This window comes from Pseudomonadota bacterium (genome assembly GCA_011049115.1).
Taxonomy (GTDB): Bacteria; Desulfobacterota; Anaeroferrophillalia; order Anaeroferrophillales; family Tharpellaceae; genus DSCM01.
The window spans coordinates 1-57,051 of the sequence record DSCM01000006.1 but is presented as its reverse complement, the minus strand read 5'-3'; the positions used below and the strand labels follow the sequence as shown (position 1 = coordinate 57,051).

The window sequence follows — 57,051 nt, the reverse complement described above, 5'->3', positions numbered from 1 at the left end:
GCCGGCGGAACGGCCGTTTCGAACTCCCCGATCAGCACGGCCTCCTCCTGGAACTCAAGGAGATGATTTCCTGGACCAATCTGAGCCGAGGCATGTTTATGGCCAACCACGCCTCCAACTATCTGCCGATCAAAATCCATTCGCCGGCTCAGCGCGAAGCCGCTCTGCAGATGATTGACCAAGCCTTAAACGGAAACGTACCCTTACGGGAAGAGTGGATGCGAGGATTGTAAAGAAATCAGCGGTAAACAACCAGCTGCTGGCCCGGCTGGAGAATCTTTCCCGGCGGCAAGCGGTTCCAGCTCTCAAGTTCGGACACCGTCACCTGATAACGCCGGGCGATACGCCAGAGATTATCACCCCTATTCAAGGTCACGATCTCCTGGCGTTCCTTTTTGCCTTTAACCACGGGAACCGGCTTCGGCTTTATCCGGTTGGCAGCCGCAGGCCGCAAGCGCAGGACCTGTCCCGGCTTGATAGTGGTTGACTGGCCCAGATCATTAAAAAGCTGAAGCTCCGCCACGCTAAGATTGTAACGCCGGGCTATTTTCCATAAACTGTCGCCCGTGCGCACCCGGTACGCAGTCTGCCCACCTGATCCTGACGGCACCGGCGGCAGAGCGGCAGGACTGCCTGAACGATAGATCGCCTGATCAAAAACCACCGGCCCGCTGCCGGCAACCCGCACCGGAATCAAAAGCTCGCGGCCGGCCCGGATACGAGTTCCGGCAAGCCCGTTTAACTCCTTGATCTGACTGACTCCGGTACGATAACGCCGGGCAATGGTTGAGAGGGTGTCCCCGGGCGCTATCAGATGTTTGCGAAAGGTTATCCTTTTCTCCGGCGACAGCCCGGACAAAACCTGCTGACAAACCTGACCGGAGCCTTCAGGAACCCGCAGTTCATAGTTCCCGGCTCCCGGCGGAGTACACCAATAGCTGAGTTCGGGATTGAGTTTGCGAAGCTCTTCCACCGGCACCCCCGCCGCCCAGGCAATCACCTTGAGATCCGTCGCGTCCTCAAGCCTGACCAGATCAAAGGCGAACGGATCTTCGTACTCGATCTCGACAAAACCATACTTTTCCGGCTCCCGAGCGATCATAATGGCCGCGATCAGACGCGGAATATAATCCTTGGTTTCACGTTTGAGATAATTAAAGCGAGCCATTTCCCAGAAATCATCGGTCTGATGTCGACGCATGGCTCGCTGAATCTTGCCCTCTCCGGCGTTGTAGGCGGCAGCGGCCAGATACCAGGAATCAAACATTGTATAAAGGTCCACCAAATACGCTGCCGCCGCATAGGTCGCCTTGACCGGATCGCGGCGTTCATCCACCCAGGCGTTGATTTTAAGCCCGTAGCGCTTGCCGGTGGCGCTGATAAACTGCCAGGGCCCACAGGCCTGGGCCGACGAGTACGCATGGTTCGTGAAACCGCTTTCAATCAAAACCATGTAAGCCAATTCTTCCGGAATATCATGCTCGCGCAGAACCTTACGCATCATTCCCAGATAACGGTGGGATCGAGCCAGTGAACGATGCATAAACCGGTTCTGCACCGTGCTGTAATAAGAGATAAAGTGCTGAACCCGAGCGTTCATAACCAGCGGAAACTGATAACGGGCAACAGTCCGCGCCTGCAGTTCGAGCTCAATGTCGGCCACGGAGTCCGACGGATCCCCCACAGAAAAAGACCCCATTTCATCAAGATATTCCAAAAAAACCGTCAGGGCCGAGCCCTCACCGATGTCTCCATCCAGGCTCTCCTGCCATTCAACAACCGGGAACTCCGGAGCGGCGTTTTCAACCGCTTCCGACAAAGTGATCGGGCGACAAAGCGTCCCTTCCCCACCCAGCCGGCCATTACAGCCTACGCCGAACAGACACAAGGACAATACCCACCAACCCATCAGGGAAAGTTTTCCGCGCCACCTGCGGATGATCGGGAACGGTTCTTTTGAAATAGCTTTCATGGACTTCCTTATAGCAAATTTCATGGGAAACTGGCAACTTCCAATTTCACCATAAAAACCACCAGCAAAAAACCGGTTGCGCCATGCCTGGCACAACCGGTTTTTTGCTGGTTTAAAGTTCCCTGGCGTCCGCCTGGGGAACTACCCGCGAATAATTCTGGGCAGAAGCATCTGATGTTGCGGACAGATTGATCCCGGATTCTGAAAAACCGCCTGAGTGAAAGCAACCATATATTCACGCAGTTTCGGCAGGGAAACAATTTCATCCACAAACCCCTGTTCGGCACAATAAGCCGGTCGGGACTGATCATAATACTGCTGCGCCAGTTTATTCATCTTGTCGATAACCGGCTGCAGATCCTTGCCGGCATCTTTTTCCTTGACCAGGCGGCGGGCAAAAGCCGCCGTGGCCGCCGTTTCGCCATGCATAACCTCGACTTCGGTAGTCGGTACCCCAAGGGTGAAAACATTATTACGATTACCCTGGGGACCGCACATGACGTAATGAGCCGCGGCCGTGCCCTTGCGCAGAACCACGGTCATCATCGGCAACATGGAACTTTCAATCGAATAGATCAAGGACATGCCCAACCCCAGGAGTTCGGCCGTTTCCGCAATATCACCGACATCAATTCCGGAAGTATCCTGCAGCCAGATCATCGGCACCCGGTCCCGACCGCAATAGTTCACGAAATCACTCATTTTGATCAGACCTTGCCGGTAAAGCTTGGCACCGATCCCCGTATAATCGGCATACTCTGGATAATTGGCCCCGAGAAAACCCTGACGATTGGCCACCACTCCCACCGGGAACCCATCGATCTTGACCAGGCCACAATAAATCTCCGGACCGTAGTCGGGACGAAATTCCGTATGCTCGCTATTATCCACCAGACGAGCAATAACCTCGTCCATATTATAGGTCGATTTCTGATTGTAGGGTACCAGATAATTCAGATCCTCACCCGAAAAACGGGGCGCCTTCGGTTCCGCAACCCGAAAAGCCGCCGGGTCATAGGACGGAAGCCCGGCCACGCAATCCTTGATCGCATCCAGCACGCCTTCTTCCGTGGCAAAGATTTCACGCATGAAACCGGTTTTTTCGTAATGAACTTTCGTGCTTCCCGGAGGCACGACTTTGAGGTGACGAGTATTGGCAATCAGCTCTTCGGCCCCTTCAAGATCGAAATGACCTTTCGGACTCATACCGCTGACAATCCCCCCGCCGCCAACCGCCATATTGGACTTATCATGGGCGAAAATAATTGCCGGACTGATCGCATGATATCCCCCTCCGGCCGGGTTGGTGCCGTACATACCGACAATCACCGGAATCCCTTTTTGCGCCAGCTCGGCGTGACGAAAAAAGGTGCGCCCCCCGGAACGCCGTCCGGCATAAACCTCCTGCTGATGGGTCAGCTTAACCCCACTGCAGTTTAAAACCCAGACCAGCGGAATCCGCATCTGTTCGGCCATATCCTGGGCCCGAAAAATATTCTCGGCCTGGCCGCCGATCCAGGCGCCGGCCAAAACCTTGTTATCGGAAGCGATAACCGAAACCCAGCGACCACGAATTTTGGCAAGACCATTGATAACCCCGGTCGTGCCTTCCTCGTTGCCAAGCGGATTAAAGGTTGTGTTCATCGGCAGAAAGGTTCCCGGATCAAGCAGGTATTCAAGTCGCTGCCAGGCCGTCATTTCCCCCCGCTGATTGATTTTTTCGGCCGGCAAACCGGCTTTTTTGACCCGCTCAACCTCAGCGGCATAGTGTTCTTCGACCTTTTTAATCTGGGCCGCACTTTCAGCCGCCTTCTCTTTCTGCTTGTCTTTGAGTTCCTTTCCGAACAAAGGCATCTCCGCAAAATACTGCTTCATAGTTCACTCCTTGCGGCCCCAAAAGAGTCGCGTATATTCCTGAAATTAGAATTGGCAATTTCCACCCGGACAACGGCTGAAAAACTCCGTTCCCTTAATTTTAGCGACCACCCGACCGGCAATATCTTGAGCAAGCAAAACCATACGCGGCGGCGGCGCGAGGCGGGACAGATAGCAGATAAGCTGGGAGAATGCAAGAGGCTTTACATATAAAAACCTGCACAAAGCCTCCCCAAGCCAATCCCGCCTGTTTTCTCAGCGATTTGCTTTGCGAATGCCAAGCTGATCCTGGGCCATGATAAATTTACAAATATTGGTCGAGCCTTCAACCATGGCGTAGGTGGGGGCATCCCGGAAATATCTTTCGACCGGATATTCAGTCGAATAACCGTAAGCCCCGAGAATCCGCATGGCGTACTGAGTACATTTATAAGCCAGCTCACCGGAAAGATATTTGGCCGCGGCCACTTCCAGGTTGTTACTCAGGTCTCCCTGATCCTTCTGCCAGGCGGCCTTGTAGACCATCAGACGGGCCGCCTCAATCTCGGCTACCATTTCCGCGATCATCGACTGGTTCATCTGAAAGTTGCCAATCGGCTGACCGAACTGTTCCCGTTCCATGGCATACCTGGTTACCGAATCGAGACAGGCCTGAGACAAACCAATACCGCCGGCGGCGGCCGAAAGCCGCGTCTGGCTGAGAGAACCAAAAACGATCTTGGCTCCGTCACCGGGTTTACCCAGGATATTCCCTTTAGGAATTTTGGTATTTTCAAGCACAATCTCCCCGGTAGGCGAAGACAAAGAACCCATTTTACTCAGCTCGGTGACCGTGATACCTTCACTTTCTTCAAGATCAACCACGAAAGCGGAAAGACCGCGACCACCGGCGGAGCGATCGGTGTAAGCATAAAAGATATTAATGCCTCCGATCGTGGCGTTGGAAATCCAGGTTTTCTGGCCATTCAGCAGCCAGTGATCCCCCTTGTCGACGGCCGTTGATTTCATGGCCATGATATCGGAGCCGGCCCCCGGCTCCGTAATCGCAAAAGCTCCGAGAATGTCGGCGTTCACCAATTTTTCGATATATTTTCGCTTAAGTTCGTCATTGCCATAGCGGAGAATCGTAAAAGCACAGCCCAATTCCTGCATGTTAACCTGAACCCGAAGGGAGCTTGAAGCCCGGGCGATTTCTTCGGTAATAATCATCGCCGCCAACCAACCCATTTCGTTGCCGCCGTACTCCTCCGGAATCACGGTGCCGAAAAAACCCAGCCGGCCCATCGGCTTAATCACCTCTTCATAAGGGAAATAGTGTTTTTTATCCCATTCCTCGGCAAAAGGAGCAATCTTTTCGGCCGCAAAATCACGCACCGTATCCCGCAGCATCGTCAGTTCATCAGTCAGCTTGAAATCCATCAACCTACCCTCCTAGAGCTTGATTTTTACTAAGAAAACAAAAGGTTCATTAACATTAAAAACTTTTACCAGGGATAACGACAAAGAAACCCGCGGGTTCCTGTTTTTTCCGTGAACAACCACATTTAAACCTGTGCAATTTGCAATTAACATACCGACGGCCGACAAGGGTTAAAGAAAGAGGAAACCGGCGGACAACGTTCCATCGTTAGTTTCGCAAGTTTTCAGGTCGGAAAAGCAAACCGGTCCGAAACCACAGAACAACCTGTATAAAAGCCAGGCAAAAAACCCTGGCAAAAATTAATGACGAAATTTTATTTCACGCGCCTCGAGCTTCCTCTCTTATAACAAGTTACTTCCTCAAAGACCTCAAAGATATAACCCTTAGCCGATCCCGGCGGACCGCCTACTTTTTACCCTTCCAGGTAAAAATCAACCTCATCCAGAGCTCAAAAAACGAACCCCCGCCTGAACCCACGACAAACATAAACTTGACATACGACCTAAGAGTGTTTATCGGTAAACGTTACCGGAAAACCAAAGACGTCGAAAAATAAACTCAAAGCGCCTTTTTATCGGACTCGCTCTATCCGCAAGCAACCTGTACAGATAAAACCTGACTATGAAAATAACCTGTCCCCAGTGCCACCAACCGTGCTCTTTCCAGGGAAAAACCTGGCCCTGCGATAATTCTACGCTGGCCTGTCCCGTATGCGGCCACAGCATAATTATTCCCCCCGGAACCTTCCGCCGCCAAAGCCAGAAAACCGACCCGCAGGTTTCCGCCGGAAGGAGTCAAAGAGGTTCGATGCCCCAAGAACAGACTTGCCGGAAGCCCTATTTTCATCCGCAGTTCTCGCTCCCCAATCTTTTATTCTGGTTGTTGAGCGGCATGGGGATGATTTTCCTGGCCATCATCCTGTGGCGCGGCCCGCTGGGAAAAAGCCTTGCCGGAAAAACCGCCAGACAGGCCTCCCCTACCCTACCAACCACGGTCCTCGGAACTTCACCGCCCCCACCCAGTCAGCAAAAGCAGCAACAAGCCATTCAATTAATCAAAAAACATCCTCTGGTTCGGGATGCCGATATCAGTGCAATCAACAACTCGCTCCATCTTGCCCTACTGGTGACCGACAAGACACCGGTCGCCGACGCGGAACGTCTCGGCCGCAGCTTTGCGCACTATCTTTTTGATGAAATCGACAACCGGAAAATGCCGCGAACCCCAGCTCTGATCTCGGTTTACTACCCGCAGGGAAGCTGTGTCACCGTGGGCATCAACGAAATCGAGTCTGAAGAAGAGGAGGTTTTGGGGAACAGAGCGGAAGGCGACCATATACCGGGACGAAACCAATAATACTTATCACCGGTGGGCTGCCGGCGGCGTTTTGGAAACCGAAAAGCCGTTACTTTCTGATCTATGAACCGAACCGCAGGCCAAGGGGAGAGGGCGCCGTCATGGCGATCACACCGTACCTGATGACCACAACCGCTCCGCCGGAAAAACCGGCACGGCCCCGACCATCAGGGTTCTTCCGGTGCATGCTTGAGCTCTTGAAAGAAAACATAGGGTTTAACGATCAAGGCCTTGAAAAGCCCCCCCCGCGTCTCCCAGCCGACCAGCGCTTCAGACGTCGGCCGCGCCAGCCTTCCCCGATCCAGCCAGGCTGCGACTTCCTTTACCCGATCTTCAGCCACCGCCAGTCCCACGACCAAGAGTTCAAGCTCAGCCGCCACCTGAAAAAGCATGCCCCGTTTGGCATGTGGCCTGAGCCAGGACCAGCTGACCGTACCCTGTTCAGCCCGCAGCTTCTTTGCCAGTTCATTGTCACTCCGCATCGCCCAGTCCCCCGCCGGAGGTTTTTCTTCGCACAAAAGCGACCACGTCAAGCCGCAGACGCCGCCACTCGTCGGCTGTAAGCCCGGCTCCCAAGGCAATCTTCTCGGCCATTTCCAGACTGACCAGGTCGCCGGGTCCGTGGGCGTCGTTGTTGAGCAGCAGTTTCGCCCCCGTTTGCCGGGCCAGGGCAGCGACATGACCGTTGGCCAGAGAGTGCCCGCCCCTGGTCGTAAGCTCCAGGAAAACCCCTTTTGCCGCCGCCAGTGCGGCCTCTTTCAGGGTCAGCAAGCCGGGATGGGCCAGGATATCCGCCCCGGCTTCCAGGGCTGCCAGATTGGTTCCGGGAGCCACCGGTTCAACCAGGGTTTCACCATGTACCACCACCACGGCCGCACCCAGGTCCCGGGCCTGTTCCACGCCCCGGCGAATCAGGGAGGGAGGCACATGGGTCAACTCCACCCCGGGAAGCAGCACCATTTCCATGGTTTCGGCCAGGATCCGGCAGACCGTAAGCAGACGTGGAAGAACGAAATCAAGATTGGAAAAATCGACATGATCAGTAAAGGCCAGGGCCCGGTAACCGGCGACCCGGGCCCGGCGAGCCAGTTCCGCCGGCACCAGAACACCATCGCTGAAAATCGTGTGGGTATGCAAATCTATCATCAGGACCTCGATTTCTTTAAGAGCATCCAAGCGCGGGCACCAAGATAAGCCCCGGCCCCATCGGCCAGCAGATCCATCCAGGAGAATTCCCGTCCCGGCACATAACATTGATGAATTTCATCACTTAAACCATAGAGCAAGGCCCCGCCTAAAACCCAGGCCAGAAGGGTTACCGGATCGTCCTGCGGGAAACGGACGGCCAGCAGGCGCATCAGGAGAAAACCAAAACCGGCATATTCAATCAGGTGAGCGATCTTGTCAGGAAAAGGAAAGGGGCTGATAGCTCCGGGATCGCTCTGAGCCGAAAGCCAGAAGATCAACCAACAGTAGAGGAGCAAAGGCGCGAGATAGGAGAGAAAAAATTTTCCGCCCCGGCCGTTACTGAGCCAGTCGGCCCTCAAGACAGCACCTCGCCTTTCAGGGAATGTTTGAGGGCCTTGCAGATCCGCACCCGACACAAATCGCCCACCCCAATCCCCTCGGGCGCGGCAAAATTAACGATTCGATTCTCCGGACTGCGCCCGCTCCACTCGCCCTGCCCCCGCCGACTGGGACCGGTCACCAGAAGTTCGGTCAGCCGCCCGACCTGAGTTTTCAGCAGGGCTTCACCAAGCCCATCCTGCAAAGCCTGACAACGGGCCAGACGTTCATCCTTTTCAGCCGCCGGCACCAAATCATTGTACGCCGCCGCCCTGGTTCCCGGCCGCGGCGAATATTTAAACGAATATATCTGATCATAACCCACCTGCTCAAGCATTTTCAGCGTTTCCTGAAAATCGGCTTCACTCTCTCCCGGAAAACCGACAATAATATCGGTGGTCAAAGCCAGCCCGGGTCTCACCCGGCGTAATTCAGCGACCTTTTCCAGATAAGCGGCGGCGCTATAGCCTCGTCCCATCCTTTTGAGCACGGCATCACTGCCGGCCTGCAGAGGCAGATGAAGACTGGGGCAAAGCCCGGGCAACTCGGCGAAAGCCTTAATCAGCTCGGCCGACATATCCTTGGGATGGGAGGTCGTGAAACGAATCCGTTTGAGACCGTCGATTTTGGCCAACCGAAACAGAAGTTCGGCAAAACTGATTTCTCCCGGGGTTTTCAAGCCATAGGAATTAACATTCTGACCCAGCAGCATCACCTCTCCGACCCCGGCCTGAACCAGTTTTTCAACCTCCGCGATAATCGCTGCGCTTGGCCGACTGTATTCGCGCCCACGCACATAAGGAACGATACAATAAGTGCAGAAGTTATCGCAACCCTGCATGATCGTGACCATAGCGCTGGGCACGGCCGGGTCCGGCCGGGCCAGCACTTCAAGCCCGCCGGGGATTTCCCGAAAAGCGGTCCGGCTCAACCTCTGCCGTGTTGCCAGGACCTCCTCCACCATTCCGGGCAAGGCATCAAGCTGGTGCGTCCCGAAAACGATGTCCAGTCCAGGATAGCGTTCCTGCAGTTTCTCCCCCCACTGCTGGGCAACACAACCGCCCACGGCCAGCACCAGCCCTAAGTGACCGCGTTTGAGCGGCAGATAACGCCCCAGGGCGCTGAACAGTTTAAGCTCCGGCTTTTCCCGGACGCTGCAAGTATTGATAACGATCAAATCAGCCTGACGGTAATCCGAGGTCACCTGATAGCTTCGTGCGCCGAAAAGGTGCGCGATTTTCCCGGAATCACAAACGTTCATCTGACATCCGTAGGTCTCTATAAAAATTTTTTTCGACTCAATTAGCTTTTCCGTCAAGACTCCCACTCCCATTCTGCCAGCGCGGCCAGGGCCCGATGGTTGGTTAAATCCAGATGAATCGGGGTAATCGAGACAAAACCGCGGCGCACCAGGGCCGCGTCCGTATCGACGGCGGCCGGGCCCGGCAGGACTTCGCCTCCGATCCAATAATAATGACGCCCCCGGGGATCGACATTTTCCCGCACCACCCCGGAATAGAAACGCTTACCCTGGCGGGTAACCCGAAAACCGGCAAGTTTATCCCAGGGCAGATCCGGAACATTGACATTAAGCATCGTATCCGGCGGCAAGCCCTGGGCCAACACCATTTCCGTCACCTTCCGAGCAACCCGCGAGGCCGTGGCGAAATGGTACTCCCGCTCATATTCCAGGGAAACCGCAATGGCCGGAATTCCCAGCAGGGTCGCCTCAAAAGCGGCCGCCACCGTCCCTGAATAGGTAATATCATCCCCAAGATTGCCACCGCGATTGATTCCGGAAATCACCAGATCCGGACGCTCATGGCGCATTACCTGGTTGACTCCGAGAAAAACACAGTCGGTCGGGGTTCCGTCCACGGCATAATGCCCGGGACCCTGTTCATCAATGCGCAAAGGATGTTGCAGGGTCAGGGAATGCCCGCTGGCACTGCGCTCCCGGTCCGGAGCCACTACCGTCAGGCGGCCGAGTCCCCGCAGCCCCTCTTCCAGCTCGCGCAGACCGACTGCGGTTATCCCGTCATCGTTGGTCAATAAGATTCTGGTTTTCATCATTCAAATTAAATTACCGGTTGCGCTTTCCGCCGATCTCGGCGCCAGACTAATAACCATAATTGCCTTCAGGGTCAAGTAAAAGCGATTCCCATCTTTCTGGTTGCATTGAACCGATAAAAGTTTTATAAAGACCAGGTTTATGATAGTCTCCACGCGCTTCCGCGATCGCCGCCGAGAACTGGACTCAACCGGGAAATAGAAATCTTTGTGAGGTTCAGATCATTGCGCAAAAAAAAATTCCTTCTGATCCTTGGTCTTTTCCTGTCATTTCAGCTCTCCCCGGCAACCTCGCCCGGCGAGGATTTCTTTTCTCAGCCGGAAAAGCTTCCCCAGGTGGCCGTGCTTCTGCCCCTGAGCGGACCTTTCACGGAACTCGGACAGGTTCTGCGCAGCGGTTTCGAGCTCGGCTTCGCCGGACCGGCGGACGCAGGATCCCAAACCGAGAGGTTCAGCGTCAGCTATCTTGACAGCCGGGGCGATCCGGAAAACTGCCGCGCCCTGGTTGAACTTTTATCTAGCCAAAACCATACCGTACTGATTGCCGGAACCCCGCTCAACCCCACGGCCTGGACCACCGCAAAGACTTGCGAGAAACAGGGCCTGCCCTTTCTCATGGTCTGGGCCGACCAGGACGACCTGATCAGCGATCGTAGCCTTTTCAGCTTTCGCCTGACCGCGCCGCGCTCAGCCCTGAAATCGGCCCTGCAGAATCTGATCCTTTCCCAGCAACCCGCCATCACCAAGCTCGGCATTATCTATAGCCCGCAGCCCTGTTCCCGGCTGCAGGCCCGCCGCCTGAGAAATTATTGCGCCGACCTGCCTGTCGACCTGACGATCTGGGAAGCGTTCCCCGAACCAGAAAAGAGCCTTGCCGACCTGCTCGACCAGATTGAAAAACAACAGCCCCAACTGCTCCTTTTGGCCGTCAGCCTCGAAAAAGCCTCCTCCCTCTGGCTGCAAAAAGAGCCGCTGCAAACCTTTCCCAGACTGAGCGTCGTCGTTTCGAACGCGCTGGAGGCTTCAGCCTCGATTCCGCCGTCGTCGACGAACAACCATTTTCTGCTTTATCCCTGCCCCGCTCCAACCACGGCTACGCTGAACCGCTATCCTGTCTTTACCAGTCAACTTCAGGCGGTGGGCTATGCCGCGGCGGAAACCATTCGCCATGTCCTGGCCCACAGCCCCGATTTCAGACCGGAAACCATCATCAGAACCCTGGAAAACACCTCTTTAGCCACGGCCGGCGGCCAGGTCAGCTTCTCGGCCGCCACAGCCGACAAGCCAGGACATCAGAACAGGTTCTCAGGATGCTTCTGCTACAATGACAGCCAGGGCCGCCAGCACAGCTATTTTCCCCCGCCGCAAAACCCGAAAAAAAACCAGGGAGAACACTGAGCTTCGCCGGCAAGCCGTCTTTTCAGGTCAGATCTTTCAGTTTTCCAAGCCGGGCGGCCACCGAGGCCTCACGGTTACGAAACAGAGCAACAGACTCCTGGCCTTGTCAGCCAAAAACCAGCTCGTAAAAGGAGGCCCCCATGACTATTGGAAAAAAGATCGCCGCAGGTATCGCTTCCGTTCTGTTGCTGATGGTCGTCATCGCCATCTGTTCGATCCTTGGTATCGGCAGCATTGTCGACAACGCCGCAGAGGTCATCTACGGCAATAAGCTTAAAGGCGAGATCGCGCAGAAAGAGGTCGACCATCTCCACTGGGGCAATCAGGTCAACGAGCTGCTGACCGACGACAACGTCACGACCCTCACCGTCCAGACCGACCCGGACAAGTGCGCCCTGGGCCAGTGGCTGGCCAGTCCGGCACGGCAGCAGGCGTAGCAGCGCATTCCGGAGCTGAAAGCGGTTTTCGCGCAAATCGACGCCCCGCATCGGCGGCTGCACGAATCGGCCAGCAAGATCGCCCAGGTTTTTCTGTCGGCGGATCTCAACCTGCCCGGCTTTCTGATCGGGGTAGAGCGCGACCACCTGCTCTGGCAGCAAAAGCTCTATGACATGATAATCAACAATCGGCCGACTTCTAACTTGATCACCGACCTCGGCCAGTGTTCTTTCGGCCAGTTTCTCTCCGGCGAGCAAGCCCGGAAACTGACGCAAGACAATGCGGAAATGGCCCGTCTGATCAAGGAAATCATTCCGTTTCACACCGCGCTTCACCATTCAGCCAAAGACATCCTGCAAAACTGGCGACCAAACCATCCCGGATTAAACGACACCCTCAGGGCCCGCCTTGATGATCACCGCGTCTGGGGAGAGCAGGTCGCCGAAGCGATTATCGCTCGCCAACAAAATCTACGGGTTGAAACCGATCCGGCCAAATGCGCCCTGGGCGTCTTTCTACGTGGGCCGCTGGCAGGCCGGTACGCTCAGGACTTTCCGGCTTTCGCCGACTTTATCAGCGCCATCGCCGCCCCTCACGAGAGACTGCACGGCACCGCCGTCAGCATCAAGGACACCCTGAGCAAAAGCAATTTCGAGAAGGCGGGAAAGATTTATACCGAACAAACCCTGCCGGCCCTGAACCAGTGCGAGGCTCTCATTACCCGGGTGATCGCCGCAGAAACCGCAATCACTCAGAGCCAGGAAAAGGCTCTCCACATTTTCGAACATGAAACCATGCCGGCTTTAAACGAAACCGCCGCCCGACTCAAGGCCATGCAGGATCAGGCCCGGAAAATGGTCGCCGGACTGCAGCAGGCCACTCAGATTTTCTCCAGCGAGACCAAATCCGCCCTGAACCAGACCAGAAAACTGATGCATCAGATCACCGAAACGGTCGGCAGGAATGTGATGACCGACGAAATGATGCTGAGCGCGGCCCAAAGGACCAGACTTGCGGTCATTATTCTCAGCCTGATCGCCGCCGTCATCGGTCTGGGTCTGGCATATTTCATCAGCAACGGCATCGCCCGCGGCCTGACTCGGGTAATCAACGCCCTGTCCGAAGGGGCGCACCAGGTGGCGGCGGCAGCCGGCCAGGTTTCATCCGCCAGCCAGTCTCTGGCTGAAGGCTCGTCGCAACAGGCGGCCTCCCTGGAAGAAACCTCTTCATCGGTCGAGAAAATGGCCTCCATGACCAGACAAAACGCCGACAATTCCGACCAGGCCGATCGTCTGACCAAGGAAACTATCGCCGCGGTTCGTTCGGCTGCCGAATCCATCACCAGTCTGCGAAACGCCACGGAAGAGATCTACAGCGCCAGCCAGGAAACCCAGAGAATCGTCAAAAGCATTGATGAAATCGCCTTTCAAACCAACCTTCTGGCCTTGAATACCGCAGTTGAGGCGGCCCGAGCCGGAGAAGCGGGAGCCGGTTTTGCAGTGGTGGCCGATGAAGTCAGAAATCTTGCCGCCCGCAGCGCCGAGGCCGCCAAATCTACTGCCGAATTAATCGGAGCCACCGTCAACAAGGTCTCAGTTCGAGCCGGGAAATTGCCGCCCATTCCTTGACCGCCGTCAATGAAGTCGTCGAGAAAAGCACCAAGGTGGGCAATCTCGTCAGTGAAATCTCGGCGGCTTCCCAGGAACAAGCAAATGGTATCGGCCAGATCAACATCGCCGTCTCGGAAATGGATAAGGTAACGCAGCAGAATGCCGCCAACGCCGAGGAATCGGCCGCCAACGCCGAGGAGCTTAATGCCCAGGCCGAGCAGATGAACGAATTCGTCGGCGATCTGACCGCCATGGTCACCGTCAACCAAACCCGGCAGCCGCCCCGGGAAATCAGCCAGGTTCGGCAACTGACTCACCATAAACCCGGAAAGGCCTCGCCCAAGCCCCCGAGCAAACTCAAAAAACCAGTCTCGTCGGCGACAGCCGCCATTCCTTTCGATGAAGATCAGAGCACCGATGACTTTGATGGATTTTAAGGACCACCATTAATCATGGAGTTATCAAGATGACTAAAACTACCGCAGAAAACAGCCTCTCCGGCCTTGGTCCGCAAAAATTTCTGACCTTTTCCCTGGCCGGCGAGGAATACGGCATCAGCATCATGAAGATCAAAGAGATCATCGGCATTCTGCCGATCACGGTCCTGCCGCAAACTCCTGAATATGTCAAGGGCGTCATTAATCTGCGGGGCAAAGTGATTCCGGTTATCGATCTTCGTCTGAAATTCGATCTCGAACCGGCCACCCCCACTGGCGGAAAACCAGGAGCACAATCAAACCCTGGTGGGCCTGATTATTGATGGGGTTTCCGAAGTCATCAATCTTAAAGGAGATGAGGTTGAACCGAGTCCAACGATGCAGACCTCACTGCATAAACAGTATACTCTCGGGTTGGCTAAATACGGAAACGGGGTTAAGATTCTCCTCGATATCGACAAGGTCATCGACCACGAGGAGTTAGTGGGAACGGCAGAGTAAAATCAATGAGGGTTCCTTGAGTTCGAAAGCCTTCAAGGAACCCTCATTCCATAAAAATTGTTTAATCGTTATTTAAAACAGATCAGCCATCTCGGGCAGGATGCTCGGCAGTTCATCAATCAGCTTTTTGACGGCGGCCACCGAGTTATCAAACATTTCCCGTTCCTCCGGACTGAGCTCGAACTCGACAATTCTCTCGACCCCTTGCGCCCCCAGGACACAAGGAACGCCGACATAATAATTTTCGACTCCGAATTCTCCCCGCAGCAGGGCGCAGACCGGCAGGACCCGTTTCTGGTCGCGCAAAAAGGCTTCGGCCATGGCAATCGCCGAAGAGGCCGGACTGTAGAAGGCGGAACCGTTACCCAGCAGTTTGACCACCTCGCCGCCAGCCATCTTAGTGCGTTCCACCATGGCCGCCATCACCGCCCGCGCCTTGTTTTCGTCGCCGTTATATTTGCGCACCAGCTGTTCCATGACCGGGACCCCGTTGACATTGGCGTAACGGACAATCGGCACCATGGTATCACCATGCCCGCCGAGGACCATGGCGTTGACATCGCGCACCGAAACCCCCAGTTCCCAGGCTATAAAAGAACAGAAACGGTTGGAATCAAGCACTCCTGCTTGGCCGACAACCCGATTCGACGGAAAACCGGTAATCTTCTGACACAAGGTCACCATCGCATCCAGAGGATTGGAAATAATAATGACAAAGGCCTCCGGAGCATAATCCCTGATACCTTCCGCCACCTGTTTCATAATCTTGGCGTTGATTTCGAGCAGATCATCGCGACTCATCCCCGGCTTGCGGGGCAGGCCGGCGGTGACGATAACCACATCGGCTCCGGCAATATCGCCATAGCTGTTGGTGCCCTTGAGCTCGACATCAAACTGATCGATCCGGGCCACCTCGGCCAGGTCCAGCATTTTCCCCTGCGGCAAGCCTTCGACGATATCAAAAAGAACCACATCGCCAAGCTCTCTCTGGGCGCACAACTGAGCCAGAACACCCCCGATCTGACCACCACCAATCAATGCAATTTTCGCTCTTTTCATCTTTTCTCCCTCCGGGATCAATCCAGATCCTGCTGCTGAAAGTTCAAAACCAACCCTCTATTTTCTACATCTTCGGCGAAACCGCAGACAGATAAGGCTTCGAGCACAACCGACGACCGCCAAACAAGTGTATACAGTATGCAAGGAGCCCAAAAATGTCAAGCAAAATATATAATCAGGATTTTTATTTGACAGGCGGGCGCTCAATCATTAGACCCCAGTGAAAAGCTCTTCCTCTTCATCGTAACTAACAACCTAAGCCTTTGGCCAGAAGCTTTGGCCAGAAGCAATCCCTGATTCATTTCACCCCGGAGGAAACCATGAAGGAAAATAGTAAGACCTGGGCCCTGATCATCGGTCTCTCAATGTTCTGCGGCCTGACCGCTCTCGGCTACCTGCTCGGCAATGCCGCCTTGACCGTAAAAGAAAGGGAACGCAGCGTTACGGTTAAAGGTCTTTCCGAGCAGGAATATCCGGCCGACACCGTGATCTGGCCGATCCAGTTCACTGCGGCCGACAACGACCTGCAGCAGCTTTACCAGACCATCACCGACAACGCCGAAAAGATAAAAGGCTTTCTTCTGGGCAAAGGAATCAAGGAAACTGAAATTTCAATCCATCCCCCAACGGTCACCGACAAATCGGCCCAGCGTTATGGCAACTCAGCCCCGGCCCAGTTTCGCTACAGCGCCATTCAAACCGTGACCGTTTATTCCAGCAAGGTCGACAATATTCGCCAGGCCATGGCCAAACTGGTCGAACTCGGCCGACAAGGCATCGCCTTCAGCAACGAAGACTACGATGCCCGACCGGAATATATTTTTTCCCGCCTGAATGAAATCAAGCCGGCCATGATCGAGGAAGCCACTCGCAAGGCGCGGGATGTCGCCTTGAAATTCGCCCTGGATTCCCAGAGTAAACTGGGCAAGATAAAAAGCGCCTCTCAAGGTCAATTCAGCATCAGCGACCGGGACCGCAGCACGCCCTTCATCAAACGAATTCGCGTCGTCTCCACGGTTGAGTACTACCTTTCCGATTAAGCTAAGTCGCAGCCGGCCTCACGTTTTCCTCATTTGCTCAGGCTGGCCGCCCCGCCTGAGCAAAGTTTTTGTTAGCCCCCGCGCGGCAGGTTCTCGAACAGGGCCTGTCACGCGAGCGTCGTGGACGTCCCTGCCCCACCCTTGACAGCCCCAAATTAATCATTACTATTAAAGAAAACGAGTTTATTAAGAGTCAAGCTCTGAATAATACAATATTTGTCTTATAAAGATGAATTGATTCCAGCTAGAAGCAAACAAATCTATGGAGGATTACCCTATGGATAGCAGCAAATTTACCGAAAAAACCCAGGAAGCGGTGGTCGCCGCGCAGGAACAGGCCTTGCGCCGCCGGCACCAGCAGATCGACAACGAACATCTGCTTCTTGCCCTGCTGCAACAAAGCGAGGGTTTGATTCCCCGCATCGTGGAAAAGATCGGGATCGCTCCCACCGCCCTGGAAAAGTCTCTGGAAGAACAGCTTGCCAAAATCCCGCCCGTGACCGGAACCGGTAGTGGCCAGCTGTATATGAGTTCGCGCCTGGGTCAACTCTTTGTCAAGGCCAAGGATGAAGCCACGCAGTTCAAGGATGAGTATGTCAGCGTCGAACATCTTCTGCTGGCTCAGGTCGCGGTCGCCGGAGACCCCCTGGCCAAACTACTGCAAAGCTTTGGTCTGACCCGCGACAAGCTGCTCTCGGTCCTGACTGAAGTCCGCGGCCATCAGCGGGTAACCTCACAGAACCCGGAAGGCACCTATCAGGCCCTGGAAAAATACGGTATTGATCTGACCAAAGCCGCGGCCCAGGACAAACTTGATCCGGTCATCGGCCGCGATGAAGAAATCCGCCGGGTTATTCAGGTGCTCTCGCGGCGGACTAAAAACAACCCGGTCCTGATCGGCGAACCCGGGGTCGGCAAGACCGCAATCGTCGAAGGCCTGGCCCAGAGAATCTTTGTTCAGGATGTCCCTGAAAACCTGAAAAACAAACGCCTGATCTCACTCGACATGGGCTCCTTGATTGCCGGAGCCAAATTTCGCGGTGAATTTGAAGAACGGCTAAAAGCAGTGCTCAAGGAAGTCAAGGAGGCAGCCGGCAAAATCATTCTTTTTATCGACGAGCTGCACACCGTGGTCGGAGCCGGCAAAACCGAAGGTTCAATGGATGCCGGCAATCTTTTAAAACCGATGCTGGCCCGAGGCGAACTCCATTGCGTCGGAGCCACGACCCTGAATGAATATCGTCTCTATATTGAAAAAGACGCCGCCCTGGAACGACGCTTCCAGCCGGTTTTCGTCGACCAGCCCAACGTTGCCGATACGATTTCCATCCTCAGAGGCCTCAAGGAACGCTATGAAGTACATCACGGAATTCGCATCAAGGACGCCGCCTTGGTGGCGGCGGCGGTGCTTTCCCACCGCTATATCAGCGACCGTTTTCTCCCGGACAAGGCCATTGATCTGGTCGATGAAGCCGGAGCCCGGCTGCGCACCGAAATCGACAGCCTGCCGAGTGAGCTGGACGAGGTTACCCGTAAAATCATGCAGCTTGAAATCGAGCGGGAAGCCCTAAAAAAAGAACAGGACCAGGCCTCGCGCCAGCGCCTGGAGAAGCTCGAAAAGGAACTTGCCGACTATCGGCTCAAGAGCAAAACCCTAACCGCCCGTTGGCAACTGGAAAAAGAACAGATTGGACGCCTGCGAGAAATCGGCCAGCAGATCGAGGCGGTCAAACTGGAGATTGAAAAGGCCGAACGCAGTTACGACCTCAACAAGGCAGCCGAACTAAAATATGACCGTCTAGCGCGCCTTGAGCGGGAGCGCGAAAGCGCTCAGCAGAAAATCAGCGAAAACCAGGCTGACGGCGGCAGTCTGCTGAAAGAGGTAGTCGATGAAGAGGATATCGCCACCATCATCAGCCGCTGGACTTCAATTCCGGTCAGCAAGCTCCTGCAAGGCGAACGGGAAAAGCTGATTCATCTGAGCGACCATCTCCATCAGCGGGTCATCGGCCAGGAGGCTGCGGTAACCTCGGTGGCCGATGCCGTGGTTCGGGCCCGAGCCGGCATCAACGACCCCCGGCGCCCGCTGGGCAGTTTCATTTTCCTGGGCCCGACCGGAGTCGGAAAAACCGAATTAGCCCGCGCCTTGGCCGAATTTCTTTTTGATAACGAAAATAACATGACCCGAATCGATATGTCCGAATACATGGAAAAACACGCGGTTTCCCGCCTGATCGGGGCGCCTCCGGGTTACATCGGCTATGACGAAGGCGGACAACTGACTGAAGCGGTGCGGCGCAAACCCTATTCGGTGATCCTCTTTGATGAAATCGAAAAAGCCCACAACGATGTTTTCAACCTTCTCCTACAGGTTCTCGATGATGGCCGCCTGACCGATTCTCACGGCCGGGTGGTTGATTTCAAGAATACCGTGATTATCATGACCTCCAACCTCGGCAGTCATTATATTCTCGAAGGCCTGCAACAGGAAGAGTCGGACGAAAGCTTTTCCGTCATGCAGAGAATGGTCATGGAAACTCTGAAAGCTCAGTTTAGCCCTGAATTTCTCAACCGCGTTGACGACATTGTCGTTTTCCACGCCCTGCGTCGCGAAGATCTGGAAAAGATCATCACCATCCAGCTCAAACTTCTGGAAAAACGCCTGGCGGAAAAACAGATCCACCTGGAACTCGACGCCGGGGCCCGGCGCTTTATCGCCGAGGTCGGCTACGACCCGGCTTTCGGCGCCCGCCCTCTGAAAAGGGCCATGCAGAATCAACTGGAAACCCCTCTCGCCTATCAACTGATGAGCGGCGCAATCAAGGAAGGCGATCGGGTCAGGGTTGCGGCCGAAGGTGGCAACTTAATCTTTGCCACCGATTGAGGCTCAACCTAGGTTCCGAGGGAACAAAGCCCACAACCTGAAGATTTTAACCACGCAGATTACAGCCTTTGTGCAAAAGCCATAAAGCCCAAGTTGAGCTCAACAGAAAAAAGCCCAGGGCCACCAACAGACTGGGGCCGAAGCCCACTTCGGAGACCCCGAGACAGGCGCGGCGAAAACCATCCACCAGATAAAAAAAAGGATTGAGATAAGAGACCTGCCGCCAGAACGGCGGCAGGTCGGCCAGGGCAAAAAAAACGCCGCTGAGAAAGGAAAACGGAACGATGACAAAATTCTGAAAGGCGGCGATATGATCCCACTTGTCGGCCATGATGGCCGCCACCAGGCCCAGGGCGCCCAGGGCGCCGCTGCAGAAAAAGGCCAGCAGCAAGGCTAGCAGGGGATGGTGCAGGGTTAGCGAAACAAAGTTCAAGGCCGTCAGCCAAACCCCGAAACCAACCAGCACCCCACGCACCACGGAAGCTCCGACAAAAGCCAGATAGAGCTCGAAATTGGAAAACGGAGCCAGCAGGACAAAAATCACATTGCCGTTCAGTCGTGACTGAAACAGACTGGAAGAACTGTTGGCAAACGCATTCTGCAGCATCGCCATGACCATCAGGCCGGGAACCAGAAAGGTCAGATAGTCAATTCCCGGCAACATCTGACGGCCATCACCAATCACGGAGGAGAAAACCAGCAGGTACAGCAGAACCGTAATCACCGGGGTCAGCAGGGTCTGAATCGAAACCTTCAGAAAACGCCAGACTTCGCGGGCAAAAAGAATATATAACCCATGCAGGTTAAACATCGGGCCGGCCTGTTGTAAGCTCGGCATAAACCTCGGCCAGTCCGGCTTCATGAAGGCTCAAATCAGAAAACTTGATCCCGGCCGCATCCAGGGCCGCGAGCACCGCGCCTACCTGATCCTTATCCTGGTGTAAACGTAAGAGGAGCTCCCCCTCACCCGCGCTTTCCCGATTTTTTTCCAGGGCTTCCGGCAGTTTCCGACAACTATCAGGGGTCAACTGCAAATGCAGCAGACGTTTGGAATAACGGTTTAAAAGCTCCTCCTTGGCGGCGCAGGCGACCAGGGAGCCGCAATTTAAGACCGCAATTTTCTCACACATCTTTTCGGCTTCCTCAAGATAATGAGTCGTCAGGATAATTGTGTGCCCCTGGCGGTTAAGCCCGCGGATAAAGTCCCAGAGCCGAACCCGAAGAGCGACATCGACCCCGGCCGTGGGTTCATCCAGGACAACTACCGGCGGTCGATGAACCAGGGCCTGAGCGATCAGTACCCGGCGTTTCATCCCTCCGGAAAGGTGATTCATCGAGGTTTGGGCCTTTTCCTCAAGACCCAGGGCCGCCAGCAGTTCTTCAAGCCAGGGGAAATTGGCGCGCCCGAGACCGAAGTAACCCGATTGCAGGGTCAACATCTCCCAAATCGTAAAAAAAGGATCATAAGCCAGCTCCTGAGGCACCACTCCAAGTTTATAGCGGGCTTGACGCCATTGTTTTCGAACATCGAAACCCAGCACCCGGGCCCGGCCCGAGCTGGCCCGGGTTAACCCGGCAAGGATGTTGATCAGGGTCGACTTACCCGCGCCGTTGGGACCCAGGAGAGCGAAAAAAGAACCCGCGGCAAGATTCAGACTGACGCCATCAAGAGCCTTCAGCAAACCATAATTCTTACTGAGATTTTCTATCTCCAGCGCCTGCATAAAAATCCAAAAAGTAATATTTACTTGACAAAAAGTTAAAAAATATAATAGGTTTACCCTTCGGTCCGCGTTTCCCAGCCCCTTTACAAAAAGCAACCGAGACATCGCCGGGACCTTTCATCTCATCTCCAACAGCTCTTTTTTTAAGGAGCAATCGCCGAACAAGGGGCCTCGCATACAAAGCATATTTCACGGGAGGCAATAACATGAACCGCCGCAGATATCAAGATTCCTCTGAGATCACCGAACTGATTCTTGACGCCGCAGCCCGGTCTCGGGCTGAAATCGGCCATATCGACAGCCATCCGGCCAGCGCTAAAACGGCTAAGTGGCCCATTGACTGTCAGGTTGGCCCCGGCCTGGAAGGCGCGATTGCCTGCGAATCAAAAATCGGCTATGTCAACGGCACCGCCGGTCAGCTTTCTTACCGGGGATATGACATTTTCGATCTTTGCGCACACTCGACCTACGAAGAGGTTTCCTTCCTGCTCCTGCACGGCTGTCTGCCGAACGCTGCGGAGCTGCAGGAATTTGAACAAAAACTGATCCACTACCGGCACATGAATAAAACCCTGCGCCTGCTGATGAGCTTTCCGGTCGAAAAGATGAACGCCATGGCGGCTTTGCGCATGGGCACCATTTTCATGCGCCAGGAGTTTACAGACCGCGACCAGGAACAGGCCAAACCCGATCCCAGTGACGCGATCAGCGCCGACGAAGACTCGATCGGCATGGAAACCAAGCCTCGCGGGGATGAACATGCCATCTATGAATTCAAACAAAAGAAGAAAAAGAAAAGCCGCCGCAAGGATAAACCGTCCTTGGATGATGCCAGCGGCCTTGAAGCCTGCTATCATCTGATCGCCGGAGTCCCGACCATCACCGCGGCAATTGCCCGCCTGCGTCACGGCCTGATGCCGTTTGAACCACTCAACGACTTAAGCCACGCCGGCAACCTTTTCTACATGATGAACGGCCGAAGGCCCTCCCCGATTGAAGAGCGCGTGCTTGACGTCGCCTTGATCCTACACGCCGACCACGGCATGAACGCCAGCACCTTCGCTTCGATGGTGGTGGCTTCGACCATGTCCGATATCTATTTTTCCGTGGGTTCGGGAATCGCCGCTTTGAACGGCCCCCTACACGGCGGCGCCAACGAACGCGTTCTGCACACCCTGCGGGAAATCGGCCATCCCCACAACGTCGAAAAGTGGGTCAAAGAAGCCTTCAAAGCCAAGCAAAAGATTCCGGGCTTTGGTCACCGGGTTTATAAAACCTATGACCCCCGGGCCCGGATTCTCGGCCCCCTGGCGAAATTTCGCTGCCTGGGCTGCCAGGCCGACATTCAGAACCTGATCAACACCGCCGAGCGACTTGAACAAGAAGTCATCGCCTCCCTGGCCCAGGAAAAAGGGATTTTCCCCAATGTTGACTACTATTCCGGGGTGATCTACAGCCGGCTGGGCATCGACCCGGCCATGTTCACACCGCTGTTCGCCGTCAGTCGGGTGGCCGGCTGGACCGCCCGGGTTCTGGAATATATCAAAAACAACCGGATTTTTCGGCCCCGGTCCCTTTATACCGGCAAATTCAATCTGACCTATCAAGCTATCGATGAACGCTGAGACGGAAATCTGTATCCGCCGGCAACTTGAACTACGGGAAAGGAGCCTTCTGGCTCCTTTCGCCGCTTTCAGCGAGAACTCCCGCGGCCGGCAAACAAAAGAGAAAGAATGCGCCTACCGCATGGCCTATCAGCATGACCGGGATCGCATCATTCACAGCAAGGCCTTTCGCCGCCTGAAATATAAAACGCAGGTTTTTCTGGCCCCCAGCGGCGACCACTACCGAACTCGTCTGACTCATACCTTGGAGGTCGCGCAGATTGCCCGGACCATCGCCAAAGCCTTGTTTCTCAACGAAGACCTAACCGAAGCCATCGCCCTGGGCCACGACCTCGGCCATACCCCTTTCGGGCACGCCGGCGAAACAGTCCTCAACCGTCTGCACCCCGGAGGCTTCAACCATTTTCAGCAGAGCTTGCGGGTGGTCGACATTCTCGAAAAGGACGGCCACGGTCTCAATCTTACGTTTGAAGTCCGCGACGGCATTATCAAGCACTCGAAAGGCAAGGGGCAGATCATCTCTCCCGCGCCGGAACATACCGCCGTCACCCTCGAAGGTCAGGTTGTCCGGCTAGCCGACATCATCGCCTATGTTAACCACGATCTCGATGACGCGATTCGCGCCAAAACCATTGCCGCGTCCCAGATTCCGAAAGAGTGTCGCGCCATCTTGGGAGAAAGCCATACCCAGCGAATCAACACCATGGTAACCGACATTATCGACCAGAGCCGGGCCGAGGCGGGCGCTTTAAAAATTTCCCCGCCCATACTGGAGGCCATGGTCAACCTGCGTTCCTTTCTCTTCGCCCATGTTTATGAAAGTCCTGAGGTTTACGGTGATTTTGTCAAGGCCAGTCGACTACTGGAAGAAATTTATCACTATTTCACAAAAAAACCCGGTGAACTGCAGTTGAAATATTACCCAGGGTACCTGGAAGACACGAGTTTCATAGACAATTTACGTGATTTCATCGCCAGCATGACCGATCGCTATGCTTTTTCGCTTTACGAAAAACTTTTCCTGCCCCACCCCTGGAACATTAAATAGACTTTCAGAGGATGACATCTCACCTCCAACGAAAATAAGTACAGATTTCCCATGACTGACACCCAAGTAACAAATCAGGACCCCGTAAAAAAACTCCTGGAACTGAATAAAGAGGAAAAATATTTTTTACAGATAACGGCGCTCTTGGACGGTAAGACCCCACGGGAAGAACTCTTTCGCATCATGAAAGCCCTGCCCATGAAAACCCCGGGCTCCACCCCGTGGGACCCGGATCGGGCTACGGAGACCCTGCGCAAGCTGAGAAACCTGGGACTCATCGACAACCACAACCGCTGTCACCCGCAAATCAACGAAATTGTCGCCCGCCGCCCCCTGGAGCGCCGAGCGCTTGATCTCTGTCACCAGCTGATTCGCTCATCCTATATCGACAATCACTCCCTGGACAACGATGAGCATAAGCTTTGCCAACGAACCCTGCGGAATTTCCGCCTGGCGCTTTACAGTCATGATCTGGAAACCCTGCAAAAATATCTGCCGATATTTTATCGCGCCCCTTACGATTCCAGGTTCCGCCATCCTTTCGCAAGCCTGGTTCTCTACCCTTTCGATCCACAATGGTTTGTAAAGCTGCCTCTGCATCTGCAGTTTACCGCCCTTGACGATTGTATCACCCACGCCCTTGAAGACTTGGTCGACACCCCGGAACTAGACAGATTCATTGTCACTAATTATCCGGCGGACAAAAGCGGCAGCCGGCCTTTCATCCTGCTCTACGCCCATAAGCTCCTGCTGAGCGGTCGTCTTCCCGAATTGGCCGAGCTCTGCCACCAGCATCATGATATTTTCTCAGGCAGCGGCTTTGCCGGAGCCTTGGCCGCAAGTCAGGGGAATTTTTCTGCAGGAAACCGGTTTTTCAACCAGGATCTCGAATCAGCCCATCTCCGCAATCCCGAAGGCCGCGCCTGTTTCGATGCGCCGATAGCCTTCTTCTACATCCTGGCGACCGGCCAGGCCCGCAACCTGACCTCCTGGATGGAAACTGCGACCACCTTGGCTGCCGGAGCCCGACAGTTTGCCTACAACCCTTTTACTCGAGACCTTTTTCACCTGGCCGACACCCTGCTCAAACTTTTTCAGGGGCTGACCTCCGAAGCTGAAAAAAGCTTTGCCGCTATTGAAAAACGCCCTCTGCGCTCGATTTTCACCCTGCTTCAGACCCTGGTCTCATACTGGCTCAGCGGCCAGATCGATTCGCATGAGCAAGAAAATCTGCGCCGCTTACAACTGCTGGCAGGAAGATTTTTCCCCTGGATTGAAATCGAGTGCAATTACCTGCTGCAGCTTGAAGAGCGTTCCGCAACCACCGAGATTCCGACCCCAACCGCCCCTCCCGAAACCACCGCTTTCAAGCCTTTGAGTCCGTCGGTCACAATTGAACCGGCCTGGCGTCGGACCCTGACGGCCCTCAAACAGCTGACTCCGAAAAGCTCAGCGAATGAATGCAAAACCGAGCCGGAAAAGAAAGCCAGACTGGCCTGGTTCATCAGCTACAACAGTCCGGGTGAGCTTTCCCTGACCCCTAAAATCCAGAAAGCGCTGTCGGATAAAAGCTGGAGTCCGGGGCGCAACCTCGCTCTGGGAAGGGTTTTCGCAGGCGAACACTTCAATTTTTTCACCCTGCAGGATCACCAGATTTTCCAGTCCCTGCTACGCCAAACCGATGACAAAGGGGAAACCTTTACCTTTGAACAAAGCCGGGCGATTCCGGCCCTGTCCGGACATCCATATCTATTTCTCAACGGACGCGACCAGATTCCGGCAAGCCTGCAGGCGGGACAAACTCGCATCATGGTTGACAAAAATGCAGCCGACGGGGAAATATCTCTGCAAATTTACCCTGAATTCAACGGCCGCGACTTCATGGTTGTCGAGGAAACCTCAGCCCGGTTCACCTTTTATCGCAACAACCATCAGCTCGAGGAAATTGCCCGTCTGCTAGGCCGGGATGGCTCCGCCATGCCCCCTGAAGCGGAGCCTGAAATTCCCGACCTTCTGGAATCCCTACTGCCGTTGCTCCCTGTCCACAGCAACCTGCCACTGACATCGGAAGGCTCGGCCCCAGCCGTCTCAGAGGCACAACTTTTTCTCCAGATATTTCCTGCCGGTGACGGCCTGCGTTTTGAGCTGACGAGTAAACCGCTGGGTCCCCAGGGGCCACAGTTACGCCCCGGCGAAGGGAAAAAGTATCTTTACGCCAAGATTGACGAAAAAACTTGCGCCGTCAATCGCGATCTTGAGCTTGAAAAGGAGCGCCGGCACATTCTGCTTGCGGCCTGCCCCGGCTTGGGAGAAGACAATGCCCAGGCCTGCTGGCAGATCACGGAAATCGAACGCTGTCTGCAAATCCTGCACGAAATCAGAATACTTCAGAAAAGGCTTCCGGATGAAGCCGCCTGGTTGATCTGTGAATGGCCGGCGGGACGAAAACTGGGACTCAAGGAAAAACCGGGGCCTTCAGCCCTACGCTTTAGGATAAAGCCGCATCAGGAATGGTTTAAAATCGAAGGCGAGCTTCTGATTGATGAAAAGGAGACCTTGAACCTGCGGGAGCTGCTGCAGAGCATGAAAAAGAAACAGGGTCAGTTTCTGCCGCTGGCCGACAATCATTTTATAACCCTGACCGAGGACCTGCAGCGCCGCATCCAGGAACTAAGTTTCTACCTCAATCACGAGGGCGGTGAGCTTCTGATTCACAAGGCCGCCACCGCCAAGGTCGCCGAAATCCTGGGCGACCTGCCCAAGGTTGAAGCCAGCCACTCCTGGCATGAGCAGCTGCAACGTTTCAAGGAAGCGGAAAACTTCAAACCCGAGATTCCAAGCACGCTTCAGGCCGAACTCAGAAGTTACCAAAAAGAAGGTTTTTCATGGCTCGCACGCCTGGCCCATCTGGGTTTCGGCGCCTGTCTGGCCGACGATATGGGACTGGGGAAAACGGTACAGACCCTGACCCTGATTCTGTCGCGGGCGGCCAGGGGGCCGGCTCTGGTCGTGGCGCCGACCTCAGTCTGCGCCAACTGGCATAAAGAATGTGAGCGCTTTGCGCCGATTCTGAACCCGATTCAGTTCGGCGGCAACGATCGTCAGGAGCTGCTTGACAAAATCAAACCCTACGACCTTCTGATCTGCAGCTACACCATGCTGCAACAGGAAAAAAAGATGTTTGCCGCCCGTGAATGGGAAATTATCGTGCTTGACGAAGCCCAGGCAATCAAAAATCTCAACACCAAGCGCTCTCAGGCGGCCATGAGCCTGAGGGGCCGGTTTCGCCTGACCACCACCGGCACCCCGATCGAAAACCATCTCGGGGAGTTGTGGAATCTTTTCCAATTCATCAACCCCGGGCTGCTGGGTTCGCTCGACCAGTTCAATCAGCGCTTCGCCATTCCGATCGAGCAGGAAAACAATACCGAGGCCCGGCTGCTTCTACAGAAAATCATTCAGCCTTATATTCTGCGCCGCCACAAGAATCAGGTTCTGCGAGAACTGCCGCCACGCACGGAAATCGTTTTACAGGTGGAGATGAGTGAGGCGGAACGTAACTTTTATGAAGCCGTTCGCCGCCAGGCCATCGACCGCCTGGAAGAAGCCGACACCGAGGAAAACCAGAACCGGGGGGGGACCTCGATTCAGGTCCTGGCAGAGCTGACCCGGCTGCGTCTGGCGGCCTGCAACCCTCGTCTGGTCCTGCCCGAAAGCACGATTGAGAGCGCCAAGCTCAAACATTGCGGCCGAATCATAGACGATCTTCTCGCCGGCGGCCATCAAGCCCTGATTTTCAGCCAGTTTGTCAAGCACCTTGAGTTGGTCCGCGCCTATTTTGATAAGAAGAAGATCGCCTATCGCTACCTCGACGGCTCCACCCCAAAAACGCGGCGTCAAGCCGAAATCAGCGCCTTTCAGGAAGGTCAGGCCCATCTCTTCCTGATCAGTCTTAAGGCCGGCGGTCTCGGTCTCAACCTGACGGCGGCCGACTATGTCCTGCATCTTGACCCCTGGTGGAATCCGGCGATCGAGGATCAGGCTTCGGACCGGGCCCATCGCATCGGCCAGAACCGGCCCGTGACGGTTTACCGGCTGATCAGCCGGGATACCATTGAGGAAAAAATCGTGCGTCTGCACCAGGAAAAACGCAACCTCGCCGACCAGATTCTTTCCGCCAGCGACCAGAGCGCCCGCTTCACGACCGGAGAACTGCTCAAATTAATCAAGGAAGGCTAGAGGGACAGACGCCTTCGCTTCAGAACCGGCGCGACCACTAAAAATAATACCAGATTGATTGATAATCCGCCACCGTCTCGCCAATGGCGGCCAACCTTTCCAGATACTCCAGCAGCGGCACATCCCGGGCGACATAGGGTTCGGGAGCGACTCTGACGATACCTTCCTCCCAGGGAAAGAATTCATAAATGCGAGAGCCATTAGCGTCCAAACCGATCATATAACGATGACGCAGCGAGCGAATATAACTTTTACCCTGACCGGGAACGTTATACACGGCTTCATCGGTACGCTCGATGCCGGGAGCCAGTCGGGCTTCCTCCGATTGTTCCTGCAGCAGCCGGGCAATCGGCACCCGGTAACCGGAAGTTTCCTCCTTGCCTTTGGTATTGAAGGTGTAATACGGATCAATGCCAACCTGACGCAAACGCCGACGCAAAAACACCGCTTCAAAACGACGCGAAACAAAGAAGGTGTAGACCAACTGGTTATAGACACCGATACCACGACGTTTAAGTCGGTCCACCGCCGCGACCACTTCCGGAGTCAACTCATAGGCATGCTCGGCATGCGTGACCACCGCCACTTCCAGTTTTCCGGGCCGGCGCACGGAGCCCAGAAAGTCGGCCAGTCTGTTACTGATGCGCATCGGCATGGTTATTGGAGTCCGGGTGCCGATACGAATGCGCTCGACCGTGGGAACGGCGGCCACCCGAGTCACGATGCTCTCAAACTGCTCATCATTCATCGCCAGCGGATCCCCCCCGGTAATCAGAACCTCGCGAATCGCCGGATGTTCCGTAATCCAGTTGAGCGCGGCTTCGATTTTTTCGGGTGCAGCCAGGGCATCGGGAGCCATGGCATCTTCAATTTCCCAGTTTCGCTGACAGTAAACACAGATTTGCGGGCAGGTATTGAAAGGCTTAAAAATACAGATTGAAGGATAGCGCCGGGTAATCAGGTCGATCGGCGAGGTGTCTTCCTCGCGCATGAAATCCAGTCCTGACAAATCCCCTTGTTCCAATCTGGAATCGACCACCCCTTCCACATACTCCGGCGGCGGCAGTACCTGAGCCCTAATCGCGGCGTCCCTTCGGGAGCCTTCCACCTCATCATCCATCAGGGAAAGGTAATAAGGAGTCACGCCAAAGGGCAGCCGATGTCGCCGGGCGCGGCGCACCGCCGCCGCCTCTTCCGGGCGAAGGGTAACCAACCGGGTCAAGGTCTCCGCGTCCTGCACAATGTTTGCCAGCTGCCAGCGCCAGTCCTGCCAGTGAGATTCATCCGCCCCGAAATATTTTTTCAGGCGCTCGCGACGCAAGCGCCGCCGAGCTATCGCTTCCTGGTTCAGGCCATCATCGTACTGCGCCATAAATCGCCCAACCCTGCGCTCTATGGCATCAAGTTGGCGCGAACGCAGAACCGCCGCTTCACGACCACTGATCAGCTGATTGCCGCCATGGTCATCATTGATCACGGCATGGCTTTCCACGTCAATCCCGCCTACCCCCTTAAAAAGGGAAATCAACTCCGCATAAAAGGCCGGGCTGAGATCTTCCCGGACCAATCCGCGAACCACATCAAACAGCGCCTGCGCGACACTGAATCCGGTGCGCTCTTCCGACTGCACGGAAAACACCGAACGCAGAATCGTGCCGCACAAAGTTACCCGACGCAGCCGCCCGGAACCGGCTCGGGCCAACCGGGTCAAGGCCTCACCTTCAATTTCATCCAGCCAGACAAGCAACTTTCGGCGCCAGGGTTCCAGGCGGCCACAAGCCTCATGTCCCAGAGCGAAGAGCTCCGGGACAACCTCACGCAGGAGCAACTTTGAAAAACCTGCGCTTATTCCTCCTTCTTTTTTCAAAACAAACTACCGCCTATTTATAACCCATCAGATTTACTATTTTTTTTACATTCTACACGATCAACGTGATTTTGTGAAGCAAAAAACCCAGGAAAAAACATTGACATCCGCCACGCTTCATTGTAAAGAGCTCAGCTGGAAATCGTCGCGGGATTAACTCAGCTGGTAGAGTGTCAGCTTCCCAAGCTGAAAGTCGCGAGTTCGAATCTCGTATCCCGCTCCAGAAAAAAATGGCCTTGCAACCATGCCATTAAAGTTAAAAGGGCGGAGAGTCATCCTCCGCCCTTTTTGTATCTTCGGCGCCACTCTGACATCGGCATCAAATCGGCATCAAATCGGTCGGCGCGCCGACGTTCTCCTTTTCGTTCCCTCCCCGCAAGCAACCTTGGTTTTATGAGAGAAACATCGTTGGCCACCAAAATGCTTTTCGTCCGTTGACACTAGGTCGGCCGAAGGGTGTACAATGCGGGAATCCGTTTTTCCACAAGGTTGCGGGCTTTCTAAAACTGGCCCTGCCCGTAAAACCTCTTTCCGCGAAAACCGTTGCGCAAACCTTGAGCGCAAGCGATGCGGGCGATTTCACGCCAACGGGAAGCCATGAACAATCTCCGGTTCGCCGCTTTGACCTCTGCTTCATTCTGGCTTGGAGTTGCGGCGTTGTTGTTGACGGCGGCGGCCATGGTCAGGGCCGAGGAATTTCAGCTGGGGGTTCTTTACTGGTCCATGAATATCCCGGCCAGGTGGCCATACGCAGGGGGCTGGAAACCGAAGCGGAGCAAATCAATCAGGCTTTGGCGGCAAAAGGCGGCACCCTCAGACTGTTGCACCGGGTGGCGGGGGATGGCGAGGCCGGTATCGAAAACCAGATAAACCAGATGTATGAAATACTGGCGATACCGGTCGATTGCATTATCATTCAGCCCACAGACAATGCCGCCCTGGCGGCCCCCTTGCGCACCGCCAACCTGGCGCGAATTCCGGTGGTTGCCTATGACCAGTATATCAGCGGCGGCCAACTGGCGGCCTACTGTACGTCCGACAATTATCAAGCCGGGTACCTCGACGGCGAATACATTTCCTCAAAATTTACCGCAGACCATGAGATCCGCCTGGTTCTGGTCGAGTATCCCCACGTTTCCTCCACAGTGAAGCGGGTCAACGGCTTTCTTGACGCACTACAGGCACTCGGTTGCCGTTATAAAATTCTCAAAACCTATTTCGCCGTCGAACCGGTCGGCGGCCATAGGGCAGGGCTGAACATCCTCCATGATTTTCCAGAGGCCCACAGTATCGATGTCATTTTCACGGTCAATGACGGCGGCGGCCTGGCCGTGGTCGAGGCCCTGGCCCATGCCGGCCGCCGCGAGATCATGGTGGCCACCATTGATGGCGATCCGGCGTCAGCGGAAAACATCAGGGCCGGCCGCCTGACCGTTATCGATTCCGCTCAATTTTGCGGCCCGCTCGAGGCCCAGGCGATGAAAACCGTCTTTGCCCTGCTCTCTGGAGGCACCCCCCCTATCATGCTTTGGTCCCCGTTTTCCCCGTCACCGTCGAAAGCCTGAACATCTATCCCGATTGGCAGGGACCGATTCCGACCGAGTTCAAAAAAGCTGGCCCAGCCAGGCCCCGCGATGGCAGGGAGATTTGAAAATAGTCAGCCAGCAGCGCCCGGAGTAAGCCTCATGACCCGGGCTTATACCTCATCGAAAAACCACCATGATCGCAAGCTCGCCTTAAGTTTCGGCGCCATCGTCCTCCTGCTGATGCTGGCCCTTTTCAGTCTGGCCAGCCACCTTTTCATCCAGCTGTACGAGAAGAAAGAGGATCGCCTGTCCTCGATGCTCGCCACTATCTTTGCCGATTCCATCGCCAAAGTCAGCTTTTCCGGCAAATACCATACGCGCCTGTTTGTTGAGGAAATCCAGGACCGCATCCCCGCCCTGGCCTTTATCTCGGTGGAGAACAAGGAGGGGAAAATCATGGCCCACAGCCGGTCCGGTGAAAACAACACCTACCTCCAGGGCCGGGAAAGTACGAGGCTTCGCGACCTGAGTCTGAATCACAATACAATTGTTTCGGCTGATCGCATTTGCGACGGCCAGGTAATCAAGGAGGTGGTTTCACCCTACCGCAGCACCTTGGATAACGAGCTTATGGGCGTGGTGCGAATCGGCATCAAGATGGATAAAGTCCACAAGGAGCAACGCAAAACCATAATCAGACTGATCATCCTGATTATCATCCTGACCTTGATAGCAATCGGTGGCATCCTGTTGCTCAGCCGCCATTTCGGCGACGCCCACCGCATCCTCGCCACCCAGTTGCGGGGAATTTTAGCCCACGCCCCACTGCTGATAACCATCACCAACCAGGATGGCCGGTTGCTGGATTGCAGCAAGCAGTGCGATGAACTGTTTGGTTCTCTTCCCGACCGACGCACCCTGAAACAATATCTGGAGGGTCATCTCTCTCCCCCGGACATTCTGCGCCTGTCCCAGGCCAACGACGCCATCTTCACTACCGGTCAAGCGGTGGAACTGGAGCTGGAGATTGAATTACATGGGCATAAGCGAATCTGGCACGTCAGTAAATTCGCCATTGCCCATAATGATCACGGCCGCCCCAATCTGATCTGTACCTTTGTTCACGACATCACCGAACGCAAGCAGTCGGAAAAAAACGCCACCGAGGCCAAGGATCAATGGGAGCAAACCTTTGACGCGATTGCCGATATCATCACCATCCATACCCCAGACATGCGGATCGTCCGAGCCAACCAGGCTGCCGGAAGAATGTTCCAGGTGGCGCCCGAGGCCTTGATCGGCAGGTTCTGTTATGAAGTGTTCTGTGAGGCGTCCGCACCCTGCTCCGGGTGCCCCGAACTGCGAAGCCGGCATGATCAGAGGCATCATCAAGCCATCATCCACCATCAGAAACTGGGGAAATCCTTTGAGGTCGCCTCCTTCCCCTTTATCGACAACGGCCGGCTTTCCGGTTTTGTTCATATCGCCAAAGACATCACAAAAAGTCTGATGCTGGAAGAACAACTCCGACAATCTCAAAAACTGGAAGCGATCGGCACCCTGGCCGGAGGTATCGCCCACGACTTCAATAATATTTTAACCCCTATCCTGGGCTATGCGGAAATGGCTCTGACCGACATCGATCCAGGCTCACCCCTGGCTCAGGAACTGCAGCAGATCTGCGCGGCCGCAGGGCGCGCCAAGGATCTGGTCCAGCAAATCCTGGGATTCAGTCGCCGTGGTCCACAGGACGAAAAAACATTTCACCCACACGTGGTGGGCAAAGAGGTGCTCAAGCTCCTGCGCTCCTCCCTACCCAGCACCATCGAATTCAAAACCGATATCGATGATAACTGCGGTACCATCCTGGCGGATTCGACCCAGTTTCACCAGATTATCATGAACCTCTGTACCAACGCCTACCATGCCATGGAGAAAACCGGCGGCATTCTGGGCCTTGGCCTCAGCCGGGTAATCATTGATAAAGATGACCACAAGGTGGCCAGTTCAGAACTCATACCGGGCGACTATATCATGCTCAGTGTCAGCGATACCGGTTGCGGCATGGACCGCAGGACTTTAGAACGAATCTTTGAGCCCTACTTTACGACCAAGATCGCTGGCAAAGGCACCGGCCTGGGACTTTCCGTGGTACATGGTATCGTCAAAAGCTACGGCGGCCAGATCGGAGTCTACAGTGAGCCGGGCAAGGGCACGACCTTCCGCGTCTATCTGCCTCGAACGGCCGACCAGCCGATACTTGACGAGGTGACAGCGGGTTTTCGCCTGCCCTCCGGCCAGGGGCGGATACTGGTCGTTGATGACGAGCAGACCATCACGGCCATGCTCCGGAAAATCCTGGAAGGGCTCGGCTATCAGGCGACCGTTACCAACGACAGCCGTGAAGCCCTGTCTCTGATCGAGGCCCAACCGTCCTTTTTCGATCTGCTGATCACAGATATGACCATGCCCTACCTGACCGGTATTGAGCTGGCGCAAAAGGCTATGGCTTTAAATACGGAGCTGCCCATCATCCTTTGCACCGGTTTCAGCGAACTGATCAACCAGGAACAGGCTTACGCCATCGGCATCCAAGCCTACCTGAGCAAACCCATCTTGATCCGGGAATTGGCCCTGACCCTGCACCGTCTCCTGACCAAGGATAAGAACCTCAACCTGAGTCACTCAGATCAAAGCAGGATTATGCAGAGGTTTTATACTCCGATTATCTGGCAACCAAGTTCGTAACCTGACCAGCGCTTTAGCCCTGCAGCAAAAGGATGATTACATGTTAAAAAAAAAGCCATGTTCCCCGGAAAATATATTCAAGGCCGCCATGCGCTCAGAGAATTGCCATCGCTGGTCTCACGGTTCGGCAAACGGGGGCTGATTCTGGCCTCACCAAGCGCGCATAAAACCATCCTTTTCAACCGGAACATGGAATCAATAAAGGCCGCCTTGCCGGTTGAGCGATTCAATGGGGAATGCTGCGAAAAGGAATTGTCGCGACTGGCGACAGTCCTGCAAGAGAAACAAGTGGATGTTCTTGTGGGTATGGGCGGCGGCAAAGCCATCGACACCGCCAAGATTGCCGCCGACCGGGCAAACATTCCGATGCTGATTATCCCTACCATCACCTCAACCGACGCTCCCTGCAGCGGCTGTGCCGTATTGTATTCAGAGCATGGCATTTTCGAACGCGTCTATTATCAGAAGTCAAACCCGGCGGCCGTGCTGGTCGACATGGAAATTATCGCCCACGCCCCCGTCCGTTTTCTGGTGGCGGGTATGGGCGATGCGCTGGCGACCTGGTTCGAAGCCAAGTCCTGTGACCACACTCAATCCAGAAATGAGTGCGGTGGGCTGAGCACATTGGCGGGACTGAACCTGGCCCGGCTCTGCTACGATACCTTGCGCAACTATGGCACGCTTGCCAAAATTGCAGCCGAACGACAGATCATCACCCCGGCGCTTGAACATATTGTAGAAGCGAATATTCTGTTAAGTGGCATCGGCTTCGAAAGCGGTGGCCTGGCCAGCGCCCACTCGCTTCACAACGGCCTCACCGCCCTGAAAGAAACCCACGCCTATTACCATGGTGAGAAGGTGGCTTTTGGGGTTCTGACCGGCCTCCAAATTACCGCTGCCTCTCCGAAGGAAACGACCGCCGTGTTCTCATTTTGCGAAGCCGTGGGTCTGCCAACCACCCTCGCGGACATCGGTCTGCGAAACTGCGACCGCGACCGACTGATGGCCGTCGCGGAAAAGGCCTGCGCTCCCGACGAAGGCATTCATCACGAAGCCGGAAAAATCACGCCGGAAAAGGTACTTCATGCCATTCTGGCAGCTGACGCCATTGGCGAAAACCGTAAAAAATCCGCTCGAACCGCCGCGCCCTCAACATAGATGCGCCACGGCGTTTTCTTCCGAGACCGGGAATTTAGCCTGACCATCCACATGATTCCGGTGGACCGGTTTACCGGGATCGCGGGTCCCGTTTTTTACGGTCAGAAAAAGAAGCCTTTCCACCAAGCGCCCACAGAAATGACCGTTATGATACTTCGAATGTAGTCGCCAACCCAAGCCGCAGGCTCGTCCTTTCTGCAGTTTCACTTCATTATCTTCTGCTCTCCTGTCCCGGCCATGCGGGGCCAGATCAACCCGTTCCACACAAGCTCCGGCTTCCAAACAAAATGGCACGCGGATTGCATACCAAAAGCCCTGAGTCAGCCCAGGAGAATCAAACCGGCTGATTCTGCCTCATTCTTTTACCATTGGAGCGTCAATCCCATGACTATCAACAAACTTTTTGACAGTACCTGCCAGCTCCTGATCAACACAGCCGCGTTGCGTCAGAAAAAAGGCGAAGTCATCGCCGCCAACATCGCCAATCTGGAAACCCCCGGTTATCAGGCCCGCGATTTCAGGTTTGCCGACGCCCTGCGGCAGGCAACGGCTAACCCGACAAGCTCGCCATCCATGCTCACCACGCATGCCACTCACCTGGGCGGACGAAACTCACTTGGTGCAATTCGCGGAACATATACTCTCAAGCATAATCAGCTGGGCGGTTTCGACGGCAACACGGTCAACCTTGATCAGGAGATGGCCGACCAGGCCATCAACAGCGGGGCCTACAACCGAACCATGCAGATGCTAAAAAGCAAAATGGCGATTCTCAAAAACGCCATTATCGAAGGAGGTAAATAAGCATGGGTTTTGACGGTATGATGAAGATCAGCGCCGACGGCATGGCGGCCCAGCGTTACCGGCTCAATGTCATTTCCAGCAATCTCGCCAACCAAAACACCACCCGGACCCCGGAGGGCGGCCCTTACCGGCGACGGGACGTGGTTTTTCAAACCAGCCCGCCGGAGCCGAAAGACACCGACCCCAGGCAAGCTGCTGCAGCCCTCGACTCGCAACCGATGTCGGTCAAGGTGATCGACATCATTACCGATCCGGCGCCGCCGATACTCAAATATCAACCCGGACATCCGGATGCCGACGCCGACGGCTATGTCGCCTATCCCAATGTCAACACCTTTGAGGAAATGGTCAACATGCTTTCCGCTACCCGCAGCTACGAAGCCAACGCGACCATCATGAAAAGCGCCAAGGAAATGGCGGATAAAACCATTGATCTGCTAAAATAGGTTCATGCGAGCTTTAAGCCCACAAACCGTGGTTTCACCTGCGGGAAAAAGCTTCAACTTCGTTGCTGACCAGAGAAAGGCTACCCCATGAATATCACCAGAACCGATAACCCCTTCACATCGCCCTTACAGGAAATGCAGCGTCTGACAAGGGAGGCCGAAGGCCTCCCACCGGCTTCGGAGAAAAACGGTCAGCCCGGGTTCTCCGCGACCCTGAACCGAGCTCTGAACGAGGTCAACCGGCTGCAACAGCAAGCTGACACCAGGATTAACGACGTCAGCACCGGTCGTTCCCAAGACACCCTGGGCGCGGTAGTGGCCCTGCAGCAGGCCGATCTTTCCTTACAATTTCTGGCTCAGGTCCGCAACAAGGCTATCAAGGCCTATGAAGAAATCATTAAAATGCCGGTCTAATGCAGGAGCGCGTCCCGCCACTCGAAAGCGTTTCCTGCGGCCCGCATCTGAAGGCACTTCCGGTGGTCGCAAAGCGATAAGTTTATCAGAACATTTCAAGGTATTTAAACTCCGGCAAGGTTCACCCCGGGGCAGGACAACGGCCCGCGCCGACCATACGTCCGCGAGGTTTCACATCCGGACGAATATTTATCGATGGAAAATTTTGAGGATCAACCCATGAATTATTTCAAAGCGTTCATAGAGTGGTTTAAATCACGGAGCACCGGCCAGAAAATCGGTCTGCTCGGAGGCTCGGCGATTATCATCATCGGCCTGGTTACGGCCCTGTTGGTTTCCCTGACCACGATTTACACCCCTCTTTACTATAACCTCTCCCCGGAAAACGCGGCCGAGGTTGTCGATTACCTCAAACGCAACCGCATTCCTTACCGTCTGGCCGATGCCGGACGCACGATCAAGGTTTCCCGGAACGATGTCTATGAAGTACGCCTGGAGCTGGCCGGCAGTCAGGTCATGAGCGGCGGAGTCGGCTTTGAAATCTTCGACAAAAGCAATCTCGGGGTCACCGAATTTGTCCAGAACATCAATTTTCAACGCGCCCTGCAGGGAGAGCTCGCCCGAACGATCACGGAAATCAAACAGGTTGAATCGGCCCGAGTGCATCTGGTTCTGCCCAAGGAAAGGCTGTTCAGTGAAAACCAGCAAGACGCCACCTGCTCGGTCATCGTCAAACTTCATCCCGGGGCTCGTTTGAAAAACGAGCAGGTCGAAGGCATCATGTCGCTGGTGGCCGGCAGCGTGGCCGGTCTTGAACAAGGGAAGATCACGGTTCTGGACACCTATGGATCGGTGCTGTCCAAAGACCTGGGCCCGCGGCCCGGCCAGGATCAGCTGTCGGTCAACGAAATGAATTTTCGCAAGGAATACGAACACAGCCTGGAAGAACGTCTGCAATCCATGCTTGAACGGGTAGTCGGCAGACAAAAGGTGGTGGTCAGGGTGTCCGCCGACCTTGATTTCAACAAGGTTGAAAAAACTGAAGAAATTTTTGATCCGGACCAGGTCGCGATTCGCAGCGAGCACCGCCTCACGGAAAAACAACTTAGCCAGGACGGCGGCGAAGCCGGCGTTCCGGGAGTCAACAGCAATGTTCCGGGCCGGGATTTTGGGCAAAGCCCCGGCGCCGGCAAACACAGGAACCTTGACAAAGCCGATGAGATCCGCAACTATGAGATTTCCAAGCTGGTCAGTCGCACGATCATGCCGGTCGGAGCAGTAAAAAAAATCAGCGTCGCGGTCATGGTCGACGGCAAGTATGAGAACGGTGCCGACAAAGAGAAAAACTATGTTCCCAGAAGTGAGGCCGAGCTTCAGGTCTATACCAGCATGATCAAAAAAGCGATCGGCTTCAACCAAAAACGCGGTGATCAGGTCGAAGTCGCGAATCTTGCTTTCAATAATGAAAGTCTTCAGACCGAGGTCGAAGAACTCAAAAAAGCCAATCTCTACAGTATGATCTATCAGGGGCTTAAATATTTTGCCATCGCTCTGGCGACTCTTTTTTTCTACTTTAAAATCCTTAAACCGGCCTGGCACGGCGTCAGCGGCAGTTTCGGGTCTCGACCCGCCGGCACCATGACCGCCGGCAAAGGCCTGGGAAAACTGGCCGATGACATCTCTGAAAAGGTCGAGATTTCCCGCCATGAGACGGTCATGGACCAGGTTGCCGAGTTTGCGTCCAAGAGTCCTGAGGAGGTTGCCAAAGTTGTTAAACTGTGGTTAAAGGGACAGGCGGTATAGCACCGGCAAGAAAAACCCAGCAACCAAGACCGGAGCCTCCTGATAACCGCGCCGGCAACCTGACGAAAACCTGAAAAAGACATGGCACTAAACAAAAAAGAAGGCACGCTCAGCGGTCGGCAGAAAGCGGCGATCCTGATGCTCGGACTGGGCGAGGATGTCGCCGCCCGTGTTCTGCGGCATTGCAGCGAATTTGAGCTTCAGCAGCTGAGCCAGGAAATCACCCACCTCGGTGACATTCCCGGAGAAGTGACGGAAAACATCGCTCGGGAATTCGCCGAAACCGTCGGCCACAAAGTGATCTTTTCCGGCGGCCGGGACTACCTGCGTAATATCCTGATCAAGACCATGGGAACCGACAAGGCGGAAAGCTTCCTCGATAAAGTGCGTGATTCCCTGCGCCATAAACCTTTCGGCAACCTCGCTCATGTCGACGCCAAGGTTATCGCTTCTTTTATCCGGAATGAGCATCCGCAGACCATCGCCCTGATTATGGCTCACCTTGATCCGGAAAAGGCGGCCGAAATCATCACCCTGCTGCCGGAAGGCATTCAGGGCGATATCATGCTGCGCATCGCTTCCCTTGAAGCGGTCCCCCGGGAAATGATTGATGAAATCGAGACCGTCCTCGATGGCGAACTCAAAAATACCGGGGGCATGGCCAGCGAGGGACTGGGCGGGGTCCAGGCGGTCGCCGAGGTAATCAACAACCTCGACAAGAACTCGGAGGCATCAATCATGGCTGTCGTCGAGGAGCACAACCCCGAGCTGGCCGATGAGATTCGCAAACTGATGTTTACCTTTGACGACCTGATCCATGTCGACGACCGGGGCATTCAGGCGATTCTCAAGGAAATCAACAACGAAGACCTGCTGTTGGCCCTTAAATCGGCCATCGACGAGGTCAAGGAGAAGATTTTCCGGAACATGTCGCAACGCGCCGCCAGCATGATTCAGGACGACCTCGAAGCCCTGGGGCCGGTAAGACTCTCCGATATCGAAAAAGCTCAGCAGGGAATTGTTAAGGTTGCCCGCAAACTTGAGGATGAGGGTAAAATCATCATCGCCTCAAAAGGAGGAGGAGGTGATATCGTTGTCTAGTCATACTAAAGGCGGCTTGCCGCCCTCCTTTAAAACCACGACCTATTCCCGGCTTGAGGCCGGCAAACCTCAAACCGGTTCGGAGATCAAACCCCTTAACCTGCCCTGCCTGTCTCAGCATGGCGCCGGAAGCGGAAGAAGGGGAAAGCCTTCGCTTGCCGAAAAGCCTTTCAAAACAACGGCATATCCGCAGTTTGAGAAAGACTTCGCCGAAAACGGGAACCGGCTTGAGCAGGAAGCCCTCCTGCTGAAAAAACGGGAGATCATTGAAAGTTATCATCACCAGGCGGTTGCGGAAAAAAATGAGCTGCTGCGGTTGGCACGGGAAGAGTCCGACGCCATAATCGCCGCGGCCCAAACTGAGGCCCGCCTGACACAGGTTGAAATTCGCCGCCAGGCCCACGAAGAGGGGCTGGCGGCGGCGGACACGGAAATAAAAAAACGCCTGGCTGATTTTGATGACTTACTTCAGCGGATCAGCACCATTGAACAACAGTGCCGTCGGCAACATGAAGAAGCCATGGTTGGTCTGGCCATCGATTGCGCCCGCAAACTGGTTGGTCGCGAACTTTCCCTGGATGAAACTATCATTACCAGCTGCGTCGAAGAAGTTTTCAAGGAAAGCAGCGTCCAGGGCCGGGTAACCCTGTTCCTAAACCGCGAGGATTTCGCCTTGATCAATCAGGAAAAAGGGCGCCTGCTGGCTGCGGCTCCGCGCATTCACGAATTGAAAATCGAAATCGGCGAGGGTCTGGAAAAAGGAGGCTGCATTCTTGAATCACCGACCGGCCGCATTGATGCCAGCCTGCGCGGAAAGTTCGAAGAGCTCCAGCGTTTGCTGGGGCGCTAGGCTCAATCATGATGGACATCGCCGAGCTCCGCAAGCGCATCGAGAAAAAAAAACTTTTTCGCCATACCGGTCAGGTTTTGAGCCTGACCGGTATGGTGATTGAAGGCGACGGCCCTCCGGTTTCAATTGGCGATCTCTGCCGCATAGAAAACCCGCAAACAAAAACCAACATTCTCTGCGAAACCGTGGGCTTTCGGGATCAGCGCATTCTGTTGATGCCACTGGGCGATCTTCAGGGGGTGGCCCCGGGAAACCAGATTTTTTCCCTGCGCCGGCCGGCGACCATCGCGGTGGGTGAAGCCATGCTCGGCCGCGTCATCGACGCTCTCGGACACCCCCTGGATGACCTTGGCGAAATCAACTGCCCACAAAAAATCCCGCTTCACCGTGACCCGATCAACCCTTTCTTACGCCGCCGGATCACCACCCCGCTGGATCTCGGCATTCGCTCAATCAATGGTCTTCTGACCTGCGGCAAGGGACAACGCCTGGGGATCATGGCCGGTTCGGGTGTCGGCAAGAGCGTGCTCCTGGGAATGATGGCTCGTTACACCAGAGCCGATGTCAATGTCATTGCCCTGGTCGGCGAACGCGGACGCGAAGTGCGTGAATTCATCGAACGGGACCTCGGACCCGAGGGCCTTCAACGCAGCCTAGTGGTGGTCGCCACCTCGGACCAGGCACCGTTGATGCGTCTGCGCGGCGCTTTTCTGGCAACCGCCATCGCCGAATATTTTCGCGATCTCGGCCGCGACGTTCTCCTGATGATGGACTCTTTAACCCGTTTTGCCATGGCCCAGCGCGAAATCGGCCTAGCCGCCGGGGAACCGCCGACCAGTAAAGGTTACACTCCATCAGTTTTTTCCCTGCTCCCGAGGCTTCTGGAACGGGCCGGCCGTGATGCCGGCCCGGGCAGTATCACCGGCATTTATACGGTCCTCGTCGAGGGCGATGACCTGAGCGAACCCATAGCCGACGCCACCCGTTCAGTCCTGGACGGCCACATCGTTCTTTCCCGACGGCTGGCCGATCGCAATATCTTCCCCGCCATTGACCCTCTGAGCAGTAAAAGCCGGGTCATGATCGACATCGTCACCCGCGAGCAACAACATCAGGCCAGAGAGTTTCTTAATCTGATGGCCGCTTATCAGGAAGCGGAAGATCTGATAAACATCGGGGCTTACCTTAAAGGCAGTAACCCGCGCATCGACCGGGCCATTGCCCTGCGTGACCGGATCATCAGTTATCTGCGCCAGGAAACCGACCAGCCCGCCTCCCTGGCGGACAGCATCGCCCGTCTCGAAAAAATAATCAAGACCTGAAAGGATAAGCATCAATCGTCAAGTTGCCGATTGACAAAAGCGGCACCGATGCTCTAGTATGGCGACTCTTACCAAGACTACGGCAACGATATCTTTTTTATCATTCTTCAGGCGACAATCATGATAAAAGCAGCGCTGAAAGACCATCAGACAAACACTTTGGATCAAGGTAAGCAAACCAGATTGGGATTGATTCTGGTTGAAGAAGGATTTATCACCTTCAACCAATTGCAGGAAGCCTTGCGCATTCAAAAAGAACATCCGGAAAATGCGACAGACTATCGGCATCTGGGCCAGATCCTGATAGATAAGAAATATATTGACGCCGACCAACTGCAATATATCATAAAAAAACACGACAAGAAAACCAGGCTGGGAGATATCCTGCTGCGCAGCCGGGCGATCTCGAAAGAAGACCTGGAAAACGCGCTGAAAGAACAAAAAGACAGCGGCATGCGGCTGGGCGACATCCTACGGAAAAAAGCCCTGATCACCGAAGAAACCCTGCGCCAGGCAATCTGCACCCAGCTCAATATTCCCTATATAGACATCAGCCGGATAGTTCTGGACCAGAACCTTGCCAAGATAATCAATCGGGATTACGCTTTTCGCCATAAAATCATTCCCATTTCGTTCAGTAACGGCAGCGTCACTCTGGCCATGGACGATCCGACGGATACCAGTGTTGTGGCCGAGCTCGAGATGTTCACCCGCCTGAAAATCAACATCGTCACCTCTTCCCGCAGAAACATCGACGAAGCCTTCAATACCCTGTATGCAAGCACCCCCCAACGCGCCCGACTCGAATCCGGCAACAAGGAAACACTTGTGGACTTTTCAATCAGTTTGGATGAGGAAGACCATCGGACTATTCGCAAATCATTATATATCGAGGCCCAGGAAAGTAAACGAGCGGATTTTCTGGTCCAGCGCATCATCAGCTGGGCCATTAAGCAACATGCCTCTGATATTCACCTCGAGAATCTCGATCGAAAAATGATCGTCCGCTTTCGTATCGATGGTCTTCTGCAGGATTTAGGTCTGGAAAACCTGCAAAATGACATTGATCACTTCCAGCGAGAAATTGTCTCACGCATCAAGATCCTGGCCAAACTCGATATCGCCGAAAAGAGACTGCCCCAGGACGGCAGTTTTCGCACCAAGACTGAGCGCGACGGGAAAAAGGTCAATATCGATTTCAGGGTCTCAATCATCCCCTCATATTATGGAGAAAATGTCGTCATTCGCATCCTGGACTCCAGGCAAGCCCCTTCCACCATTGAAAAGATGGGCTTTTCCAGCGAACTCACCGGCAGACTGACCCGGCTTTTCAACAAGAACACCGGCATCATCCTGGTCACCGGGCCGACCGGTTCCGGCAAAAGCACCACCCTGCAATCCGGTTTATTGACCGCCTACCGTCCCGGCCTGAAGGTGCTGACCGCTGAAGATCCGATCGAATATGTTCATGAAAACTTCATGCAATGTGAAGTCAACGAAAAAATCGGTTTGACTTTTGCCAGCTATATTCGGGTTTTTCTACGCCACGATCCGGAAATCATCATGATCGGCGAAATCCGGGATGATGAAACCGCGGAGATGGCGATTCGGGCCGCCCAGACCGGACATCTGGTCTTAAGCACGCTGCACACCAACGACTCGGTCAGCGCGATCACCCGCCTGACGGGGCTCGGCATCGACCCCAATATGATTACATCTACTCTGATCGGGGTTATTTCTCAGCGCCTGGCCCGCAGAATCTGTCCGCATTGCAAGAAACCTTATACCCCATCCCCGGAGGCTCTCGGAGAGTTCTTCGTAACCGTGCCCGACGATATTAACTGGGTCAAAGGGGGGGGGTGCAAGGAATGCAACTATACTGGTTTCAATGGTCGCCTGCCGGTCGCCGAGCTCTGGGAGCCCAGCCAGCATGACATTCTCCTGATCAACAAGAAAGCGCCGCTCAACGAATTGCGTGAAAGTGCCGGAAAATCGACCGTTCCGATCATCAACGAAGCCATCATCAAACTCAGAGAGGGTGAAACAACGATCGAGGAACTGATTCGAATTCTGCCCTACTCTTTCATCGAAGAGTATCGACAGCACTCCCAGGAATTTCCAAATCGAAAATAAAACGAAAAACACCCTTACGATAAAGCCCGGAGATAACAATGTCCTATGAACTCAAGATAGAAACCGCCTTTGCCGCGGCCCACAATCTGCTTAACTACTGCGGTCAGTGCGAAAAACTGCATGGGCACAACTGGAAAATCGAAGTTTATGTCGGCGGCAACGAGCTCGATAAAAGCGGCATGCTGATTGATTTCAAAATTCTCAAGGATCACACCGAAGAGATTCTGAACCGCCTTGACCACAGCTACCTGAATGAACTGCCGATGTTCAAGGGGCGCAGCCCCTCTTCCGAGCTGATCGCCGAATACATTTTCACCGAGCTGAAAAGATCTCTGGGCCAACTTCCCGTCAAAGTCTGCAGGGTTATTGCCTGGGAGTCGGAAAAGGCCGCCGCCGCCTACTTCGAAGAATTGTAGGGGGCGCAATGGCTCCTATTCATGACACCCAGAAGATGCGTGACTTCCGCCAGATCGAGATCAACAAGGTGGGAGTAAAAGGGGTAAAGTACCCGATCACGGTTCTCGACAAAACCAACGGGGTTCAGCATACGATCGGCACCTTTAATATTTACGTCGGCCTGCCCCATCATTTCAAGGGCACGCACATGAGCCGTTTTGTCGAGGTTATCAACCAATACCACAAAAAAATCGGGATCAATGTTTTTCCGACAATTCTCGGCGACATCCGCGAACATCTTGAAGCCGAATTCGCTCACCTTGAAATCACTTTCGACTATTTCATCGACAAGGAAGCGCCGGTTTCGCGCGCCAGAAGCAAGATGGCTTATGAATGTTCTTTTATCGGCAGCCAAAGCGCCGATAAAATTGATTTCATGGTCAGGATCAATGTTCCGGTGACCAGTCTCTGCCCCTGTTCAAAGGCAATCAGTGAAAATGGGGCGCACAACCAGCGCAGCCTGGTTACCGTCAATTTCAGTTTTAAAAACTTTGTCTGGATTGAGGATATGATCAAGACCATTGAAAATGCCTCAAGCTGCGAAATCTATCCTCTACTTAAGCGCCCTGACGAAAAACATGTCACAGAAAAGGCCTATAACAATCCGATGTTCGTCGAAGACATGGTCCGTGATCTTTTCCAACGGCTGCAGGCCGACAAAAACATCACCTGGTTCACAATCGAGGCGGAGAATATGGAAAGCATTCACAATCACAGCGCTTACGCCTATGTCGAAAAATATCGTTGAGCCCACCCGATCTGATGACTAGCGAAAGGGAAAAGCATGTTTAAGGCGGTTTTGCTCTGGTTTATGGCCTACCTTCTGGGCTCAACCCCGGTCGGCGTGATCGTTGCCGGCTATTTCAGCCACTGCGATCCCCGAAAACTCGGCAGCGGCAATATCGGGGCAACCAATGTGGCCAGAACAGCCGGCAAAAAGGCCGGTCTGATCACTCTGGGCGGAGACTGTCTTAAAGGCCTGCTCGCGGTTTGGATCGCCCGGCTCTGCGGAGCCGGAGACGGGCTCGCGGCCCTGACCGGACTATCTGCCTTCCTGGGTCACCTATACCCGATCTTCCTTGATTTCAAAGGCGGCAAGGGCGTAGCCACGGCGCTGGGGGTGTTTCTCGCCTTAAATCCGGGAGCAACCGTCTGCGGCGTCCTGGTTTTTGCGGTCGTCACCGCCGCCTCACACTTTGTTTCCCTGGGTTCGATCTGCGCCGCCCTGATCATGCCGGTTCTGATTTGCCAATTCAAAGCAGGCTGGCAGATAGTTTTCACCTCAGTTTTAATTGCGGGGTTGATTGTCTATCGACATCGTGACAATCTGCTGCGCCTCTGTCGGGGAGAAGAGAACCGGCTTTATTAAAAAATATGCCCACCTAAAAACAAAACCGGCAAGCATTATCGTCTTTTTTCAAGTACACATCCGCAAAAAAAACGGCCACATCCCTCAGGATGTAGCCGCAATCATTCGACTATAACTCAAAGCGGCTTCGCAACCACTTATGTTATCGCGACGACCTCACTCCTCTAGTTACACACAATCTCAATCCTGAGGTAGCTTAGCCTCCGGCTTGAATTCTCCGGCTTCACGCTCAGTAAAAAACGCGAGGGCGACCTCGGGAAAAAGCGCATAGGAAAGAACATCCTCGATACTTCGGGCTCGAGAGCCCAACTCGGCGGTCAGTTTTTCCATCTCCGGTGGCAACAGATCCGCCGGCCGACAGGTTATCGGTGCTTCATTCTTTAACGCCTTTTTTTGCACTTCTTCATTGAAAGGCGCCACCGAGCGACCATACATGCCTTTCAGAACGTTCTTCGACTCTTTCGGAATCATCATATAACGTTTGCCGGTAATTACATTGAGGGTAGCCTGGGTGCCGACAATCTGGCTGCTCGGGGTAACCAGCGGCGGATAACCGAAATCCTTGCGCACTCGCGGAATTTCCTCCAGCACGTCTTTAAGTTTACCGATAGCCCCCTGATCACGCAACTGACTTTCCAAGTTCGACATCATGCCTCCGGGTACCTGGTAAATCAGAACATTGGTATCGACCCCGGTAAAACCGCTTTCATAGGCATTATATTTTTTGCGCACGTCCTTGATATAATCGGCAATTTCCGCCATCGCTTCCAGATCCAGACCAGTATCGTATTCCGTGCCCTGCAGAGAGGCCACCAAACTTTCGGTCGGCGGTTGCGAGGTCCCCGAAGCCAGGGCCGAAATCGCACAGTCGACAATATCTACTCCAGCCTCAATGGCTTTCAGGTAAGTCATCGGCGCCATTCCGCTGGTACAGTGACAATGCAGATGGATCGGAATATCGACCTCGCTTTTGATGGCTTTAACCAGAGCATAAGCATCATAGGGCGCCAATAAGCCGGCCATATCCTTAATACAGATTGTATCGGCTCCCATCCCGGCAAGTTCTTTAGCCATATTGACAAAATATTCATTATTGTGAACCGGACTGATGGTATAGCTGACGGCGGCTTCGGCAATCTTGCCGGCTTTTTTAACCGCATCCATCGCCGTTCTCATATTGCGGGGATCATTCAAGGCATCAAAGATACGAAAGACATCCATACCATTGGCGGCCGCCCGCTCAACAAAGGCCTCCAGAACATCATCGGCGTAATGCCGATAGCCCAGAATATTCTGCCCCCGCAAAAGCATCTGCAGACGGGTATTAGGCATGGCTTTGCGCAGAATTCTGAGCCGCTCCCAGGGGTCCTCCTTCAAAAATCTGAGGCAGGTATCAAAGGTCGCCCCCCCCCAGACCTCAAGAGACCAATAGCCGATCCGGTCAAGCTTTTCAGCGATCGGCAACATATCCTTGGTCCGCATTCGAGTTGCCAGCAAAGATTGATGTGCGTCCCGCAATACGGTGTCGGTAATATATAATTTACCCATAACTACTCCCTTTGCTTAGATTGTGGCAAGCCATGGCATATATCCTTGTGTACACTGTATACCGTACACAAGGATATAAAAAAAGCGTGACCCTGTCAACGAGTCACGCCTGCGCACCTTTTTTACTCAATAATCGCGATAACCGTATCTGATTCAACCGCATCACCAACCGCCACCTTAATCGCCTTCACGGTACCATCGACGGGCGAAACCACCGGCATTTCCATCTTCATGGCTTCGAGGATTACAACCTCATCGCCCTCGGCAACCTGATCACCAACACTGACTTCAATTTTGAAAATCTTACCCACCATCGGGGAAGTTACCTCTGCCATCGTCGTTCCTCCATTTAAAACCAAATTAAAAATTAATATAAATCCAGACAAAACCGATGACGCCGCAGAAAACAACCCCTCCGAACACGTAAAACCAGCTGCGTGCACCCCAAACAACGGGCCCCAGCAAGGGCGCGGAAGTGTTGCAGAACATTCAAGCAGGCGGGTTTTCGAAACCTTCAGAATCATTTTCCGACCGACAAGTGCAGTTGCTTAACACATCACCTTTCCTTTTGCAACAGTTTTTCGATCTTCAGTCTGACCTTGTCAACATCCTTGAAACGCAGGGAATGACGATAATACTCCACGGCTTCTCCCGGGCGCCCGAGAGCCGCGGCAACATCACCCAGGTGATCGAAAATAACCGGATCATCAGGCGCCTGATCCCGGGCTCTTTGCAAAAAGGTCAACGCCTTCTCATAATCTCCGCGAGCATAATAAAGCCATCCCATACTGTCAAGAATGTAGCCGCTATCCGGTTGCAGAGAAAGCGCTTTAACGAGCAATTTTTCCGCATCGTCCAGCTGAATCCCCTGTTCGACGTAGGTATAGCCGACAAAGTTCAAAACAACGGCGTCGTCCGGATTCTCCCGCAACAAAACCTGCATGACCGCGATACTATCAGCTACCCGCCCGAGATCATTGTAAACCACACCCAGGGCAAAACGGAGCTTATAATCATCCGGATATCGAGCCAGGCCCTCCTGCAAAACTAACAGCGCCCCTTGATTGTCATCCTGTTTGCGGCGCAGCGAAGAAAGCATCCGGTAAAGCCCGAGCTTTTCCGGATAAGACACAATCAACTCACGCAGAACCTTCTCGCAGGCAGAATAATCTCCCTGTTCCTCGTAAATAAACGCAGCGCGAATCCTGGCATCGTAAAAAAGCTCATCATGCTCCGGGATGGCAAGAAACAGAGACAGCGCTTCCGTTTTACGTTCCAGGGCCTCCAGACTGGAAGCCAGATAAAAGGTCACTCGATTCTGCTCGGAATACTGCTCATGCAACTCCTGCAGAATAGAAGCCGCTATCTCGTAGTCACCCTGCTGAAAATAAATCAGGGCGATCTTGATTTCGATACTAACCGGAACCTGTCCCAGACCACGCAGTCTGAGAAAAGTGGTCAGGGCTTCATCCAGCCGGCCTTCCCCGACCAGTAATTGGCCCAGCCTCTCCAGAACCTGTCGGTCGTCTCCGTCCAGCTCCAGCAGGCGACGATAAACTGTGACCGCATCCTCACGCCGTTCCGTAAACTCATAGATCGAGCCCAAGTGCAACCAAGCTTCCGCCATCTCCGGATCAATTTCCAAGGCCTCGTGAAAATAGCGTTCGGCCTCCTGATACAGTTTAAGCTCGGAATAAACCTTGCCCTGATAAAAAGGCCCTAAAGCATCTTCCGGACGATCCTCACGATATTTTTTTAAAACTTCCAGGGCTTTTTCGTAGTTCAAGGTTTCTACATAGAGCGCCACCAGAAAAAAAACGGTGTCCCCGTCACCAAAATCTTCGGCCAGCAGTTTTTCATACTGCGAGATTGCGGCCTCATGCCTGCCGGTCATTGAATAAATTCCGGCGAGCAGTCTTCGGGCGCGGGGGCTTTCCGGTTCCAGTTCCAGGGCGGCCGCGGCATGGACTTGCGCATCTTCCACCCTTCTTATACGAAGCAGTTGTTCCGCCAGCTCCAGCCGAAGATAGGCGGAGGCCGAGTCGACCTTGACCGCCTCCTGCAAACTCAGCAGCGCTCCCGCCCGGGACTCCTTGTCATCCTGATAACGCAACCAGTTATACACTGAAAAATAATAAGCCGCCTCGGGAGAAAAATCTACCTGCGCCGCCCCAGGCTCAGCCCTCGAAAAGACTTCCGGTTCAGGTTCACGGGCCCGGGCGAAGCTACAGCCACTCACGGAAGTAACACAAAAGATGACACCAAATAAAACCAGGAAAAAGAAAACCAGCCCGGCTTCTCTGGACACCGGGGCCTTCTTCAATGGAGCTGCCGGTTGCACAAAATTCATAAACTTATAACTTTCCGGTTTCGCCAGAAAATGTTCTCGGCCGGCGAGAGCTCAGGGCCTGGAACCTTTTTTAACCTTGAAGGAAGATATCTCGACATAACAATCACGAGCCGCCTCGGGATAATCATAAAAAGCGATCATAAACGGTAATTCGCCGGCTGGAGCCAGGGTGACATCGGCGCTTTCCAGCATCTGCAGCTTACTGCCGTCCAGCAGATCAAGCTCTTCTTCGGAAAAGCTGACGCCTCCGGCGCTGATCACGGAAACCAGCGCCTGACCGTTTCCGTCCAGCAGAACCCCTTTAATCTGCAGATCGGAAACCATCCGCGAAGAGGAGTTGGTCGCCTTGCCCCGTAAAATCACGAGCTTTCGTCCCGAAGGTAAAAGCAGCCGCTGGTTGCTGACCTCGACCAGCCGCAAATGCTTTTTCATATCTATCGAAAAGCGCTGCCACAAACCGTACCCAACCCACAAACCCAGGCTCATAACCACGAAACAGCCCAGGGCCAGGAAAAAAGCTCGCCGCGTAGCCGGTGATTTTCCCCTTTCGTCGGCCTGGTCCTGGTTTCCTCCGGAAGCTACGGCCGCCGCAACAGATTTTTCCCTCTCATCCTGTTGCACCCGATCGCTATCCTGAGAGCCCAGCATCTCGAGATCACCGTCAAGATCAATGCGAGTCGGCTGCCCCCCCGCCGACGGCAAGGAGCTGCCGTCGACCACCGCAGAATCAATGGCGTCGTCAAAGCTGTCGAACTCGACATCGTCAAGATTCAAATCATCAAGATCCAGGGAAAGTTCATCCAGCCCAGCTTCACCCCTCGCGGTTTTCTCGTCAGACCTTAAGCTCGCCGAGAAGCCGACTTCCGTTTCGGCCGGGATAACCTCATCCGCGCCAGCGCCCGTCTCCGAAAAGGTTTCGCCTCCGTAATAATCGTCGTCCAGTTCAAACGCTTCCAGAGGGCCATCAGAAACCGCCTTGCGCTGGGAAAACCCACTTTCTGTTTTCCCCAGGGCTTCAGGCTGGTTCTCGACGACCATGTCCGGCGCATCGTCGAGTGAAAAACTAGGCTCCACTTCGGCTGAATCCAGCGAAAACTCCCAGCCACAACGGGAACATCTGAGTCGAGACCCGGAATCTCCCCCAGGCATGGCTTCAGACAAATTATATTTAGTCCGGCAACGCGGGCAAGTCACAATCATCGGCTTCACCTGAAATCAAAAGATAAACCAATTGGCAAAAGAGCTCCTTGCCATGACACTTAAAACAGAAGACAGCTCTTTGCAAGCAAATATTTGCGCTTCGGTCTTCATCCCGAGGCCTGAAAAAGCGCCGGTAACGTGGAAAGAAAAGCCCGGCGACGAAAGTCTTCGACCCCGCTCTTGCCAACTTCCTCCACGACCAAACCGACACCACGGACAAAACGATCCGCCAGCTCTCGCCGACACTCCGGCAGCAGAGTCTGCAAACTTTGCACCGCGGAGCCCCCGACAACCATGATTTTCCCTTGCAGGTCATCGTTCCCGGCCCGAAGCAAGACCCCGATCGGACCGAGACTGTCCATATCCAGATAGATCATCAGGCTGCAGGCCGGGCTTGCCTCCGCCCCCGGCGACTGCCGCTCACGGCTCCAACGCAGCCAAAGATCAGCCTCGGTTCCCCAGCCCAGGAACGGCAGCAGTAAAAACAGACCCGGCTCGCGGCGCAGCCCGGGGTTATTGAGAAGTTGATTAAGCTCCACCAAATCGAGCAGTGAACGCAGAACACCAGCGATCTCCGTGACCAGGACGGCGCGCCTCGCCATGAAGGTCGAACCGCTTTCGGCCGGTTCCTGACGAAGATCCATCAATAAACGCAGCAACGACTCTTTCAGGTTTCGTGGATTTCGCAGGTCCTGCCGCATGAAGTTTCGCGGGTCCAGGGTCAGGAGCTGCGCCAGCTGCTGCTCATAAAAGAGACCCAGCTGTTCCAAAGGCAATCCGGCTCCGGAGCGAAGTCCGGCCAACAGGTCTCCGGCAGAAAAACGTCCCACCAGAGATGCCAGGGCTTTGCTCAGAGACGGCGACAGGAGTCCGGAGTCAGCCAGTAAAAACCGCTGCAGAGACAAAATCCGTTCGGAAAAAAAATTGGGTCGATTGACGACCTCACCCAGAAGCCGACGCCAGGCCTCCGGCACCGCTCCCGAGTCAGCGCCAAGCAGTCGAAACCTGATCAGAGGCTCCAGGCTCTCAAGGCGGGCGACAAAAAGCCCCTCACCCGCCGGCGGAACCGCGCCCTGAGCCACAACCTCGGCACCGGCGATCTCAATCAGAAATCTTTCCGGGCCCAGGGTCTCAAGAATGCGAACCGCAAAGTCTTCCCCCAGGTGGCTGGAAAGAGATTCTTTCAGACCTGCGGCCACCGCACCGGCGTTATCCTGAGGCGCGACCCGGAAAAGAGAGGTCGGATCGGACGGCGCTGCGCCAAAGACCTTAATCAAGTCTTTTACACCCCCGCGGATAACGGGACGCGAGATCGACGTAGAGATCCTTCCCATAATTCCAGAATTCACGGTGACGGCTGTCAACCCGTCCGATCTCCCGGGCCGGATTACCGGCGACAATGACTCCGGCCGGAATCTCTCGACCATGGGGCACCACTGCCCCTTCGGCCACGATACTCCATTCGCCGACCTTGACGTTGAAAGACAGGATTGCCCCGATACCGATCACGGCCGAATCGGCAATTTCCAGACAATGCAGTTTGGCTCCGTGTCCAACCGTTACCCGGTGCCCCAGAGACATGCACATTCCTGGGTTAATATGCAGAATGGCGCCCTCCTCAACAGCACTTTGCAGGCCGATCTCGATCGTCCCGTAATCACCACGAAGAATGGCGCCATGCCCAATGTAAACCGAGGCGGCCAGCCGCACATCACCAACCACAATCGCGGTGTCAGCAACATAGGCACCCGGAGCCAAGGTCGGCCGACGACCTTCAAATTCATAAATCGGCATTACTTATTTTCCCCTTATCTTTTCATGAAACAACCAAACTCACCCATTTCCACACCATCTCTGGTTCACGCGCTAATGCGCCCGTCATGCTTGCAGAAAAAACAGCAGGCGTCCCGGCCAAACCGGCAGGCTGAACATGAAAAGATTTCGCCTTTGGGTTTAGCCGCTTGACCGAAACGACCGAGTCAACTATGATAGAAATGTTCTTTAACAACCCCAGCCGCAGGCCACAGGATGATCACCATGGACAATATTTTCCCTCTCGTCAAGGAATGGCGCCGCCATCTGCATCGCCATCCGGAAATTTCCGGCCAGGAAAAAAAGAGCGCCCAATTCATCAGCCGGATCCTGAGCCACCATCACATCGAACACGAAACCGGCATTGGCGGCCACGGCCTGGTTGCCTGGATCAACCGTCAAAGCCCCGGGCCCGAACTCGCCTTTCGCGCCGATTTTGACGCCCTGCCATTATCCGACCACAAGGATAGCGACTATGCGTCGGTCAACCCCGGAGTCATGCATGCCTGCGCCCATGACGGCCATGCCGCGGTCCTGTTAGGCCTGGCCGTCACCCTGGACCAACACGCAACCAGCCTGCCCGGCCCGGTCCGCCTGATCTTTCAACCCGCCGAAGAAAACGGGCAAGGGGCGACGGCGATGCTGGAAGACGGTCTTTTTCAGAGCCCCCCACTGGCCATCTTCGGTTTCCACTTTTTCCCGGAAATGGAAACCGGCAGCGTCCGCCTGCACCGACAGCCATTTATGGCCGCAACCGAACATTTCACGATTACGATCAAGGGCCGTTCCGCTCATGCCTGTATGCCGGAGAAATCGATCGACGCGATTCAGGTCGCAGCCCATCTGGTTCTGGCCCTGAACCACCTGACCAGCAAAAATATCGACCCGGTTGACCCGGCCCTGATCTCCATCGGCACAATCAGCGGCGGACAGGCCTCCAACATCATCGCCGACCGGGTAATCATGACCGGAACCATCCGCACCCTTTCTCAGACCCAGCATCAACGCCTGCACAACGCCCTGCAAAGAATCGTCCGTGAGTTACCGCAGGCCTTTGCCGCCGAGGCGGAAATCCTGATCAGCCAGGCCGCGCCGGCGCTGAGCAACGATCCCCGGCTCTGTGACCTGATGGTCGACATTCTCAGCCCCTGCCCCGCCATTACCCATGTTGAAGATAACGGCCAGCCCATGCTCGGAGGCGAAGACTTTGCCCGTTTTGCGGAGCTGGTCCCCGGCGGTTACCTTTTTTTCGGTTGCGGCAATCAGGCCCGGGGGTTGGTCCATCCGCTGCACAGTTCGCTTTTCGATCTAGATGAAAAGGCCCTGGAAATTGCCCTGCAAACCCTGTTTGCCATCGCGCTCAGCGGGCGGAAAGTGCAAACCGCGCTCAGGACAGATATTCGTCCAGGGCGCTGAGGGTGTGCAGATAGAGCAAAGGGTTCTGCGCAACCAGGCCGGCCATGCGTCCCAAGGCTCTTTCGGCCTGATCATGCAGGGTTTGCTCCCCGGTCAACGCGAAAAGACGCAACAGGTTCATAATCATGACCGCATTACTGCTTGGGAGCACCCCGTCATGCAGCTCGAGGTTGCGGGCGATCAGCTGTTCCGCCTCGCTCCCACTGTAAAAAAAACGCTCCCCTTCATCATCCCAGAAAAGTTCGTTGACCGTGGTCGTCAGAGACCGAGCCTGATGCCGAAAGGCCGGTCCGGCCCCGGCGGCGTCCAGTTCAAGCAGACCCGCGATCAAAAAAGCATAATCGTCTAAGAAAGCCGGAATCCCGGCGCTTCCTTCCGGCACCCAGCACCGCCACAGACGGTTTTCCGGGCGCCACAGATTTTTTTCCAGCGCGCCGAGCGCCGCCTGCGCCAACCGGCAATAACGGGATTCCTGAAAGACCACCGCCGCCCGGGCCAGGGCTGCGATCAGCAGGCCGTTCCAGGCGGTCAGAATCTTACCGTCAATTAACGGACTCGGTCTTTGGCCGCGCGCCGCCAAAAGCCGATCCCGCCAACCCAGCAAAAGCTGTTCCTCCAACTCCGGAGAGGCTGCGGCCGGGTTTTCTCCACGCCTTCGGTGCAGCACGCCGGCACCCTTGATTTCCGAAAAGTTCCCTGCCTTCGAAACCCCGTAAGCCCGGCAGAAAAGCTCTCCGTCGCCATCCCCGAGGATCTCGGCAATCTGAGCTTTAGTCCAGACATAAAAGGCCCCTTCCCGCCCCTCGCTGTCGGCATCCTGAGCCGCACGAAAGGCGCCATGTTCGCCTTGCAGCTCGCGCTCCAGATAGGCGACTATCGCGGCAACCACCTCGGAGTAGAACGGATTGGCGGAAATCCGGTAGGCCTCCGTATACAGCAGAATCATCCCGGCCTGGTCGTAAAGCATCTTTTCAAAATGAGGAATCTGCCATTTTTTATCGACCGCGTAGCGATGAAAGCCACCCCCCAGATGATCGAAAATGCCCCCGTCAGCCATTTTCACCAGGGTTTTCTCAACCATTCCCAGCGCCGTCTCGGCCCCGCTGCGCCGATGCCAGCGCAGCAGAAAAAGCAACTGGTGTGGGGTGGGGAATTTAGGCGCGCCCCCGAAGCCACCATTTTCATGATCAAAATTTTCCGCGAGCTGAAAGGCACCGTCCGCCAGCAGATCCACGCTCAGGACCTCGTCCAGGGGGCGCGGTTGCTCAAGCGAGCGCAGAATCCTGGCGATTTCCCGGCCGTTTTCAAGCAGCTCCTCGCGGTGCGTGCGCCAGCGCGGCCCCAGATAACTGAGGATTTCGATAAAGCCGGGAACATTAAGTGCATAACCGCCCTGTTTCGGGAAATAGGTTCCGGCAAAAAAGGGAAGCCCTTCGGGCGTGATAAAAACCGACAGCGGCCAGCCCCCGGAGCCGGTCAGAAACTGACAGGCCAACATATAAAGCTGATCGAGATCGGGGCGCTCCTCGCGATCGACCTTGACCGCGATAAAATACTGACGCAACAGAGCGGCCACCTCCTCGTCGGCAAAAGACTCATGCGCCATGACGTGGCACCAGTGACAGGAGGAATAACCGATCGACAAAAAAATCGGCTTATCTTCAAGGCGGGCCCGCTCCAGGGCCTTCGGCCCCCAGACATACCAGTCAATCGGCTGTTCGGCATGCTGTCTCAGATAGGCGCTGGTTTCAAACCGCAAATGGTTGGCCATGGAAAATCCCTTCTGCAAATAACCCCGGGTTTTAAATTTATTTTGCGGCTGGTCTTTGCCCGGACTAAAGCGCTGACCCCAGAAAAACATAAGGCACAAAGTCGGAACCGACCTTGTGCCCGGACCGACACGCCCCCGATTTCGGCTACGGCTCGGTTTCGCGAGCCACCAATCCCCGCATGACGCTGCCGGAAAGCCCGGGGCTGAAAGCGGCGGCTTCAGCGCACCGCCTTTTCCCTAACACATCACACCCCCTAAGACAACCAAATTTATCATGATTACTTTTCCGTCCGTTTTCGCTGCCGGCGCACATCCGGCGCCAACGAACAAAAGGGCTTGATAAATTTGAAGGAAGGCAGCCCGAGACTGCCGACCTGTGGAAGCATTCCCAGAAAAAAATCACGACTGCCGCCGTCTTGCAACTCAAGTTCTCCGCCATGGGCCAGCAGGAAACGGCAGGCCGGCAATTCCGCCATGCGGCGCAGGGTGTTTTGCATCAGCTCCGGGAAAAGGGTGGGAAAAGGCAATACGATGCGATCGCCGATACGAACCAGCAGGTCGCCGACATACAACAAACGTTCCGCTTCCTGATAAAAAACCATGTCGTAAAGGGTGTGACCCGGAGCGGCATAGGCCCGCCAGTCGGGAAAGCCGGGCAGCTCCTGACCATCATCAAGCAGAAAATCGGGCTGCAG

General features: G+C 54.8%; 42 protein-coding genes, 1 tRNA gene and 3 pseudogenes. 26 read left to right on the top strand and 20 right to left on the bottom strand.

Annotated elements, in window-relative coordinates; all coding sequences use genetic code 11:
• Nucleotides 1-238: 238 nt before the first annotated feature.
• From ENN66_00625 to ENN66_00615, 3 genes are all read right to left on the bottom strand, one after another.
• A complete protein-coding gene (locus ENN66_00625; protein ID HDS15138.1) occupies nt 239-1,996 on the bottom strand; it encodes a LysM peptidoglycan-binding domain-containing protein in 1,758 nt (585 codons plus the stop codon).
• A 117-nt stretch (nt 1,997-2,113) separates the two neighbouring features.
• Nucleotides 2,114-3,847, bottom strand: a complete 1,734-nt coding sequence (locus tag ENN66_00620) for a glutaconyl-CoA decarboxylase subunit alpha (protein ID HDS15137.1) — start codon at nt 3,845-3,847, stop codon at nt 2,114-2,116.
• A gap of 255 nt (nt 3,848-4,102) precedes the next feature.
• A complete protein-coding gene (locus ENN66_00615) occupies nt 4,103-5,266 on the bottom strand; it encodes an acyl-CoA dehydrogenase (GenBank protein ID HDS15136.1) in 1,164 nt (387 codons plus the stop codon).
• 808 nt (nt 5,267-6,074) lie between these two features.
• On the opposite strand from ENN66_00615, the gene ENN66_00610 reads away from it, so the two are divergent.
• Nucleotides 6,075-6,623, top strand: coding sequence for a hypothetical protein (locus ENN66_00610; GenBank protein ID HDS15135.1), 549 nt, complete (start codon nt 6,075-6,077; stop codon nt 6,621-6,623).
• A 167-nt stretch (nt 6,624-6,790) separates the two neighbouring features.
• On the opposite strand, the gene ENN66_00605 is transcribed toward ENN66_00610, so the two are convergent.
• The 5 genes from ENN66_00605 to surE form a co-directional block, all read right to left on the bottom strand.
• Entirely contained in the window at nt 6,791-7,105 is a 315-nt protein-coding gene (locus tag ENN66_00605) for a DUF2288 family protein (GenBank protein ID HDS15134.1), read from the bottom strand.
• Nucleotides 7,095-7,769, bottom strand: coding sequence for a histidinol phosphate phosphatase domain-containing protein (locus tag ENN66_00600; GenBank protein ID HDS15133.1), 675 nt, complete (start codon nt 7,767-7,769; stop codon nt 7,095-7,097). The genes ENN66_00605 and ENN66_00600 overlap by 11 nt, the downstream gene beginning before the upstream one ends.
• Nucleotides 7,769-8,089: a hypothetical protein gene (locus ENN66_00595; protein HDS15132.1), complete on the bottom strand. Its 321-nt coding sequence runs from the start codon at nt 8,087-8,089 to the stop codon at nt 7,769-7,771. Before ENN66_00595 ends, ENN66_00600 begins: the two co-directional genes overlap by 1 nt.
• Before the next feature lie 77 nt (nt 8,090-8,166).
• A complete protein-coding gene (gene miaB / locus ENN66_00590) occupies nt 8,167-9,522 on the bottom strand; it encodes a tRNA (N6-isopentenyl adenosine(37)-C2)-methylthiotransferase MiaB (protein ID HDS15131.1) in 1,356 nt (451 codons plus the stop codon).
• The gene (gene surE / locus ENN66_00585; protein HDS15130.1) at nt 9,504-10,262 is read right to left on the bottom strand and encodes a 5'/3'-nucleotidase SurE; all 759 of its coding nucleotides are present in this window, start codon (nt 10,260-10,262) and stop codon (nt 9,504-9,506) included. The genes miaB and surE overlap by 19 nt, the downstream gene beginning before the upstream one ends.
• Before the next feature lie 195 nt (nt 10,263-10,457).
• On the opposite strand from surE, the gene ENN66_00580 reads away from it, so the two are divergent.
• From ENN66_00580 to ENN66_00565, 4 genes and pseudogenes are all read left to right on the top strand, one after another.
• Nucleotides 10,458-11,657 carry an amino acid ABC transporter substrate-binding protein gene (locus ENN66_00580; protein ID HDS15129.1) on the top strand — a complete coding sequence of 400 codons (1,200 nt, stop codon included), beginning with the start codon at nt 10,458-10,460 and terminating at the stop codon, nt 11,655-11,657.
• Nucleotides 11,658-11,797: 140 nt separating this feature from the next.
• Nucleotides 11,798-12,094 carry a hypothetical protein gene (locus ENN66_00575; GenBank protein ID HDS15128.1) on the top strand — a complete coding sequence of 99 codons (297 nt, stop codon included), beginning with the start codon at nt 11,798-11,800 and terminating at the stop codon, nt 12,092-12,094.
• 288 nt (nt 12,095-12,382) lie between these two features.
• A pseudogene (locus tag ENN66_00570) lies at nt 12,383-14,142 on the top strand (methyl-accepting chemotaxis protein).
• 29 nt (nt 14,143-14,171) lie between these two features.
• Nucleotides 14,172-14,643 (top strand): annotated as a pseudogene (locus tag ENN66_00565) (purine-binding chemotaxis protein CheW).
• A 72-nt stretch (nt 14,644-14,715) separates the two neighbouring features.
• Here ENN66_00565 and mdh read toward each other — a convergent pair.
• Nucleotides 14,716-15,702: a malate dehydrogenase gene (mdh, locus tag ENN66_00560; GenBank protein ID HDS15127.1), complete on the bottom strand. Its 987-nt coding sequence runs from the start codon at nt 15,700-15,702 to the stop codon at nt 14,716-14,718.
• 320 nt (nt 15,703-16,022) lie between these two features.
• Between mdh and ENN66_00555 the strand changes: the two genes are divergently transcribed.
• Both ENN66_00555 and clpB read left to right on the top strand, forming a co-directional pair.
• Nucleotides 16,023-16,742, top strand: a complete 720-nt coding sequence (locus ENN66_00555) for an SIMPL domain-containing protein (GenBank protein HDS15126.1) — start codon at nt 16,023-16,025, stop codon at nt 16,740-16,742.
• A 277-nt stretch (nt 16,743-17,019) separates the two neighbouring features.
• Nucleotides 17,020-19,626 carry an ATP-dependent chaperone ClpB gene (gene clpB, locus ENN66_00550; protein HDS15125.1) on the top strand — a complete coding sequence of 869 codons (2,607 nt, stop codon included), beginning with the start codon at nt 17,020-17,022 and terminating at the stop codon, nt 19,624-19,626.
• Between the two features lie 46 nt (nt 19,627-19,672).
• Here the strand turns inward: clpB and ENN66_00545 are convergent, their stop codons facing one another.
• Together ENN66_00545 and ENN66_00540 are read right to left on the bottom strand one after the other, a co-directional pair.
• A complete protein-coding gene (locus tag ENN66_00545) occupies nt 19,673-20,437 on the bottom strand; it encodes a metal-dependent hydrolase (protein ID HDS15124.1) in 765 nt (254 codons plus the stop codon).
• Entirely contained in the window at nt 20,430-21,350 is a 921-nt protein-coding gene (locus tag ENN66_00540) for an ABC transporter ATP-binding protein (protein ID HDS15123.1), read from the bottom strand. The genes ENN66_00545 and ENN66_00540 overlap by 8 nt, the downstream gene beginning before the upstream one ends.
• A gap of 206 nt (nt 21,351-21,556) precedes the next feature.
• Here ENN66_00540 and ENN66_00535 point away from each other — a divergent pair, with 206 nt between their 5' ends.
• The 3 genes from ENN66_00535 to ENN66_00525 are packed head-to-tail and all read left to right on the top strand — an operon-like array spanning nt 21,557 to nt 28,262.
• A complete protein-coding gene (locus ENN66_00535; protein HDS15122.1) occupies nt 21,557-22,975 on the top strand; it encodes a citrate/2-methylcitrate synthase in 1,419 nt (472 codons plus the stop codon).
• Nucleotides 22,965-24,023, top strand: coding sequence for a deoxyguanosinetriphosphate triphosphohydrolase (locus tag ENN66_00530; GenBank protein ID HDS15121.1), 1,059 nt, complete (start codon nt 22,965-22,967; stop codon nt 24,021-24,023). Before ENN66_00535 ends, ENN66_00530 begins: the two co-directional genes overlap by 11 nt.
• Before the next feature lie 51 nt (nt 24,024-24,074).
• Entirely contained in the window at nt 24,075-28,262 is a 4,188-nt protein-coding gene (locus ENN66_00525; GenBank protein ID HDS15120.1) for a DEAD/DEAH box helicase, read from the top strand.
• A gap of 37 nt (nt 28,263-28,299) precedes the next feature.
• Here ENN66_00525 and ENN66_00520 read toward each other — a convergent pair whose 3' ends face one another.
• Complete coding sequence (locus tag ENN66_00520; protein ID HDS15119.1) at nt 28,300-30,111, bottom strand: KamA family radical SAM protein; 1,812 nt, start codon at nt 30,109-30,111, stop codon at nt 28,300-28,302.
• A gap of 165 nt (nt 30,112-30,276) precedes the next feature.
• Between ENN66_00520 and ENN66_00515 the strand changes: the two genes are divergently transcribed.
• The 15 genes and pseudogenes from ENN66_00515 to plsY all read left to right on the top strand — a co-directional run bounded on the left by ENN66_00515 (nt 30,277) and on the right by plsY (nt 46,259).
• Nucleotides 30,277-30,352 (top strand) — tRNA-Gly (locus ENN66_00515).
• Nucleotides 30,353-30,726: 374 nt separating this feature from the next.
• A pseudogene (locus ENN66_00510) lies at nt 30,727-31,780 on the top strand (sugar ABC transporter substrate-binding protein).
• Nucleotides 31,764-34,403 (top strand): response regulator, encoded by a 2,640-nt coding sequence (locus ENN66_00505; protein ID HDS15118.1) that lies wholly within the window; start codon nt 31,764-31,766, stop codon nt 34,401-34,403. Before ENN66_00510 ends, ENN66_00505 begins: the two are co-directional and overlap by 17 nt.
• A 57-nt stretch (nt 34,404-34,460) precedes the next feature.
• The gene (locus tag ENN66_00500) at nt 34,461-35,561 is read left to right on the top strand and encodes a glycerol dehydrogenase (protein ID HDS15117.1); all 1,101 of its coding nucleotides are present in this window, start codon (nt 34,461-34,463) and stop codon (nt 35,559-35,561) included.
• Nucleotides 35,562-35,798: 237 nt separating this feature from the next.
• Nucleotides 35,799-36,365 (top strand): flagellar basal body rod protein FlgB, encoded by a 567-nt coding sequence (gene flgB, locus ENN66_00495; protein ID HDS15116.1) that lies wholly within the window; start codon nt 35,799-35,801, stop codon nt 36,363-36,365.
• Between the two features lie 2 nt (nt 36,366-36,367).
• Nucleotides 36,368-36,811, top strand: coding sequence for a flagellar basal body rod protein FlgC (gene flgC / locus ENN66_00490; protein ID HDS15115.1), 444 nt, complete (start codon nt 36,368-36,370; stop codon nt 36,809-36,811).
• An 87-nt stretch (nt 36,812-36,898) separates the two neighbouring features.
• Complete coding sequence (gene fliE, locus ENN66_00485) at nt 36,899-37,225, top strand: flagellar hook-basal body complex protein FliE (GenBank protein ID HDS15114.1); 327 nt, start codon at nt 36,899-36,901, stop codon at nt 37,223-37,225.
• Nucleotides 37,226-37,420: 195 nt separating this feature from the next.
• Nucleotides 37,421-39,028 carry a flagellar M-ring protein FliF gene (gene fliF, locus ENN66_00480; protein ID HDS15113.1) on the top strand — a complete coding sequence of 536 codons (1,608 nt, stop codon included), beginning with the start codon at nt 37,421-37,423 and terminating at the stop codon, nt 39,026-39,028.
• Between the two features lie 81 nt (nt 39,029-39,109).
• Nucleotides 39,110-40,129, top strand: a complete 1,020-nt coding sequence (fliG, locus tag ENN66_00475) for a flagellar motor switch protein FliG (GenBank protein HDS15112.1) — start codon at nt 39,110-39,112, stop codon at nt 40,127-40,129.
• Nucleotides 40,074-40,979: a hypothetical protein gene (locus tag ENN66_00470; GenBank protein HDS15111.1), complete on the top strand. Its 906-nt coding sequence runs from the start codon at nt 40,074-40,076 to the stop codon at nt 40,977-40,979. The genes fliG and ENN66_00470 overlap by 56 nt, the downstream gene beginning before the upstream one ends.
• 8 nt (nt 40,980-40,987) lie before the next feature.
• Nucleotides 40,988-42,301, top strand: coding sequence for a FliI/YscN family ATPase (locus tag ENN66_00465; GenBank protein HDS15110.1), 1,314 nt, complete (start codon nt 40,988-40,990; stop codon nt 42,299-42,301).
• A 120-nt stretch (nt 42,302-42,421) separates the two neighbouring features.
• Nucleotides 42,422-44,434, top strand: coding sequence for a type II/IV secretion system protein (locus ENN66_00460; GenBank protein ID HDS15109.1), 2,013 nt, complete (start codon nt 42,422-42,424; stop codon nt 44,432-44,434).
• Nucleotides 44,435-44,472: 38 nt separating this feature from the next.
• Nucleotides 44,473-44,850: a 6-carboxytetrahydropterin synthase QueD gene (queD, locus tag ENN66_00455; protein HDS15108.1), complete on the top strand. Its 378-nt coding sequence runs from the start codon at nt 44,473-44,475 to the stop codon at nt 44,848-44,850.
• Between the two features lie 8 nt (nt 44,851-44,858).
• Nucleotides 44,859-45,638 (top strand): GTP cyclohydrolase I FolE2, encoded by a 780-nt coding sequence (locus ENN66_00450; GenBank protein ID HDS15107.1) that lies wholly within the window; start codon nt 44,859-44,861, stop codon nt 45,636-45,638.
• A gap of 36 nt (nt 45,639-45,674) precedes the next feature.
• Nucleotides 45,675-46,259: a glycerol-3-phosphate 1-O-acyltransferase gene (plsY, locus tag ENN66_00445; GenBank protein HDS15106.1), complete on the top strand. Its 585-nt coding sequence runs from the start codon at nt 45,675-45,677 to the stop codon at nt 46,257-46,259.
• Between the two features lie 180 nt (nt 46,260-46,439).
• On the opposite strand, the gene ENN66_00440 is transcribed toward plsY, so the two are convergent.
• From ENN66_00440 to ENN66_00415, 6 genes are all read right to left on the bottom strand, one after another.
• Nucleotides 46,440-47,807 (bottom strand): oxaloacetate decarboxylase subunit alpha, encoded by a 1,368-nt coding sequence (locus ENN66_00440; protein ID HDS15105.1) that lies wholly within the window; start codon nt 47,805-47,807, stop codon nt 46,440-46,442.
• Nucleotides 47,808-47,929: 122 nt separating this feature from the next.
• Entirely contained in the window at nt 47,930-48,142 is a 213-nt protein-coding gene (locus tag ENN66_00435) for an acetyl-CoA carboxylase biotin carboxyl carrier protein subunit (protein HDS15104.1), read from the bottom strand.
• A gap of 221 nt (nt 48,143-48,363) precedes the next feature.
• Nucleotides 48,364-50,157 (bottom strand): tetratricopeptide repeat protein, encoded by a 1,794-nt coding sequence (locus ENN66_00430; GenBank protein HDS15103.1) that lies wholly within the window; start codon nt 50,155-50,157, stop codon nt 48,364-48,366.
• Nucleotides 50,158-50,208: 51 nt separating this feature from the next.
• The gene (locus ENN66_00425; GenBank protein HDS15102.1) at nt 50,209-51,357 is read right to left on the bottom strand and encodes a DUF3426 domain-containing protein; all 1,149 of its coding nucleotides are present in this window, start codon (nt 51,355-51,357) and stop codon (nt 50,209-50,211) included.
• 107 nt (nt 51,358-51,464) lie between these two features.
• Nucleotides 51,465-52,634: a hypothetical protein gene (locus tag ENN66_00420; protein HDS15101.1), complete on the bottom strand. Its 1,170-nt coding sequence runs from the start codon at nt 52,632-52,634 to the stop codon at nt 51,465-51,467.
• A complete protein-coding gene (locus ENN66_00415) occupies nt 52,627-53,151 on the bottom strand; it encodes a gamma carbonic anhydrase family protein (GenBank protein ID HDS15100.1) in 525 nt (174 codons plus the stop codon). Before ENN66_00415 ends, ENN66_00420 begins: the two co-directional genes overlap by 8 nt.
• A 234-nt stretch (nt 53,152-53,385) precedes the next feature.
• On the opposite strand from ENN66_00415, the gene ENN66_00410 reads away from it, so the two are divergent.
• The gene (locus tag ENN66_00410; GenBank protein HDS15099.1) at nt 53,386-54,585 is read left to right on the top strand and encodes an amidohydrolase; all 1,200 of its coding nucleotides are present in this window, start codon (nt 53,386-53,388) and stop codon (nt 54,583-54,585) included.
• Here ENN66_00410 and ENN66_00405 read toward each other — a convergent pair.
• Together ENN66_00405 and ENN66_00400 are read right to left on the bottom strand one after the other, a co-directional pair.
• A complete protein-coding gene (locus ENN66_00405; GenBank protein ID HDS15098.1) occupies nt 54,557-56,446 on the bottom strand; it encodes a thioredoxin domain-containing protein in 1,890 nt (629 codons plus the stop codon). The two genes, ENN66_00410 and ENN66_00405, sit on opposite strands and share 29 nt — an antisense overlap.
• Before the next feature lie 188 nt (nt 56,447-56,634).
• Nucleotides 56,635-57,051 carry an MBL fold metallo-hydrolase gene (locus ENN66_00400; GenBank protein HDS15097.1) on the bottom strand — a complete coding sequence of 139 codons (417 nt, stop codon included), beginning with the start codon at nt 57,049-57,051 and terminating at the stop codon, nt 56,635-56,637.

Bases quoted from the DNA above. Each gene is read 5' to 3' on its own strand.
- ENN66_00625 (HDS15138.1), bottom strand. From the start codon at position 1,996: ATGAAATTTGCTATAAGGAAGTCCATGAAAGCTATTTCAAAAGAACCG.
- ENN66_00620 (HDS15137.1), bottom strand. From the start codon at position 3,847: ATGAAGCAGTATTTTGCGGAGATGCCTTTGTTCGGAAAGGAACTCAAA.
- ENN66_00615 (HDS15136.1), bottom strand. From the start codon at position 5,266: ATGGATTTCAAGCTGACTGATGAACTGACGATGCTGCGGGATACGGTG.
- ENN66_00610 (HDS15135.1), top strand. From the start codon at position 6,075: ATGCCCCAAGAACAGACTTGCCGGAAGCCCTATTTTCATCCGCAGTTC.
- ENN66_00605 (HDS15134.1), bottom strand. From the start codon at position 7,105: ATGCGGAGTGACAATGAACTGGCAAAGAAGCTGCGGGCTGAACAGGGT.
- ENN66_00600 (HDS15133.1), bottom strand. From the start codon at position 7,769: ATGATAGATTTGCATACCCACACGATTTTCAGCGATGGTGTTCTGGTG.
- miaB (HDS15131.1), bottom strand. From the start codon at position 9,522: ATGGGAGTGGGAGTCTTGACGGAAAAGCTAATTGAGTCGAAAAAAATT.
- surE (HDS15130.1), bottom strand. From the start codon at position 10,262: ATGATGAAAACCAGAATCTTATTGACCAACGATGACGGGATAACCGCA.
- ENN66_00575 (HDS15128.1), top strand. From the start codon at position 11,798: ATGACTATTGGAAAAAAGATCGCCGCAGGTATCGCTTCCGTTCTGTTG.
- mdh (HDS15127.1), bottom strand. From the start codon at position 15,702: ATGAAAAGAGCGAAAATTGCATTGATTGGTGGTGGTCAGATCGGGGGT.
- ENN66_00555 (HDS15126.1), top strand. From the start codon at position 16,023: ATGAAGGAAAATAGTAAGACCTGGGCCCTGATCATCGGTCTCTCAATG.
- clpB (HDS15125.1), top strand. From the start codon at position 17,020: ATGGATAGCAGCAAATTTACCGAAAAAACCCAGGAAGCGGTGGTCGCC.
- ENN66_00545 (HDS15124.1), bottom strand. From the start codon at position 20,437: ATGTTTAACCTGCATGGGTTATATATTCTTTTTGCCCGCGAAGTCTGG.
- ENN66_00540 (HDS15123.1), bottom strand. From the start codon at position 21,350: ATGCAGGCGCTGGAGATAGAAAATCTCAGTAAGAATTATGGTTTGCTG.
- ENN66_00535 (HDS15122.1), top strand. From the start codon at position 21,557: ATGAACCGCCGCAGATATCAAGATTCCTCTGAGATCACCGAACTGATT.
- ENN66_00530 (HDS15121.1), top strand. From the start codon at position 22,965: ATGAACGCTGAGACGGAAATCTGTATCCGCCGGCAACTTGAACTACGG.
- ENN66_00525 (HDS15120.1), top strand. From the start codon at position 24,075: ATGACTGACACCCAAGTAACAAATCAGGACCCCGTAAAAAAACTCCTG.
- ENN66_00505 (HDS15118.1), top strand. From the start codon at position 31,764: ATGGCAGGGAGATTTGAAAATAGTCAGCCAGCAGCGCCCGGAGTAAGC.
- ENN66_00500 (HDS15117.1), top strand. From the start codon at position 34,461: ATGTTCCCCGGAAAATATATTCAAGGCCGCCATGCGCTCAGAGAATTG.
- flgB (HDS15116.1), top strand. From the start codon at position 35,799: ATGCGGGGCCAGATCAACCCGTTCCACACAAGCTCCGGCTTCCAAACA.
- flgC (HDS15115.1), top strand. From the start codon at position 36,368: ATGGGTTTTGACGGTATGATGAAGATCAGCGCCGACGGCATGGCGGCC.
- fliE (HDS15114.1), top strand. From the start codon at position 36,899: ATGAATATCACCAGAACCGATAACCCCTTCACATCGCCCTTACAGGAA.
- fliF (HDS15113.1), top strand. From the start codon at position 37,421: ATGGAAAATTTTGAGGATCAACCCATGAATTATTTCAAAGCGTTCATA.
- fliG (HDS15112.1), top strand. From the start codon at position 39,110: ATGGCACTAAACAAAAAAGAAGGCACGCTCAGCGGTCGGCAGAAAGCG.
- ENN66_00470 (HDS15111.1), top strand. From the start codon at position 40,074: ATGAGGGTAAAATCATCATCGCCTCAAAAGGAGGAGGAGGTGATATCG.
- ENN66_00465 (HDS15110.1), top strand. From the start codon at position 40,988: ATGATGGACATCGCCGAGCTCCGCAAGCGCATCGAGAAAAAAAAACTT.
- ENN66_00460 (HDS15109.1), top strand. From the start codon at position 42,422: ATGATAAAAGCAGCGCTGAAAGACCATCAGACAAACACTTTGGATCAA.
- queD (HDS15108.1), top strand. From the start codon at position 44,473: ATGTCCTATGAACTCAAGATAGAAACCGCCTTTGCCGCGGCCCACAAT.
- ENN66_00450 (HDS15107.1), top strand. From the start codon at position 44,859: ATGGCTCCTATTCATGACACCCAGAAGATGCGTGACTTCCGCCAGATC.
- plsY (HDS15106.1), top strand. From the start codon at position 45,675: ATGTTTAAGGCGGTTTTGCTCTGGTTTATGGCCTACCTTCTGGGCTCA.
- ENN66_00440 (HDS15105.1), bottom strand. From the start codon at position 47,807: ATGGGTAAATTATATATTACCGACACCGTATTGCGGGACGCACATCAA.
- ENN66_00435 (HDS15104.1), bottom strand. From the start codon at position 48,142: ATGGCAGAGGTAACTTCCCCGATGGTGGGTAAGATTTTCAAAATTGAA.
- ENN66_00430 (HDS15103.1), bottom strand. From the start codon at position 50,157: ATGAATTTTGTGCAACCGGCAGCTCCATTGAAGAAGGCCCCGGTGTCC.
- ENN66_00425 (HDS15102.1), bottom strand. From the start codon at position 51,357: ATGATTGTGACTTGCCCGCGTTGCCGGACTAAATATAATTTGTCTGAA.
- ENN66_00415 (HDS15100.1), bottom strand. From the start codon at position 53,151: ATGCCGATTTATGAATTTGAAGGTCGTCGGCCGACCTTGGCTCCGGGT.
- ENN66_00410 (HDS15099.1), top strand. From the start codon at position 53,386: ATGATCACCATGGACAATATTTTCCCTCTCGTCAAGGAATGGCGCCGC.
- ENN66_00405 (HDS15098.1), bottom strand. From the start codon at position 56,446: ATGTTTTTCTGGGGTCAGCGCTTTAGTCCGGGCAAAGACCAGCCGCAA.